Annotated in this window: 53 protein-coding genes and 1 pseudogene (2 of these 54 cut by a window edge); 18 read left to right on the forward strand and 36 right to left on the reverse strand. The window is 38.9% G+C overall.

The window, feature by feature from the left end; all coding sequences use genetic code 11:
* On the reverse strand, positions 1-1,822 hold the 5' portion of the coding sequence (locus KZZ04_RS00590) for a TonB-dependent receptor (protein WP_138529624.1). 344 nt of this gene lie to the left of the window's left edge; 1,822 of the gene's 2,166 nt are visible here — the first part of the coding sequence; it begins with the start codon at positions 1,820-1,822; the stop codon falls past the left edge of the window.
* A 197-nt stretch (positions 1,823-2,019) separates the two neighbouring features.
* Positions 2,020-2,865: a LysR family transcriptional regulator gene (locus tag KZZ04_RS00595; protein ID WP_058403191.1), complete on the reverse strand. Its 846-nt coding sequence runs from the start codon at positions 2,863-2,865 to the stop codon at positions 2,020-2,022.
* A gap of 126 nt (positions 2,866-2,991) precedes the next feature.
* Between KZZ04_RS00595 and KZZ04_RS00600 the strand changes: the two genes are divergently transcribed.
* From KZZ04_RS00600 to KZZ04_RS00620, 6 genes are all read left to right on the forward strand, one after another.
* Positions 2,992-3,591 (forward strand): hypothetical protein, encoded by a 600-nt coding sequence (locus KZZ04_RS00600; RefSeq protein WP_138529626.1) that lies wholly within the window; start codon positions 2,992-2,994, stop codon positions 3,589-3,591.
* Positions 3,592-3,683: 92 nt separating this feature from the next.
* The gene (gene gcvT, locus KZZ04_RS00605; RefSeq protein ID WP_138529628.1) at positions 3,684-4,766 is read left to right on the forward strand and encodes a glycine cleavage system aminomethyltransferase GcvT; all 1,083 of its coding nucleotides are present in this window, start codon (positions 3,684-3,686) and stop codon (positions 4,764-4,766) included.
* A gap of 204 nt (positions 4,767-4,970) precedes the next feature.
* Complete coding sequence (gcvH, locus tag KZZ04_RS00610; RefSeq protein ID WP_058403188.1) at positions 4,971-5,360, forward strand: glycine cleavage system protein GcvH; 390 nt, start codon at positions 4,971-4,973, stop codon at positions 5,358-5,360.
* A 156-nt stretch (positions 5,361-5,516) separates the two neighbouring features.
* Positions 5,517-8,408 (forward strand): aminomethyl-transferring glycine dehydrogenase, encoded by a 2,892-nt coding sequence (gene gcvP / locus KZZ04_RS00615; protein WP_219421395.1) that lies wholly within the window; start codon positions 5,517-5,519, stop codon positions 8,406-8,408.
* Positions 8,409-9,032: 624 nt separating this feature from the next.
* The gene (locus KZZ04_RS21110) at positions 9,033-9,185 is read left to right on the forward strand and encodes a hypothetical protein (RefSeq protein ID WP_249310761.1); all 153 of its coding nucleotides are present in this window, start codon (positions 9,033-9,035) and stop codon (positions 9,183-9,185) included.
* Positions 9,186-9,238: 53 nt separating this feature from the next.
* Positions 9,239-10,075 (forward strand): transposase, encoded by an 837-nt coding sequence (locus KZZ04_RS00620; RefSeq protein WP_249310763.1) that lies wholly within the window; start codon positions 9,239-9,241, stop codon positions 10,073-10,075.
* A 501-nt stretch (positions 10,076-10,576) separates the two neighbouring features.
* On the opposite strand, the gene KZZ04_RS00625 is transcribed toward KZZ04_RS00620, so the two are convergent.
* Positions 10,577-11,605, reverse strand: coding sequence for a hypothetical protein (locus KZZ04_RS00625; RefSeq protein ID WP_138529632.1), 1,029 nt, complete (start codon positions 11,603-11,605; stop codon positions 10,577-10,579).
* A gap of 125 nt (positions 11,606-11,730) precedes the next feature.
* Between KZZ04_RS00625 and KZZ04_RS00630 the strand changes: the two genes are divergently transcribed.
* Positions 11,731-12,705, forward strand: a complete 975-nt coding sequence (locus KZZ04_RS00630) for a transposase (RefSeq protein WP_138532833.1) — start codon at positions 11,731-11,733, stop codon at positions 12,703-12,705.
* 127 nt (positions 12,706-12,832) lie between these two features.
* The gene (locus KZZ04_RS00635; protein ID WP_138527832.1) at positions 12,833-13,591 is read left to right on the forward strand and encodes an ABC transporter substrate-binding protein; all 759 of its coding nucleotides are present in this window, start codon (positions 12,833-12,835) and stop codon (positions 13,589-13,591) included.
* Between the two features lie 245 nt (positions 13,592-13,836).
* Here the strand turns inward: KZZ04_RS00635 and KZZ04_RS00640 are convergent, their stop codons facing one another.
* The 4 genes from KZZ04_RS00640 to KZZ04_RS00655 all read right to left on the reverse strand — a co-directional run bounded on the left by KZZ04_RS00640 (position 13,837) and on the right by KZZ04_RS00655 (position 17,890).
* Positions 13,837-14,985, reverse strand: coding sequence for a hypothetical protein (locus KZZ04_RS00640; protein WP_138527830.1), 1,149 nt, complete (start codon positions 14,983-14,985; stop codon positions 13,837-13,839).
* 231 nt (positions 14,986-15,216) lie between these two features.
* On the reverse strand, positions 15,217-16,632 hold the full coding sequence (locus KZZ04_RS00645; RefSeq protein ID WP_219421397.1) for an amidohydrolase family protein: 1,416 nt from the start codon (positions 16,630-16,632) through the stop codon (positions 15,217-15,219).
* A 320-nt stretch (positions 16,633-16,952) separates the two neighbouring features.
* Positions 16,953-17,198 carry a DUF4235 domain-containing protein gene (locus KZZ04_RS00650; protein WP_058403152.1) on the reverse strand — a complete coding sequence of 82 codons (246 nt, stop codon included), beginning with the start codon at positions 17,196-17,198 and terminating at the stop codon, positions 16,953-16,955.
* 200 nt (positions 17,199-17,398) lie between these two features.
* Positions 17,399-17,890 carry a YqhA family protein gene (locus KZZ04_RS00655; RefSeq protein WP_249310671.1) on the reverse strand — a complete coding sequence of 164 codons (492 nt, stop codon included), beginning with the start codon at positions 17,888-17,890 and terminating at the stop codon, positions 17,399-17,401.
* A gap of 83 nt (positions 17,891-17,973) precedes the next feature.
* On the opposite strand from KZZ04_RS00655, the gene KZZ04_RS00660 reads away from it, so the two are divergent.
* On the forward strand, positions 17,974-18,561 hold the full coding sequence (locus tag KZZ04_RS00660) for an ACP phosphodiesterase (RefSeq protein ID WP_058403150.1): 588 nt from the start codon (positions 17,974-17,976) through the stop codon (positions 18,559-18,561).
* 42 nt (positions 18,562-18,603) lie between these two features.
* Here KZZ04_RS00660 and KZZ04_RS00665 read toward each other — a convergent pair whose 3' ends face one another.
* On the reverse strand, positions 18,604-18,912 hold the full coding sequence (locus KZZ04_RS00665; protein ID WP_138527826.1) for a hypothetical protein: 309 nt from the start codon (positions 18,910-18,912) through the stop codon (positions 18,604-18,606).
* Positions 18,913-19,278: 366 nt separating this feature from the next.
* Between KZZ04_RS00665 and KZZ04_RS00670 the strand changes: the two genes are divergently transcribed.
* Both KZZ04_RS00670 and kynU read left to right on the forward strand, forming a co-directional pair.
* The gene (locus KZZ04_RS00670) at positions 19,279-20,121 is read left to right on the forward strand and encodes a S9 family peptidase (protein WP_138527824.1); all 843 of its coding nucleotides are present in this window, start codon (positions 19,279-19,281) and stop codon (positions 20,119-20,121) included.
* Positions 20,118-21,353, forward strand: a complete 1,236-nt coding sequence (gene kynU / locus KZZ04_RS00675) for a kynureninase (protein WP_138527822.1) — start codon at positions 20,118-20,120, stop codon at positions 21,351-21,353. Before KZZ04_RS00670 ends, kynU begins: the two co-directional genes overlap by 4 nt.
* 75 nt (positions 21,354-21,428) lie before the next feature.
* On the opposite strand, the gene KZZ04_RS00680 is transcribed toward kynU, so the two are convergent.
* Entirely contained in the window at positions 21,429-23,417 is a 1,989-nt protein-coding gene (locus KZZ04_RS00680) for a methyl-accepting chemotaxis protein (protein ID WP_138527820.1), read from the reverse strand.
* A gap of 282 nt (positions 23,418-23,699) precedes the next feature.
* On the opposite strand from KZZ04_RS00680, the gene KZZ04_RS00685 reads away from it, so the two are divergent.
* The 3 genes and pseudogenes from KZZ04_RS00685 (at position 23,700) to KZZ04_RS00695 (ending at position 26,458) form a co-directional block, all read left to right on the forward strand.
* A complete protein-coding gene (locus KZZ04_RS00685; protein WP_219421399.1) occupies positions 23,700-25,010 on the forward strand; it encodes a hypothetical protein in 1,311 nt (436 codons plus the stop codon).
* Between the two features lie 304 nt (positions 25,011-25,314).
* Positions 25,315-26,160, forward strand: a pseudogene (locus tag KZZ04_RS00690) (enoyl-CoA hydratase/isomerase family protein).
* Positions 26,161-26,218: 58 nt separating this feature from the next.
* On the forward strand, positions 26,219-26,458 hold the full coding sequence (locus tag KZZ04_RS00695) for a YdcH family protein (RefSeq protein ID WP_058403144.1): 240 nt from the start codon (positions 26,219-26,221) through the stop codon (positions 26,456-26,458).
* A 123-nt stretch (positions 26,459-26,581) separates the two neighbouring features.
* Here KZZ04_RS00695 and KZZ04_RS00700 read toward each other — a convergent pair whose 3' ends face one another.
* Positions 26,582-27,481 carry a LysR family transcriptional regulator gene (locus KZZ04_RS00700; protein ID WP_058403143.1) on the reverse strand — a complete coding sequence of 300 codons (900 nt, stop codon included), beginning with the start codon at positions 27,479-27,481 and terminating at the stop codon, positions 26,582-26,584.
* 111 nt (positions 27,482-27,592) lie between these two features.
* Between KZZ04_RS00700 and KZZ04_RS00705 the strand changes: the two genes are divergently transcribed.
* Positions 27,593-28,582 (forward strand): zinc-dependent alcohol dehydrogenase family protein, encoded by a 990-nt coding sequence (locus KZZ04_RS00705; protein ID WP_138527816.1) that lies wholly within the window; start codon positions 27,593-27,595, stop codon positions 28,580-28,582.
* A 106-nt stretch (positions 28,583-28,688) separates the two neighbouring features.
* On the opposite strand, the gene KZZ04_RS00710 is transcribed toward KZZ04_RS00705, so the two are convergent.
* The 22 genes from KZZ04_RS00710 to KZZ04_RS00800 form a co-directional block, all read right to left on the reverse strand.
* Positions 28,689-30,869 (reverse strand): ATP-binding protein, encoded by a 2,181-nt coding sequence (locus KZZ04_RS00710; protein ID WP_058403141.1) that lies wholly within the window; start codon positions 30,867-30,869, stop codon positions 28,689-28,691.
* Between the two features lie 216 nt (positions 30,870-31,085).
* A complete protein-coding gene (locus KZZ04_RS00715) occupies positions 31,086-31,763 on the reverse strand; it encodes a DUF799 domain-containing protein (protein ID WP_058550769.1) in 678 nt (225 codons plus the stop codon).
* A 1-nt stretch (position 31,764) separates the two neighbouring features.
* Positions 31,765-32,112 carry a DUF4810 domain-containing protein gene (locus tag KZZ04_RS00720; RefSeq protein WP_219421401.1) on the reverse strand — a complete coding sequence of 116 codons (348 nt, stop codon included), beginning with the start codon at positions 32,110-32,112 and terminating at the stop codon, positions 31,765-31,767.
* A complete protein-coding gene (locus KZZ04_RS00725; protein ID WP_058403139.1) occupies positions 32,112-32,792 on the reverse strand; it encodes a CsgG/HfaB family protein in 681 nt (226 codons plus the stop codon). The genes KZZ04_RS00720 and KZZ04_RS00725 overlap by 1 nt, the downstream gene beginning before the upstream one ends.
* A 529-nt stretch (positions 32,793-33,321) precedes the next feature.
* A complete protein-coding gene (locus KZZ04_RS00730; RefSeq protein WP_219421402.1) occupies positions 33,322-33,876 on the reverse strand; it encodes a hypothetical protein in 555 nt (184 codons plus the stop codon).
* A gap of 5 nt (positions 33,877-33,881) precedes the next feature.
* Entirely contained in the window at positions 33,882-34,367 is a 486-nt protein-coding gene (locus KZZ04_RS00735; RefSeq protein ID WP_219421403.1) for an RNA polymerase sigma factor, read from the reverse strand.
* Complete coding sequence (locus tag KZZ04_RS21115) at positions 34,367-34,666, reverse strand: hypothetical protein (protein WP_257903495.1); 300 nt, start codon at positions 34,664-34,666, stop codon at positions 34,367-34,369. The genes KZZ04_RS00735 and KZZ04_RS21115 overlap by 1 nt, the downstream gene beginning before the upstream one ends.
* Entirely contained in the window at positions 34,667-35,074 is a 408-nt protein-coding gene (locus tag KZZ04_RS21120) for a hypothetical protein (protein ID WP_257903496.1), read from the reverse strand. It lies immediately after the preceding gene.
* A gap of 111 nt (positions 35,075-35,185) precedes the next feature.
* Positions 35,186-35,977, reverse strand: a complete 792-nt coding sequence (locus KZZ04_RS00745) for a hypothetical protein (RefSeq protein ID WP_219421404.1) — start codon at positions 35,975-35,977, stop codon at positions 35,186-35,188.
* Positions 35,978-36,140: 163 nt separating this feature from the next.
* Entirely contained in the window at positions 36,141-36,656 is a 516-nt protein-coding gene (gene dps / locus KZZ04_RS00750; protein ID WP_058403135.1) for a DNA starvation/stationary phase protection protein Dps, read from the reverse strand.
* Between the two features lie 243 nt (positions 36,657-36,899).
* On the reverse strand, positions 36,900-37,262 hold the full coding sequence (locus KZZ04_RS00755) for a DUF2237 family protein (RefSeq protein ID WP_058403134.1): 363 nt from the start codon (positions 37,260-37,262) through the stop codon (positions 36,900-36,902).
* A 202-nt stretch (positions 37,263-37,464) separates the two neighbouring features.
* Positions 37,465-38,244, reverse strand: coding sequence for a DUF2189 domain-containing protein (locus KZZ04_RS00760; RefSeq protein ID WP_219421406.1), 780 nt, complete (start codon positions 38,242-38,244; stop codon positions 37,465-37,467).
* Positions 38,245-38,470: 226 nt separating this feature from the next.
* A complete protein-coding gene (locus KZZ04_RS00765) occupies positions 38,471-39,232 on the reverse strand; it encodes a DUF6515 family protein (RefSeq protein WP_058403132.1) in 762 nt (253 codons plus the stop codon).
* A gap of 276 nt (positions 39,233-39,508) precedes the next feature.
* Positions 39,509-40,588: a methyl-accepting chemotaxis protein gene (locus KZZ04_RS00770; protein WP_219421408.1), complete on the reverse strand. Its 1,080-nt coding sequence runs from the start codon at positions 40,586-40,588 to the stop codon at positions 39,509-39,511.
* 177 nt (positions 40,589-40,765) lie between these two features.
* On the reverse strand, positions 40,766-41,836 hold the full coding sequence (locus tag KZZ04_RS00775) for a cytochrome-c peroxidase (RefSeq protein ID WP_219421410.1): 1,071 nt from the start codon (positions 41,834-41,836) through the stop codon (positions 40,766-40,768).
* On the reverse strand, positions 41,829-44,507 hold the full coding sequence (locus KZZ04_RS00780; protein ID WP_219421412.1) for a TonB-dependent receptor plug domain-containing protein: 2,679 nt from the start codon (positions 44,505-44,507) through the stop codon (positions 41,829-41,831). Before KZZ04_RS00780 ends, KZZ04_RS00775 begins: the two co-directional genes overlap by 8 nt.
* A gap of 13 nt (positions 44,508-44,520) precedes the next feature.
* Entirely contained in the window at positions 44,521-47,265 is a 2,745-nt protein-coding gene (locus tag KZZ04_RS00785) for an Ig-like domain-containing protein (protein WP_219421414.1), read from the reverse strand.
* Positions 47,266-47,469: 204 nt separating this feature from the next.
* Positions 47,470-48,162, reverse strand: coding sequence for a hypothetical protein (locus KZZ04_RS00790; RefSeq protein WP_257903497.1), 693 nt, complete (start codon positions 48,160-48,162; stop codon positions 47,470-47,472).
* 445 nt (positions 48,163-48,607) lie between these two features.
* Entirely contained in the window at positions 48,608-48,787 is a 180-nt protein-coding gene (locus KZZ04_RS21130; protein WP_257903498.1) for a hypothetical protein, read from the reverse strand.
* 39 nt (positions 48,788-48,826) lie between these two features.
* Positions 48,827-49,258, reverse strand: coding sequence for an alpha/beta fold hydrolase (locus KZZ04_RS21400; RefSeq protein WP_368735880.1), 432 nt, complete (start codon positions 49,256-49,258; stop codon positions 48,827-48,829).
* Between the two features lie 6 nt (positions 49,259-49,264).
* The gene (locus KZZ04_RS21140) at positions 49,265-49,555 is read right to left on the reverse strand and encodes a hypothetical protein (protein ID WP_235591389.1); all 291 of its coding nucleotides are present in this window, start codon (positions 49,553-49,555) and stop codon (positions 49,265-49,267) included.
* A gap of 140 nt (positions 49,556-49,695) precedes the next feature.
* Entirely contained in the window at positions 49,696-51,579 is a 1,884-nt protein-coding gene (locus tag KZZ04_RS00800) for a propionyl-CoA synthetase (RefSeq protein ID WP_219421417.1), read from the reverse strand.
* A gap of 181 nt (positions 51,580-51,760) precedes the next feature.
* Here KZZ04_RS00800 and KZZ04_RS00805 point away from each other — a divergent pair, with 181 nt between their 5' ends.
* On the forward strand, positions 51,761-52,165 hold the full coding sequence (locus tag KZZ04_RS00805; protein WP_219421420.1) for an NUDIX hydrolase: 405 nt from the start codon (positions 51,761-51,763) through the stop codon (positions 52,163-52,165).
* Here KZZ04_RS00805 and KZZ04_RS00810 read toward each other — a convergent pair.
* From KZZ04_RS00810 to KZZ04_RS00825, 4 genes are all read right to left on the reverse strand, one after another.
* Positions 52,155-53,243 carry a polysaccharide lyase family 7 protein gene (locus KZZ04_RS00810; RefSeq protein WP_219421422.1) on the reverse strand — a complete coding sequence of 363 codons (1,089 nt, stop codon included), beginning with the start codon at positions 53,241-53,243 and terminating at the stop codon, positions 52,155-52,157. The genes KZZ04_RS00805 and KZZ04_RS00810 overlap by 11 nt on opposite strands.
* A gap of 127 nt (positions 53,244-53,370) precedes the next feature.
* Positions 53,371-54,315 (reverse strand): alpha/beta fold hydrolase, encoded by a 945-nt coding sequence (locus KZZ04_RS00815; protein ID WP_219421424.1) that lies wholly within the window; start codon positions 54,313-54,315, stop codon positions 53,371-53,373.
* A 45-nt stretch (positions 54,316-54,360) separates the two neighbouring features.
* On the reverse strand, positions 54,361-55,131 hold the full coding sequence (locus tag KZZ04_RS00820) for an ABC transporter substrate-binding protein (protein WP_219421425.1): 771 nt from the start codon (positions 55,129-55,131) through the stop codon (positions 54,361-54,363).
* A 165-nt stretch (positions 55,132-55,296) separates the two neighbouring features.
* Complete coding sequence (locus KZZ04_RS00825) at positions 55,297-56,298, reverse strand: AraC family transcriptional regulator (RefSeq protein ID WP_219421427.1); 1,002 nt, start codon at positions 56,296-56,298, stop codon at positions 55,297-55,299.
* 94 nt (positions 56,299-56,392) lie between these two features.
* On the opposite strand from KZZ04_RS00825, the gene KZZ04_RS00830 reads away from it, so the two are divergent.
* Complete coding sequence (locus KZZ04_RS00830) at positions 56,393-56,839, forward strand: SRPBCC family protein (RefSeq protein WP_219421429.1); 447 nt, start codon at positions 56,393-56,395, stop codon at positions 56,837-56,839.
* Positions 56,836-57,671 carry the 5' portion of a sterol desaturase family protein gene (locus KZZ04_RS00835; protein WP_219421431.1) on the forward strand. Its footprint extends 10 nt past the window's final position, so only the first 836 of its 846 coding nucleotides appear in the window; its start codon is at positions 56,836-56,838; its stop codon lies beyond the right edge, outside the window. Before KZZ04_RS00830 ends, KZZ04_RS00835 begins: the two co-directional genes overlap by 4 nt.

A 57,671-nucleotide genomic window follows, 5' to 3' on the forward strand; every position in this document is an offset into this window, starting at 1 on the left:
CAAACGTGTTTTTAAACTCAGAGTCAGTGTATGTGTACGTTAATTTAACTGGGAATTGTGCTGCGTCTGTTGCAAATGTACGACCCGCACTAAATTCAAAACCCGACACTTCTACTTCACCGTAGTTGTATTGGTCGCCAATGTTCTCGTCGCTACAACCTACTGCCGCAGTACAGTTACCGTGCATATTGTCGTAATCAGAGAAAAACGCAATCACTTCACCGTTAAAGCCATCCATATTAAAGCGAGAGCCAAACTCAAGGTTTACACTTTCTTCTTCTTCTTGGTCTGCATTACCCGGTGCCGCTGGAGCATAACCTTTTTGAATACCAGCAAGTAACGTTATGTTGTCGTTAAGTGTGTAAGTGGCACCTAACGATGGCACTAAAATTTCAGTATCGTTCGAAATATCTTTAGTTAAGCCATTGCTGCGCGTTGGATCTGATTTAGACCATTCTTCACGTTTAATGGTAATGTCTTCGTAACGAAGGCCTGCATTAATAACTAACGCGTCTAATGTCCATTCGTCTTGAACAAATAACGTGCTTGCTTTAGCGCTGTCTACACGGTTGCTATCTGAGCCAGGAATACCTTGCGATGTAAGCGTCATGCTTAGGTCTTGATTAAGCGTGTACGTGTCTTGCCATTGGAAACGATCCATTTCGTCTTCGTGGTAACGCACACCAACTGTAACGTAGTGATCGCCTGCAGGAATATGTAATTCAGACTGAATGCCTTTTGCTTGGTAATCACGGTTGTTAGCTTTAACACCAATACCTTCAATACCTTCAATACCTTCGCTTGTTGGGTTTGCTTCAAAATCGCTGTATTGTTCAAGTGTGCTTGTGCCTACACTGCTTGCTTTATACCAGTTACGATGAAAATCGTTTAGGTAAGCGGTTGCAAGTAATTCGTAGCCTTCACCAAAACGATACGCGTAGTTTAGTTGGTAAGCATTGTGGCGAGTATTCATTTCATCATTTTGTGATGCAGCGTAACGGCGATTAGGGTTTGCTGTGTAATCTTCGTCAGTTAAGCCCATATAAGTTTCGTCTGATGTTTCGTCAGAGTATTTTACTTTTAGCTCAATGTTATGCGCATCGTTTTGACCAAACGTATGGCCAAATTTTAATAGTAAATCTGTTTTTTCAAAGCCCGTGTTGTCGCTGCCAACAGGAAGCTCTTTAAAGCCATCTGCGCCGTAAGTAAATACTTCAACTAAGCCAGACGTGTTGTTTTTTTCTTTACCAAAGTATGCGTGGCCTTTGTAGTAGCCATCGCTACCAAGGGCTGCATCTACCATACCTTTAGAGCTATTTGGCTCGGTTGGTAAGCTACGAGAAAGTAAGTTTAAAACACCACCTGTAGTACGAGGACCGTACTTAACAGAGGCCGCGCCTTTTAATACTTCTATTGTTTCCATACGACCCATAGTAGGGAAGTAATAAGCAGAAGGTGCAGAATAAGGCGCAGGTGCGACTAATACACCATCTTCCATCACAGAAATTTTATCGTTACGGCCGGTACCAGTACCGCGCATACCAATGTTAGGGCGAAGGCCGTAGCCATCTTCTTCTTGAACGTAAACACCCGGAACAGACGCTAAAACACGCGAAATGTCGGTAAACTCAAATTTTTGAAGTTCTTCGTCAGAGATAAAAGTAGCCGAACCAGGAATGTCGTTTATAGCTTGCTGTGAGCCAATAACTGTAATTTGTTCAAAGCGTTGTTCTTTATCGCTGGTGTCTTTAGCCATTGCAGTGGCTGTAAAAGACAAAGCAACCGCAGTTGCAAGAGTAGATACTAAAAACTTAGGGTTCATTTTTGTCCTAATCACGTTGATTATCTGAATTGGCGTAATTTGAACACGTTAACGAATGCGAATCAATATTATTTAGTATAAAAATATTCATTTTTTTAGAACTAAAAACATATATTATGTAACTTAATTAACTTTTTTATATCTTTTGTATTGTTTTGTAATCGTGACGCTAGGTATAAAGTTGAGTGTGTGTTTTATTAGCCTAAACGCAAGGCAATAAACTCAGCAAGCTTATCTACCGCATTTTCAGACTCACCTGAACTTTTAACCAAGCTAATACCAATGTCGCCCAGTGCAGGTAGGTATTTAGTTTGTACTTGGTAATTAAGCTCACTGGGTACGGTACTTTTTGCAAGTACTGTAATGCCAAGCCCTTCTTTTAAAGCCGCAATAAGCCCAGTTAAGTCGGCGTTACTATATACAATACGGTATTTTATGCCGGCACTTTTAAGCGCATCGGTAGCGCGGCGGCGATAAATGCATCCCTCTGGCGCGGTTACTAAGGTAACTACTTGGTTTTGTGCTTGGTTTAAATCGCCCACCCATACCAATTGGTCTTGCATAAAAATAGGAAATTTACTTGAGGTAAGTTGCTCGTTTAGCGCAAGAACTAAATCAAATTGGTCTTGCCTAGAAGCCGATAATAAATGCTTACTTAAACGCGATTTAACTTCAAGCGATACCTCTGGGTAAAGCGCCACAAAGTCGCCAATAATAGAAGGGAGTATTCGCGCTGCAAATTCGCTAGGTATGCCTAAGCGTACTTTTCCGGCAATACTCTCTGAGGTAAATTGCTGCAAAATGGCGTCGTTGTATTGCATCATCTGTTTTGCCATGGGCAATAATAGTTCGCCGTACTGGTTAAGTACTTGGCGCTGACCTTGCTTTTTAAATAGTTTATAACCTAATACATCTTCTAAGCGCTTTATTTGTAAGCTTACCGCAGGCTGTGAAAGGCCTAAAAAGTCGCCTGCTTTGGCAAATCCGCCTACATCTACAATCATTACAAAGGTGCGTAAACTGTCGGTTGATATATTTTTCATATTTAAAATTACAATTTATGTGGCCACATATATAAGTATTATTTATCAATTGATAAATAATTACAATTTGTTGTTACAGACCCCGCGCAATATAATTTTAAGATTAAAAATACACAGGTGTTTGTTATGACTTTTAACCCAATAATGTTTGCCCGCCACAGCAACGCCAACAGCGCGGTTATAAACGCTTTGCAAGCAAATAACAGCACAGTTGTAATGGATTTTAGCGGCAGCGAAGCTTCTGTATTTTTAAGCAGTATTTTAGGCCACGATTTAACAAAATTAACGGCCAGCGGTTTAGGCTTAAAAGGCACGCTAGACGGCGATTTCAATTCTGACTTTAGCTACGCCGTGTATTATTTCAGCGAAACTGCCTTTCGATTTGTATTACCTTACAGCGCAAGCCTTCAATTACAGTCACTTATAAACGAACAACAGCTTCGTTTTGATATTGACTACGTTATTCGTACCGACTTAACCAGCTTTACCTTAAGCGGCGAAAACGCCTTTGATACGTTAGTTGATGCCTTTAAGTTAACACCCGGTTTGCGATTATCTGACGCGCAATTATGCTACGGTGCGCAAAGCGGTGAGGTATTTATTACCGCAATTGATAACAAAGATGAGCAGCATTTTGTGCTCATAGCTAAAGCGCCAGAGCTACAAAAATGGCAAAGCTATATGCAAACGCAAGGTTTTGCAGTCATGCAAAGTCAGGCCGCATAACAAAACAATCAACAGGCAAACATAGCTATGTTTGCCTGTTTTTAATTTAAGCCACGCCCATTAAGGGTTAATTTAAAACGTGAAGGAATGTTATGACTTCTAAAACTGTACTACATGCTAAGCACCTAGAAGCGGGCGCAAAAATGGTTGATTTTCATGGCTGGGAAATGCCAATCAACTACGGCTCACAAATAGAAGAACATAATGCAGTGCGTAACGATGCAGGTATGTTTGACGTATCACATATGACCATTGTTGATATTGAAGGCGACCAAGCTAAAGCATTTTTACGTAAGCTTGTAGCAAACGACGTGGCTAAATTAACCGTACCGGGCAAAGCACTTTACACGGGTATGCTTAACGCGCAAGGCGGCGTAATCGACGACCTTATAATTTACTTTTTCAGCGAAACGTTTTACCGCCTAGTGGTTAACTCGGCTACGCGCGAAAAAGACTTAGCGCATTTAGCTAATGTATCGAGCGATTTTGCCGTTACAGTGACTGAGCGCCCAGAGTTTGCAATGATTGCAGTACAAGGCCCTAACGCACGCGAAAAAACAGGCACGCTTTTAAATGCAGAGCAGCAAGCAGCAGTTGAAGGTATGAAGCCGTTTTTTGGTGTTCAAGTGGGTGATTTATTTATTGCTACAACGGGTTATACTGGCGAAGACGGTTACGAAATTGTAGTACCAAACGACCAAGCAGCCGATTTATGGCAACAACTGCTAGATGCAGGTGTAGCGCCAGCTGGTTTAGGTGCACGTGACACGCTACGTTTAGAAGCAGGTATGAACCTTTACGGCCTAGATATGGACGAAAGTGTATCACCACTTGCCGCTAACATGGCATGGACTATTGCATGGGAACCTGAAGATCGTGACTTTATTGGCCGTGACGTACTGGTTAAACAGCGCGCTGAAAAAAGCACCGACAAACTTGTTGGTTTAGTACTTGAAGAAAAAGGCGTATTGCGAAGCGGTTCAAAAGTAATTGTTGACGGTGGGGAAGGGGTTATTACCTCAGGTACTTTCTCACCTACACTTGGTTTTAGTGTAGCCCTTGCACGTGTACCACGTTCAACAGGCGACACAGCTCAAGTAGAAATGCGCAAAAAATTAGTTAACGTTAAAGTAGTGAAGCCTAGCTTTGTACGTAACGGTAAATCAATAATTTAAATTTGGTGTTATCACCCAATAATACCAATCATGTTGAGTTATTAACCACCTACAGCGACGGATAAATAGAGTGATAACAAGGCATTAATTTTGATATGTAGTTGTTCTACCTGAAAAATTAATAACGATGTTAGCGCTTTATTTAGACCGCTAGAGTGGTTAAATATTTAATTTGATTGGTATCATAACCAAAGGAACAAGATAATGAGCAATATCCCTACTGAATTAAAATACGCTTCTTCACACGAGTGGGTTCGCAACGAAGGTGACGGTACCTTTACTGTAGGTATTACAGAGCACGCACAAGAACTACTTGGTGACATGGTATTTGTTGAATTGCCAGAAGTGGGCGACGAAGTAGACGCAGGCGAAGATTGTGCAGTAGCAGAGTCGGTTAAAGCGGCGTCAGACATCTACGCACCAATTAGCGGCGAAATTGTTGCCATTAACGAAGAGCTAGAAGACGCACCTGAAACAGTAAACAACGACGCGTACGGTGATGGTTGGTTATTCCGTGTTAAAGCATCTGATGAGTCTGAACTAGACAACCTATTAGACGCTGAAGGTTACTCGCACACTATCGACGAAGAGTAATCACTCTTTATTGATACTTAAAAGCCCCGTTTTATGTTTGATGGGGCTTTTATGATTTTATCGCCAACTTTCCATACCATTTTGACGTTAAATCATCATATATTTTAATTAATACTAGTTACCCATTAGTATTTAGGATCATAGGAATCTAGACACATGTCAAACGCCAAATCTCTTGAGCAGTTAGAGCAAAAGCAAGATTTTATTCGCCGCCATATAGGGCCAAGCCCAGCGCAAGTAAGCGATATGCTAAGTGCTTTAGAAGTATCGAGTGTACAAGAGCTGATCGATCAAACTGTACCGGCTAACATTCGCCTAGAGCAACCGCTAAGCATTGGCGAAAGCCGTACTGAAGTTGAAACACTAAGCTACTTAAAGTCAGTAGCAAGCAAAAATAAAGTTTTCAAATCGTACATTGGCCAAGGCTACCACCCAACACATGTACCGCACGTGATTTTACGTAACGTACTAGAAAATCCGGGTTGGTATACAGCGTACACGCCGTACCAGCCAGAGATAGCACAAGGGCGTTTAGAATCGTTACTAAACTTCCAAACTATGACCCTAGATTTAACAGGCCTTGATTTAGCAAGCGCGTCGTTACTTGACGAATCAACCGCTGCTGCCGAGGCAATGGGCCTAGCAAAACGTGTATCAAAAGCTAAAAAAGCCAACGCCTTTTTTATTGCCGACGACGTACACACACAAACTATAGACGTAGTAAGCACCCGTGCTGAGCAATTTGGTTTTGAAATTATTGTAGGTAAAGCGGCCGACGCCGTTAACCACGACATTTTTGGCGCATTATTCCAATACCCATCTACATCGGGTGAAATAGTTGACGTAACCGACCTAATTGCCGGCGTACAAAGCAAAAAGGCCATTGCCTGTGTTGCTGCCGACATTATGAGTTTATTACTATTAAAAGCACCGGGTAAACTAGGTGCCGACGTAGTACTTGGTTCGGCTCAGCGTTTTGGTGTACCAATGGGTTACGGCGGCCCACATGCTGCATTTTTTGCAACACGTGACGCGTACAAGCGTTCATTACCAGGGCGTATTATTGGTGTATCTAAAGACCGTTTAGGTAACGACGCACTACGAATGGCTATGCAAACGCGCGAACAACACATTCGCCGTGACAAAGCCAACTCAAACATTTGTACAGCGCAGGTACTGCTTGCCAACATGGCCGCGTTTTACGCGGTGTACCACGGCCCGCAAGGCTTAAAAACTATCGCGCAGCGCATTCACCGCTTTGCTGATATTTTAGCAACTGGCCTAAAAGCAAAAGGCGTGGCACTAAAGCACAGCACATGGTTTGATACGTTAACAGTAGTAAGCGACAACAAAAACGATGTAATAGCACGTGCCATTGCACACGATGTTAACTTTGCTACAAACCACGACGGCGAGTACTCAATTTCGGTTTCAGAAACCACAACACGTGCCGATGTAGCTGAGCTATTTGATATTGTACTAGGTGAAGGCCACGGCCTAAGCGTAGATGCCATTGCAGCCGATATTGAAGCAAACGGTAGCGACTCTATTCCAGCAAGTTTAGTGCGTGATGACGAAGTACTAACGCATCCAAACTTTAACAGCTACCACAGCGAAACAGACATGCTTCGCTACATTAAGCGCCTTGAAAACAAAGATTTAGCGCTTAACCACTCAATGATCTCGTTAGGTTCATGTACCATGAAACTAAATGCGACCGCTGAGATGATCCCCGTTACATGGCCTGAATTTGCAAACCTTCATCCATTCTGCCCGCTAGACCAAGCAGAAGGTTACCAAATAATGATTAACGAGCTACACGACTGGCTAGTTAACATTACCGGTTACGATGCGATTTCACTACAGCCAAACTCGGGCGCACAAGGTGAATACGCAGGCTTAATTGCCATTCGTAAATACCACGAGTCACGCGGCGATGCGCACCGTAATGTATGTTTAATCCCAAGTTCTGCGCATGGTACTAACCCTGCGTCGGCACAAATGGCCAGCATGAAAATTGTGGTGGTTAACTGTGACAAAAACGGCAACATCGACATGGCCGATCTTAAAGCGAAAGCTGAAGAAGTGTCTGAAAACTTGTCGTGTGCCATGATCACGTACCCATCTACCCACGGTGTTTACGAAGAAACCATTCGTGAACTATGTGACATTATTCATGAGCACGGCGGCCAAGTTTACATGGACGGCGCAAACATGAACGCACAAGTAGGCGTAACAAGCCCAGGCTTTATTGGTTCAGACGTATCGCACTTAAACTTGCACAAAACGTTTTGTATTCCGCACGGTGGCGGCGGCCCAGGTGTAGGCCCAATTGGTGTTAAATCGCACCTAGCGCCATTTATGCCAAACCACAGCGTAATTAATGTACCGGGTACCAACATTAACAACGGTGCCGTATCGGCAGCGCCTTACGGCTCAGCGGCTATTTTACCTATTTCATGGGCTTACATTACCATGATGGGCTCAGAGGGCTTAAAACAAGCCACCGAAATGGCCATTGTGAACGCTAACTACCTAACGCACGAGCTAAGCCAGCACTTCCCAATTTTATACCGTGGGCGTAACAACCGCGTTGCTCATGAATGTATTGTTGACTTACGCCCATTAAAAGAAGCGTCAGGCATTACTGAAATGGACGTAGCTAAGCGCCTACAAGATTACGGTTTCCATTCACCTACTATGTCGTTCCCAGTAGCTGGCACATTGATGATTGAGCCAACAGAGTCTGAGTCAAAAGGCGAGATAGACCGCTTTATCGAAGCGATGGTGTCAATCAAAGGCGAAATCGACAAAGTAATCTCTGGCGAATGGTCAATCGAAAACAACCCACTTGTGTTTGCTCCGCATACACAAGCTGACGTGTTAGGTAACGAATGGGACCGCGCGTATGACCGTTTTTACGCTGCATTCCCAGTACCAAGCGTTGCTAAAGATAAGTTTTGGCCAACGGTTACACGTATAGATGATGTATACGGCGACCGTAACTTAGTATGTTCATGCCCAGCGGTAGAGACTTACCGCGACTAATTTTTGAAAAAATTCCACTTTAGAGTGAGGATTTATCGAAATTATAAAAGCCGTTGCAGCAATGCAGCGGCTTTTTTGTGTTAAAACGTTGTAGACGCACAGCTTGCTGGCGTGTTGGGCGAAGCCCAAAAGGTATTTAATTGTTGTTGGCGTTTAGCTTGCTGACGCGCGGGCGGTAGCTCGAATAAGTATTTGAATAGGTGTTTGAGGTTTATAACCACCGATAATGTGAATGCATTTCGCGCTTTTTAAATATTAGAAACCTTATTCAAGGTTTTTTGCCAGATTGCTGGCGGCAACCAAGGGGCGGCTACCGCCGACCGGCCCTTGGAACCCCACGGCGCCCCGAGCATCACGCTATTTCCTTCAAATCACAATTGATGTGAACATAAACGGCGAAGATAGGCCATCCATGGCCTAGTTTCGCCTTATCGCGCATCCATGCGCGATATTACTCATCAATTGCTTCTTTTCAGGGCGCGATGACGGGGGAGGTGGGTTAAACGTGAGGTTGATGTTTGGTCTTGGCAAGAAACAAGACCTGATAATCATATAGAAAGCTCCTCGAGTTTTTCGATACAGTTGTGTTGTTCAAAACATAAACAGTATCACGAGGAGCTTAGTATGAAACTATATGGTGGAATTGACTTGCATTCAAATAATAGTGTTATTGCTATCATTAATTCACACGGTGAAACGCTTACCGCTAAGCGTTTAAATAATGACATGTCTGTCATTTTATCTTATCTTTTCTCAGTCCTTATAAAGACAATTTAAAAGGACTTGTTGTTGAATCAACTTTTAACTGGTATTGGTTAGTCGATGCTTTAATGGATGAAGGGTTTAAACTTCACTTAGCAAACCCCGCTGCAATTAAACAGTATTCAGGCTTAAAGCATGCTGATGACCACAGTGATGCGTGTTGGTTAGCTGAAATGCTACGTTTAAACATTCTGCCTGAGGGCTATATTTATCCTCGAGAGCTCAGGGCGGTTCGCGACTTAATGCGTAAACGAATGGACATTGTTCAACAGTCCACTAAAAACTTATTATCAGTGCAAAGTTGTTACATGCGTCATCTTGGATACAAGCTCAGTAGCAACAAAATCAAACAAATGGCCGCTATCAGAAAAGGCGTCAATGTTGAGCAAGTACACACCGATTTCAGCTCAACGAATACAGCACTGTCGGTCATTTCTAACCTTTCATTAATACGCTGTGCTCAACAGCAAATCAACGCAATAGAGAGTGCTATTTTACAACAAACATCGCTCTCCCCTGAGTTTATAAACCTAACCAGTATTGATGGGATTGGGAATACGTTAGCACTGACCATTATGTTAGAGACAGGCACGATTAAACGTTTTGATAGCCCAGGTAATTTCTCCTCCTATTGTCGCTGTGTTAAAGGAGCAAGGTACAGTAATGGAAAGAAAAAAGGCGCTACAAATCAAAAGAATGGTAATCGTTATTTAGCGTGGGCGTTTACTGAGGCCGCTAATTTTGCCATTCGGTACAACCCGACAATCAAAAAATATTATCAACGAAAACTGGCTAAAACGAACCAGGTTATCGCAATTAAAACGGTTGCGCATAAGCTCGCAAGAGCCTGTTATCACGTGCTTAAAGATAATGTCCCATTTGATGAACACAAGGCTTTTTCTTAACGACCATAAAACGGAATTAGGTTAACGTGTTGAGCTAGTAATGGGGTTGGTAAAACCACTAGATTTGATTGAGCCTGCACGTTAACCGCTCATATTTTAAATACTGGATATGCCCAATGTTTGAGCCACAAAGGGTTGGTTATGTTCAAGCATAAACCACAGGATTGTTACAGCGCAGTGTGTAAACACAGCCAGAAACTGGACTGATATTGGAACTAAACGATGACTGAGGCGAAAGCCAAGGGCATTAATTAATCATCAATAATGCTTAATTAAACCGCCTAAATTCATATGGGTGACTGGTGCATATTCACACCAATCGACGTCATGACTAGGTGTATAGCCAAATTTAAATTGAGTTTAAAAAGTAACAACACTTGATTTTTGAATAAAAGATCAAGAAAACACAGCTGCCTGCTTGACCGGAACTTCCTAATGGGTGATCTTCTCTACTAAACTTATCAATAACAAAATTGTTTAATTAAAATTACCAATGCCTAGTTATTTTACAAAAGATTGCATTGCATCTCTCAATTTATCAACACATTTAGTGTCAGCCTTTGATAATGTATTGCTGATATTCAATTCATTTAATAGGTCTAATTCTTTTTCTTTATTTAAAGTAACGGCAGCCAAGTTAGTGTTAAAGTACTTTTTGACTAAATCTGGTGCTTGTTCAAGAAAAATAGATCTGCTTTCTCGCTCATCTGATAGTTTTAGGCTGACTTTGTTATATGTTTTTTTAATAAGTGAACTTCTTTCTTTTAAAAATCTTAACGGTTGAAAGATTTCTTTAAGTTCTTTATCTCTTTCTATAATACCTAAATATGCTTTCAGACCACCTTCGCTATACTCTTCTAGACCTAATATTGAGTATGCAATAGCATTGGCAACATTATTGCTAGCGCTATTTAAGTCGTTTTTCATAAGGTTACTTTTAGCCAGAATTAATTCTGATTTTACTAAATACTCAAGTGCATGATGAACAGCGCCTTGAATAAGTAGCTCATTTGCAAAATTTAGAGCTTTCTTATGTTCTTTATACGTTGCCATTTGTATAAATGTCACCATGGCCCATTTATCATTTAAATTAGCGGACCTTTCGAGTTCGTCTAAGCCCATTTCTTGATAGGGAGCTAAAACATAGTTGTCGGGATAAAAAAAGTCATCTTGATGTATCTCTGCGCGGAATCCGACATAAGCCTTGCCTATTCTTGCATCCCAATCACTCATGGAGTCTTCGATTAGTATACGGTCCTCTATTATGACGTCTTTTGAAGCTGAGCACCAATTTTGATGTATTCCCCTCTTTTGCTCAACTTTTCTTTCTAATACCTTGATGCCTAATTCTTTTTTATTTTGGGGTAGCTGCAAAGCGTCATCAAATTTTGTATGGTGTTTAGTATCTGAATGTTTTGTATTTATATTAACAGTGTTTTTTTCTAATTTTGATGGGCTGTCAAAATTAGAAAAATAAAGGGCTATTCCGCCAATCATCAGAATTACAGGTAATATATTTTTTAATGGCACTTAATTTACCTCTGTTATGGGCATCAGATTGAAAACCAAAGGGGTCTGAAACCAAAGGGGTCAAATCTTGACTTCATACATCAATGGTCTAGATTTATAGTTTACTGCTTATTGAGTGAATTGCTATGTCTAGACCATTGCGAATAGAGTATGAGAATGCGTTTTATCATGTGATGAATCGTGGAAGAGGGCATGAAAATACCTTTTTGAGTGATGACGACTTTAAGTATTTTTTATATTGCATTGAGCAAGCAAGCCTTCGTTTTAATATTGAAGTGCACTCATATTGTTTAATGACTAATCATTACCACCTGTTAATAAAAACCCCCGATGCTAATTTAGGCCGAGCCATGAAGCATATTAATGGCCTTTACACTCAATACTTTAACCGAACCCATAATACAGATGGTACGCTGTTTAGAGGGCGCTACAAAGCGGTGTTGGTGGATGCTGATAATTACTTATTGCATGTTAGCCGGTATATTCATCGTAACCCAATTGAAACGAGCACCCCGTTGGTAGATGACTTTGCTAAGTACAAATGGTCTAGCTATTCAGCTTTTATTAAAAGTGGTGCGACACCTAAATGGCTAAATAGAGATTTTATATTTTCGCTGCAAGGTAAAAAGCGTAAATATGCTGCGTACAAACAGTTTGTTGAATATGAGAGCAATGAAGAGATAAGCGCTTTTTATGGCGCTAAAAAGTTACTGTCGGTGTTAGGCTGTGAAGATTTTATTGAAAACTTAAAGGGTTATATTGCAACATCAAACAGTGAAAGTAAGCTTGTTAGTAAAAAGCACTCAGCGAATGATGTAATTACTTACTTAGCTAAACACCTTAATGTTGAGGTAGATGATATAGTTATGGTTAAAAAGGGGCGAAAAGAGAAAAACTTACCCCGTTGGTTTGCTATTAAATTTTGCCAAGATTTAACGGGATTAGATTTGCAGGCATTAGCAAATGTTTTTAATGTTAAGCACTATTCGGCAGTATCAAAAACTGTTGGTAGATTAAATGCATTAATGGTTGAAGATAAGAAGGTTAAATTACAGTGGGAAGAGCTTCGAGATTGCTTGATGTCTGAAGTCAAGATTTGACCCCTTGTTGACTTAAGAAGGTTAAATTACAGTGGGAAGCGCTTCGAGGTTGTTTGATGTCTGAAGTCAAGATTTGACCCCTTGTTGACTTATGCCTTATAAATTCCCTTTTAAATAAGAGGTTACTATGGTTCGTAGAGCGCTCATTCTACTTTGCATTTTATGCTTTAATATCAGCTCGTTAAATGCCAGTGAAAAGGATAAAACCATTACGTTTGCGGTTGGTCATGATCATGACAAAATGTTGATGGAGAATTACCCAATTTATCGTGCTAGCTGGCAATTTTTAAATCAAAGTTTAGCTAAACTAGGGTATAAAGTAGACGCCATTGTTTTACCTTGGGCTAGAGCGAACTATTATACTCAGTCAGGAAAAGCTGACGGTTTATTTTTAGCAGCTAATCTGCCAGGACGAGAGCAGTGGGCGGTTTTGTCAAAGCCAATTGGAGTGGGGGCGTTTGGTGCTTTTTATCACAAGGATAGAAAAGACAAAGAAAATATTATTGCGGGTGTTCGTTTAGGTGTGCACGATAAAATATTAACGGGCTATCACACTTATGAGCTGTTAGAAGTTGCCACGGCTCAGCAAGGGTTTAAACTGCTTTTTAACCAAAAAGTAGACCGCTTAATTATGTCAGAAAGCTATGGCAAGTATTTGTTAAGCACTGAGTTGATTGAATTTAAAAACGACATATTATTTGACTCTAACGTGATTGAGAAACGTTCAATTCATGTTGCATTTGCAAAAGACATTGCTGAAAGTTTAAAAGCTATGGCGGTAGTGAATAAAGCGATTGATTTGGGTATAAGAGACGGTACATACCATGACGTTATGATTAAAAATAAAGTACCTGAAAGTATGTTTTTGTCTAGCTTTGATAAATAGTCGTTATATTTTATTTATTTTTAAGGGCAGCCTGTAGAGAGTGTTTTATTCCATATTTGTGAGTGAAAAAATGCAAAATTTGTCTTAAATAACTTCGTTTTATTATTCCGTTAAAATAAGCGTTTTATGAAGAGGCAAATAAAAATTTCTCTCCACTTACCAATCATAAAAAGCCATATTCAGCTGATTATAAAAAAGGGCAATATTATTGCCCTTTTTTACGCGCTTAAATTTGTAGTTATAAACTATAGCGCTACTAAGCTATGCTCTAGCATTGCCTTTATTTGTTTTACTATTTTAGCTTCTGTTTCAGGTTCGAATTGTTGTATACGTGGGGTATGAATATGCCCTGTAGGTATACTTGAATTAAGTGCGTCGCGTAGGCGAATACTTCTATACGATATTTCGTTAGACAGGTAACCACCGCCGCCGCCATTTACCGCAATACTATTTTTAAGCTCGCCGTACGAAGGCGCTTTATAGGTTTTTTCAAGCGTGGTGACTTCACGGTTGTCGATAACTTTATAAGGGCCTTTGGCTTGTTGCATGTAACTTACAGGCAAGCTAAATTCTACAAATTCGTTGCCCGGGAGTGGCCGGCCGTTAAGTTTTGGTATTACTGGGTTTGTTTGCGTTCCACCATACACAATATTGGCATTGTCGGGGGCAGTTACACTGCGGCGTTTACCCGGGAAGTGCTCTAAATCAAATTCTGTTCTGCCCATACTTACGGTGACTACCATGTCTACATTATTAAGTGCGTAGTAGGGGGCAAGTAGTGATTCTATTATGCCTTGATCAAAGTCTTCGTAGCGTACAGGCACCATAACGGTGTTAATTTCTGCGCTGATGCCGTTGTAATTAATAACTTGGCCGTCGAGTAATAACGCCGCAACACCTGAGGGGTTACTTTGGTTTATGTTTCTATCGAGTAAAAATGGGTCAAAGCCTGTAAGTAATATTTTTTTAGTGCTGCCTGATGAAAAAGTAAGGTCGGTGCGGCCTCTGCTGCCTTCTTCAAGTAGGACTAGTAAAGTATTTAGTTGAGCCTGCGTAATTGAAAACTTAGGTGATGTTGTGCGTATTACTTTGCTTGAAAGCAGGCGCGCCCAGTAAAGCTCTCGGTCGTCGTAGTTTTTGGTTTTTATTATGCGTTGCTTGGCACTTTCCCACAGTTCAAAACTAAAGCTTTGTACTAATGTTTTTGCACTTTTAAAGTTGTTAAGCTCTTTAAATTGCTGCTCAAAACTTGATATTTGCGGGGTAAATGCTTTTAAAACATTTGGCATTGCCGATTGGGCTTTGTTGATGCGCTGTTCTTCAACAGTTAAAGGATTACTTAAAGCAGCGAATGAAGAGGCGATTAAGCTGGTCGCTAATAATACTTTGATCATAATATTCCTAAGATAACGCGATTGTTTTATATGTAATTTACTATCCTATTATTGTTAACTTACAGCAACCCATTAACGTTGAATCGACTGATATTTGCTTTTTTTAATTTATTTTTTATTTATAAAGCTAATATTAAGCTTTTTTTACAGGTGAACAAAGTTAGAATATTTAATAAATTTCCTCCACTTCTAACATGTATTAAAGAAGTGGAGAATAAAAGGTTTAGGACCTTATTTATCAGCTGTCGCTTTACCATCTAGTTTATAAACTTTACCGTTTTTCATGACTAGATCAACATGCTGTAAAAGGTTTATATAACGCAATACATCACCTTTAACAGCAATAATATCTGCATATTTTCCTTCGCTTACTGTTCCCACTTTATCGTTTACTTTCATTAGCACTGATGGCCAATAAGTCGCGGCACGAATTGTATCCATTGCAGAAATATCCATTTCGTTTACCCATACAGCTAATTCGTTCCATGTGCTTTGACAGTGAAATTTGGTTGGTATTCCGCTGTCGGTACCTACCAATAAAACTACGCCAGATTCTTTTAATTGTTGAATTTTTCGTTTTAACGTGGGTTTGCGCATTGGTGTTAGTTGCATATATTCAAGCTCGCCTACATTTTTTAATGAGCCGCGAATATCATCAATAGTGCTTTTTTCTAGTCCTCGGTGCCAGCATTTATTATCTAAACGCTCAGGGTTGGCAACGGTTAAGTCATAATTCCAAAGTCCTTCTACCGTTGGGGTCCAATAAAGTGGTCCGCCGGCAATTCTGCCTTTGGCTGTGCGCTCTCTGAGTAAAGCAATCACATCGTTTGGAAATTCGGGAGCTGTGGTAAGTCCTGTGTGCTCAAAATTATCCACCCCTATTTCTAAGCCTCGTCTAATTTCGTCAGGTTTATGTGAGTGAGCAACCACGACTAAATTGCGTTTATGGGCTTGGTCAACAATAGCTTGTGCTACCTCAAGTTTCATCATGTCGTGGTCAATGAGTTTGATAATATCAACACCTGCATCAGCCAATTTGTTGACCTTTTTTTTGGCATCTTCAACGTTTTTAACACTCCACCTATACAGCTCGGTACCAGGGTAGGCTTCGTGTTGCAAAAAGGGACCCGAAACAAACAAGCGTGGACCTGGAATTTCACCATTCTCTATTTTATTTTTTATTGTAATGGAGTCTTTTAATGGTGCGCCTAAATCGCGGGCACTGGTGATCCCAGCTAACAATAATTGTTCAGCGCTTGCAGGCATTATTTCGCTTGTTAGTTTAGGAGTATATTCTTTATGCCAGTGCTTGTAATCAGCATGACCATTTAGCATTAAGTGTGCATGGTTTTCCCAAAGGCCAGGAAGTATATCCATGCCTTCTGTTGAGACAATTTTGTACCCCGTAGGTACAGGTAACGTATCAACTGTTCCAACTTTTTCAATGAGTCCGTTTTTTACTAATATTACGCTGTTGGCAAGTGGCTGATTACCAAAGCCATCTATCAGTCTTCCGCCAACTAATGCGGTGGGTTCAGATTGCTTTGCAGCACTTGCTATGGGTACTACTAAAATACTTAATAAAGATAAGCAGGTTAAAACTGAGAGTGCAGATCTATATAAACTTGTTGCTGTAATATTCAACATCGGTACATTCCTTTTGTTTAATTATTATCTGATAGTTATAGTTGCTCAGTTAAGATAACGTCAAAATACATAACTTAGCAAAACAAAACGTTGAACCTATAATTTAACTAAAGAGAGAGGCTTCCTAAGTGCTTGAGCAGTGCTTAAAAATGTATTGCCTTTTGCTCTGGTTTTAATAGTTAGATGGGGAATCGTACATGGTCTATTGCAGGAATACGCTTACATATTCATAACGGTATTGTTTTGGGGAATTATTGGCTGGGTAAATGATAGGTAGGTTAAACCTCCTGTAACAAATGACAAGAGGCTTTATTATTAGCCTACTTAGATTGGCGCTTGTCGAGTAAGTAACGTACGGCCATTCTTGCAACGCCCGCTCCAATACCTGAGACGACTGCCCATGTTACGGCTTCTTTGATCTCTGTATTTTCACTTGGCTTGTCTTTTGGGGCTGGTTCGTTGGTAACCTTTTCCCACGATTTTTGTAAAGTTTTCCTTGTTAACATACCAGCAGAAGCTGCAGCCAAGCCTATACCTATCGTCGTAATTAGTTGTTTATTACTCATAATGTTCTCCTTTTAATACATATCAATAGGGGGTTATTTATGTTTAATTTTTAAAGTAAGAATATGAGTAACAGCAAGTTACATACCGAAAGGTAACAAAGCCCTAATTAAGCCGCTATTTTAAATATAAAACCATGAGGCTGAGCTTTGTATTCATTTTTAATTTGACTAACAACGAGGCGTTTTTAACACTTTTTTGGTTAATCTTTCATTGAGCGCCATGCAAATGTTGATGCGGCTATAACAATGGCAATGGCTATTCCTAGGTACAGGGTTTCTATTGTGCCGCCAAATTCCACTGCATGTTCTAAAAATAATATAACGAGTACAACAGAGGTGACTTGTACGAGAGTTATTTTTAAATCATGAAAGTCCTTGATATTAAAAGCGGCTAAAAATTTACTTTCTTTTGATTTAGCAGGCGATATAAACAAGCGGTATAAGCTAATGGCTATAACTTGCAAGGTAATGCCTATTAATAGTAAATCGAGTATTTTAAGTAGTTCAACTATGAGGGCTTTACCTGCTTTGGCTGAGTCGGGCAGGTCGAGAATGGTTGAAACCACTATATTAAAAACAATATTAACGCATGAAACATAAACAAGGAGCGATGATACTGCTGCGGTGATAACCGCAATGACAACTAAAAAACGGCTAGTTTGAAATATATTTTCAATGTTGCTCAACTTCATAATTAGACTAAATCTATACGAAGCATAGTATATGTTAGATCCCTAAGTTACTATTTAAACAGAGTAATAAACTTGAGAACACATTGAATTATTTAGCTCACCTTTATTTTGCAAAGCCAACGGCTGACTCCCACTTTGGAAATTTACTAGGCGATTTTGGCGGCCATAGGCATGTGGCACAGCTGTCAGAGCCTGTAAAAAATGCGTTAAATAATCACTATCTAGTTGATAAGTTCACAGATGCACACCCCGTTGTTAAAGAGGCTAAACAGTATTTTTCGCCAGCGCGAAGGCGCTTTGCAGGCGTGGCAATAGATGTGGTGTTTGATCACTTTTTAATTACGCATTGGCAGCAGTTTAGCGAGCAACCTTTGAGTGATTTTAAACGTAACAGTTTTGGGCTTTTAAATCAGCGGTTGGCGCACATGCCACCGCGTATGCAGCGCGTAGTTACTAGCATGACTAAAAACGATTGGTTTAAAGATTACGAAACTATTAATGGTGTGGGGACTGCGCTAGACAACATTGCTAATCGTATTCGCTTTGCCAACCAATTTGCTGGCGCTGCCCAAGATATAAAACGCCATTACTACCAGTTGGATGAGGCTTTTTTAGCGTTTTTTCCACAATTAATAACGCATGTAACAGAGTTTAATGCAGAGGAGATTTAAATCTTTGTTAGTAAATATTAGGCGATTTTTTTGCTAACGCGTTTAGTCTTCTGGGCCATTTAATGTGAATTTTAGGTGTTTGCGCATGTCTTTTAAAATAACGCCTTTTTTAAGCATGGCGCCGCTTAATCGTTTTTGCCATTTTAATATGTCGGGCTCTGCGGTATCAAGGGCTTGTTGGTTTTCAAACTGAAAGCACATAAGTAACGAGCCCGGAAATAAGTGATACTCCACGTCAAACCAACATTGCAGCATACCGGGTAGTTCAGCGCGGCCTTGCTCTTCTATTTTATCGGCAACGTTAAGCACAAGCGCTTGTTGTTTTTCTTGTACTTTAGATAGTTTTTTCATTCTAGTGTTCCACTTGAGGGCATAATAATAGCCAGAGTGGGTCATTATACATCAGCTTTTAGTGCCCAACACCTTAAAGCTAAGTTAATAGTTATTTTCTAATAAACATAAGCTTAAACGCAGTAACTTTACTCGTCGCTTTTAGCATGGTTAACTTGGCGAGGGTTTTATAGCGTTTGGTTAAATACGTAAGCATAGGAGTCAATTTATTACGCCCAGTTTGTGTATAACAATAATAATTGCAGTTACTAAAGTGTTATTAATTAATAACTAAGTGACGTGATGATGCAAGTGATACGTACAAGTAGGCTTGCAGTTTAATAGGCGCAAGATGCTATTTTTAAGATTTAAAAAGGAAGTTGTGTTGTGAAAAATACGGTTGTTTTACTTTTAGGTATGTGGATTTTAAGTGGGTGTACGACTACCAACAACATTGAGTTTCCTGTTGTTGAAAAGAATGTTGCGTATTCTAAAGTGGCGTCGCTCGGTTTTGTAAATGCTAACGAAAAAATACACTATGGCAGTGGCGAATCACAATTTGCATTACTTTGGCGAGCCACGCATGCTGAACAAACTAAATCAAAGCCGTTGGTGGTATTACTGCATGGTGGTTGTTGGTTAAGTGCATACGACATAAAACATACTTATGCGTTAAGCACGGGCTTGGCACAGGCAGGGTTTAATGTATGGTCGGTGGAATATCGCCGAAGCGGCGAAAGCGGTGGCGGTTGGCCAGTTACATTTAACGATATAAAAGCCGGTATTTTAGCATCAAGTACTTACAATAGTGGTGAGTTTAAACTTAATAATGCTGTTGTTGTGGGGCACTCGGCTGGTGGGCATTTAGCGTTACTTGCGGGTGGAGAAATAAGTGAATTAAAAGGCGTAATTGGCCTTGCTCCCATTACCGATATTAAAGCCTACGCGGCAGGTACTAATAGTTGTCAAAAAGTAACTAAAGATTTTATGCAAGGTATGCCAAACGATAAGCCCGAACAATACACTCAGGCCAACCCAAGCGAGCAACCCTTGCATGCGCAAAGCATAATTTTACAAGGTGCGAATGACAGCATTGTCCCGGCGTATAAGTTAGAGCAACTTAATCGGCCGGTAGATTTACTCAAAGGGGTGGGGCATTTTGATTGGATACACCCAGGTTCTGCTGCTTTTAGCACGTTAGTTGAACATTTAAACGGAATAGATAAATGAATTTTGATGATATTGTAGCGCTTGATAAAGCCGATGTACTTGCAAGCAAGCGTGATGAATTTGATTTACCCGAAAATACTATTTATTTAGACGGTAATTCGCTAGGAGCTTTACCCAAAGCGGTTAAAACCAGAGTTGCGGCAGTAGTGAGCGATCAGTGGGGGAGTCATTTAATTAGAAGCTGGAACGATCACCAATGGATTGATTTACCTACGCAGGTTGGCGAAAAAATAGCGCCCATAGTTGGGGCCGAAAAAGGCCAGGTAATTTGTTGTGATTCGATTTCAATAAACTTATTTAAGCTTTTAAGCAGCGCGCTTATGTTAAACACGGGTCGTAGTAAAGTGTTATCAACGCAAGATAATTTTCCGACCGATTTATACATGGTGCAAGGCTTAAGCGACTTATTAGGCACTGATTTATGTCAATTAAAACTAGTTGAAGAGCAATGTATTGAGCAAAACTTAACTGACGACATCGCTGTATTGTTACTTACCCAAGTTAACTTTAGAAGCGGTAAGCTTTTAAATATGCAAAGGCTAACAAAGCTCGCCCAGCAAAAAGGTATTTTAGTGATATGGGATTTAGCGCACAGTGCAGGTGCATTGCCGGTTGAGTTGGATAAATGCAACGTTGATTTTGCAGTCGGCTGTGGCTACAAATATTTAAATGGTGGCCCAGGGTCACCCGCCTTTTTATATGTTGCTAAGCGCCACCAAAGTACAGTTAAACAGCCATTAAGCGGTTGGATGGGGCATGCGAAACCATTTGCATTTAATGCCCATTACGAGCGGCCAGAAAATATTAATCAGTATTTATGTGGTACGCCAAGTGTTATTGCTATGAGTGCGTTAGATGCCGCGCTTGATGTATGGGAAAACGTTAAAATAGGTGATGTGAGGGCTAAGTCGATTGCTTTAGCCGATATGTTTATTACCCTTGTGCAGTCGCATGCTAGCTTGGTTGATTTGCGTTTATGCTCTACTGAGGATTCAAACCAACGTGGAAGCCAATTGGCTTTTTCGCATAACCAGGCATTCGCTATTTGCCAAGCATTAATAGAAAAAGGCGTTATAGCTGACTTTAGAGCGCCTAATATTTTACGGTTTGGTTTTACGCCTTTGTATACCTCGTTTGAAGATGTATGGAACGCAGTGAATATTTTAGTTGATGTAGTAACAACAAAGCTATACGCCGAGCCAAGGTTTAACTTACCGGGCAAAGTAACTTGATAAAGTTGGCCAATTGCTTTGGTTTATTTTGCTTAAGCAATTGGCCTTTAGCTGTACTTACAAGCTTGTTATTAACTACTGAAACTTAAAGTTTTTCATTGTATGTTGTAGGGTTGCAGTATTAAGTTGCATTTCATTAAAAATTACTTCTTGCTTACGTGCGGCTTCAACTTCGTGATTTGCGTATTCAAATACGCTTGCAGCATCCACTGCTATATTCGACGCAACTGCCGACTGTTGTTCTGCGGCTGATGATACGTTCATGGCTAAGTTTTCGAGTACTTTACTTTGTGCATGTACTTGCTCAGACACTGTCCTTGCTTGATCAAATCGCTCTAAAGTGGCTTTTGATAATTTAGAACTTGCTACAATTGAGCTAACTACTTGGTCGCTGATAGACTGTAACTCGCCGAGCAAAGACGAAATTTTTTCTGATGATTCTTTACTGTTTCCTGCAAGGCTTCTCACTTCGTCGGCAACAACGGCAAACCCTCGGCCGTGCTCTCCGGCTCTAGCTGCTTCAATTGCGGCGTTTAGTGCAAGTAAATTGGTTTGTTCAGCTATGTTACTGATTGAGTCTAAAATGGACGATATGCTGGCTACTTGCTGATCCATTTTACTCACTACTTCCTCTACATTAGACATGCCTGTAGCAAGCTCACTAATAGAGCTTTGGCTCAGTTTGTTATCTTCAATTAATAGGGTTGCTTGTTTGTTTAATTCGTCACTCGAGCTGAGTGTTTCAGAGGCTGAGCCTGCTATTTCGCGGCTTGTTGCAGCCATTTCTTCTATTGCGGTGGCTATATTACTCGCCATGGCCAATGTTTTGTTTGAATCATCAAGTACTGTTTTGGTTGCAGTGCTCATATCATCGCTGAGTTTGGAGCCTGAATTGATTGAATGGTCGAGCCCCAATAACAGGTCTTTAAAAGCGAAAATAGTATTGTGAATGGCATTTGATATTTCGCCGAGTTCATCTTTACTTTTAAGCCTTATGTCTATTGTTAGGTCGCCTTTTTCGGCTTTAAGTAATAGTGACGTTAGTTGGCTCAACTCTTTTTTGAGGGTACTTAATAAATGAAAGTTTAGGTACGCTATGATAGCTAATGTAACTAAAAAGTAGGCAATAGTGAGTGTAAGCGTTGTATCGGCTGCTTCTTTTAATTCAAGGCCATCTTTATCAACCGTATTCCATTGGGTGTCTAGTAATTGTTTAATTTGAGTTATTTGTTGTGTTGCCATAGGAAACCACTCCGACGCTGCCGGCAAAGTCGTAAAATTTGGGGAGTTTGTGTTGAGTAATGTATTTGTTATTACATTAATTTTACGTGAGTCATCGCTTTGTATAATACTGTTAAAGCTTTGCAATTGTTGGCCTTGTAAGTTAGCTATTAAGTATTGATTGAGCAAATCTATTTCTGAATTGTATAGGGCAATATTTTGCTGCGTAACACTCGTTAATTGCTTTTTAGCTAGAGTGCCGTTTATTTTCCCTCGGTTTTGACCTAAGCGCTCTTTATAGTGAGCAAGTAAAAAAGCAATATTGAGATCTTTAGATAACACTGGGTGCTTTATTTGGCTGCTCAGGTTTGCCGCTACATCAAGTGAAATTTGGTTTAGTTTACTGTAAAACGCGAATGCATCAGGGGCTGCTTTATTATCAACTTGAGTGCGTAATGCCGCTTTTTCAGCATTGAGATCAAAAAGAATACTTAAATTTTTAGAGACCTTTGTAGAATTTTTAGTGAGTTGAGCACTTACCGACTTTAAATGCTGTATTGAAGCATCTGCCTTTTGGCGTTGCGCGAGTACTTTGTTTTTTGCTGCGTCTGAGCCACCTCCTAAAAATCCTGCTGTTAAACCGCGCTCTACAGCATGATTATGTGCCACTTTTTCAAGCGCATCGAGAAGGCTAATTAACGTTATATCTTGCTGTAGTGTTTGCGACTCTTGCCATTTATTTGTGATATTTTGTATTAAAAGTATAAAAATAAAAACCATTAATATTATTGAGGTCAGCAAAGAGAGTTGAATAATAGATAGTCGCCCAAGTAAGCGATTCATAAGGTCAGTCCTATAGTGTATTTATCTCAGTATTTTGGTTAAGCAATGGTTGAGCTGGTAAACGGCTATTAGCTATTTAATACATAAAGCGTAGTGTAGTTTTTAATAAATTCACCTGAGCAAGCGAGTTAATTTGATGAACAACGTTGTTTGTGAGGTATTTAACAGTGCTTTGTTTACTAACTATTGCAATTTTGTAAGCATTTTGGTGGTGGTTACCTTGTTATTGTTTTGCTTAAGTTGAGATAATGATAGGTGAACCAATTTAACGGACTAATTAAAATGAATAAATTTATACTTACCCCGCTTGCTATTACACTTTCTTTAACGCTTAGCGCATGTGGTGGCTCTTCATCAGAGAGTAGCTCTGGCAGCTCGTCAAGCGGTGGCAGCACAGTTCAACTTCAAACTATTGCCTTACAAACATTAACACGCGAATGCGGGGCTGATTCAGCGTTTCAAGCAGATGTTGTTTTTCATAGTGATGATGGTGATGCTATCGGTTCTGTTAAAACCGATGCAGAAGGTAAATTTTCAGGTGAGTTACCCTCAGGTACCAAACATGTATCAGTACTAGGTGATGTGTTTGATGAAGAAGACGGCGGTTATAAGCAAATTATCACTGAGCTTGATATTGAAAATAGAACTAACTTAGGCACCTTTTATTTTAATGACTTCACAGGTGATTGTGGATGTACTGAATATAATGTTGATACAACAGCGCTAAGTACGATTGCGTCTGATTACACAATATATCAATCACAAGGTAATGAAGTTTCAGGGTCTGTAAATATTTGCCCGAATGATAACAAGCTTTATTTAACGGCGCTTTCTAGGTACTCAGTTGATGCGAAAGCTGCCGTTATTGATATACCGGTAAACTCATCAGTTATTACTCTCACGGATGAAGACTTTATTCATGACGGTGTTGAAGTTCCAGTTCAATTAGATGTTGATGCTGATTATGCTAGTACTCGAGGTTATATAGAAGCTGATAATACGTATAGGTTTGTTCAATATAGTGGCTCTGATATATCAAGCACGCTTTTTGTATTCCCAACAGTGACTGAGCATAATTTTTATGTGCAGCTTGATTTTATGTCAGACCTTATGAATGTAGATGGTGTTGACGTTGAGATTCAAAGTTATGCCCGAAGCGCAATAGACAGTAATGGTGGTTATCAGCTGACCACGCTTCCGAGCGTTACTGATGATTTAGGGTTTAGTTTACTTCAATTTACTGAAAACAGTGATTCAAGCTTTGACTTTGGTAATGTTGACAACCGATTTGCTCGCACAATATGGGGTTACAGCTTTTTAGTTGATGATGCAGCAGAAAGCCGATTTGATTGGACAATAAAAGCGGGCATAAGTGGTCAAATTCCAGATCTATCTTTTGGTAGTGTATTCCCTGAACCTACCGACGAGGTTATTTTAGAAGAGTTAACGGTATTACTTTATGGTTATGCTGGAAATGCAACCGATGCAAACAGTTATACAAAACTTTTAGACACGATTTCTGAAGGTGGGCATTTAACTAAGCCAGAGTTTAGCAACTACGTGTATACATTTGTAAGTGCTGAAATATATTAGGCTTTGCGTTAAGTTACTTTTATAAGGCCACACTTGTGGCCTTTTGCTTTTTAAATTTACTCACACTAAATTTTACCTACCAATACCTCCTTCTTCCTGCTCTTTTTTACTGCATCAATAACAATAAAAGAGCGCCTACTTTAGTTAAATTAAACTTATTATTAATAAAATGTGTAAACTGATTGTTTAAATTTAGCAATAATAAATTATTTAAAAGTAATCTAGACTGTAAATCACTCAATTGGCAAGCATATGCGGTGTTACTGAGTTTACATAACAACAGATAATTTTAGAGGAATTTATTATGAAGTATTAAGGGTATAAAACGTTCACAACAGCGCAAGAAGAGGGCGTACTCACCGTAACATTCGATTATGGAACAGTAAATGTGCAAGGGTTCACCATGCTTGCAGAGCTCAACAGCTTAGCTATGAGATTGGAGCGTGACCGCAGTACAAAAGTGGTTGTGTTTCAATCTGCAAATCCAGAGATTTGGGTTTGCCACTATGACACTGAGTTACTTAAAGATATGTCTCAAGAAGCGTTGTCACGCGATGATGTTAAGTTACTTGACTTGCAATCTGTTTGTGAGCGCATTAGTAAAGTACCTCAAGCAACTATTGCAAAACTAGAAGGGTTTGCACGCGGGGGCGGCCATGAACTTGCACTTGCTATGGATATGCGTTTTGCAGCTCGTGGTAAATTTAAGTTTATGCAAATGGAAGTGGGTATGGGGATTTTACCTTGTGGCGGTGGTGCATCACGTATGGCACGCCAAGCAGGGTTAGGTAGAGCACTTGAAATTATATTAAGTGCACGTGACTTTGATGCTGATGAAGCGCAAGCATATGGCACAATTAACAAAACTCTAGAGCCAGATGAAATTGGCCCTTATGTTGATACCCTAGCAAAGCGAATTGCACAATTTCCTGCAGAATCAATTAACGCATGTAAGCAAGCTGTTTATGAATCAATAGATAAACCAATTGATGAAGCACTTAAGGCTGAGGCGTACTGGCTATATCAAGCAACTAGCAAAACACCAGCAATTAAGCGTTTTGCGGCCGCGGATGAACAAGGCTTAGAGCACGACATTGAAAACCAACGTAACTGGAATGAGTTAGTGATGAAGGTCCAGGAGATAAAGTAATAACTCATACAGTCAAATTGATTAAAGTCATACTTAATTACAATAGATAGGAGTTAGTATGTTAGGCGAAGATCATTCACTTATTAATGAATTTCCATCATATAAAGAAAAAATTATCGCGTTAAGTTCGACTAATGCGGAGTTTGGAAACGATGCAAAGCGCTATCATGAGCTTGATAAAGAAATTAGAACACTTGAGCTAGATAACGCGCCCATTGGCGATGAGGCTTTACATAAATTAAAGCAAGAGCGTGCAATATTAAAAGATGCGTTATATTGCCAATTGTTGAAAGCTTAATAGTGAGTTATGAATAAACACACTATTAATACCTTAGCTGAGTATTAAATGAGTGTGGAACTGTATAATAAGCAGCCTTATGGCTGCTTATTTGTATTGGGTATAATTAAAGTACGTATTAGTTTACTGTGTGTTTTCCCAATATGGGATTTCACCATAATGCTTTATAAAAAAGTCTATAAACGCACGCACTTTTGGCGCAAGCAATCGAGAGCTTGGATATACCGCCCAAATGGCAGGGTTTGAATCCATGGGGTAGTCTTTTAATATTTGAACTAGGGTTCCTTGTGCTAATGCTTGGTGAACACACCATATTGATGAGATGGTAATGCCGGCTCCATCAATGCATGCATCTCTTATTGACTCTCCATTATCAATACGAATATTGCCTTTAACTTTAATTTTTTCAATGCCGTTTGCTGTTTTAAAATTCCAATGATCGATACCAATTAAGTTAATACAATTGTGGTTAAGAAGGTCGTGTGGTGTTTTAGGTTCTCCGTGTTCTGCTATGTAGCCTGGTGAGGCGCATATAATTCTATGGTCGCGGGCTAACTTCCTGGCTACGAGGGTTGAATCGTTAAGCTCGGCATTTCTGATAGCGATATCAAAACCACCTTCTACCATGTCTACAATACTATCACTTTGTCTTAAATCCACTTTAAGCTCAGGGTGCTGCTCAACAAAAGCTTTAAGTGCGGGCACTATATGCATACGACCAAATGAGGAAGGGGCTGCAACACGAATCGTGCCTTGGGGGGTAAAAGAGCCTGCGCCTACAGCTGCTTTTGCACTATTTATAGCATTTAAAATCTCTTCGGCGTGAGGTAAAAATTCACGGCCTTCCTCTGTTAATGATACTCGTCGTGTAGTGCGATGAATAAGTTTTACACCAAGCGATTCCTCAAGCTTAATAATATGCATGCTGGCGACCGGCGGCGACAGACCTAGTTCAGCGCCTGCTGAACTAATATTGTGTGTAGAGGCAACACGAACGAATAACTTGATGTGTTCATTGTTCATTATTAAAGCCTATTATTAATGAAATTTTAAAACTGATTATTCATTTCAGTGTATTATCATATATATGGTTTGTAAATATACTCTATGCACAAACTAAATAAGAGGGTTACCATGAAAGCGATGATTATTAATGAGTTTGGCGCAAGTGATGTATTTAAAGCTGCAGATATTGTTAAACCAGCTGTAAAAGAAGGCCATGTAGTCGTTAAAGTAATGGCTACGAGCGTAAACACGGTTGATATGATGATTCGTCAAATGGGTGACGCATTAGCTCCCTTATCGCCAGCATTACCGGGTGTATTAGGTATGGATTTTGCCGGTGTTATTGATGAAGTTGGCGATGGGGTAACCGGATTTGCTGTAGGCGATGAGGTATACGGCTGCGCTGGTGGGTTGGCAGAGTTACAAGGCGCGTTAGCAGAATATATGCTGGCCGATATTAAGTTAATAGCACACAAACCTAAAACATTGTCTATGCGCGAAGCGGCAGCTATTCCTTTAGTAGGTATTACGGCTTATGAGGGCTTAATGCGCGCTTCAGTAAAGCCCGGTCAAAAAGTGTTAGTGCACGGTGGATCTGGTGGCGTTGGGCATATTGCTTTGCAGTTAGCTAAGTATTTTGGTGCTGACGTATTTGCGACAGGTGGTGGCGATAAGCAATCAGCACTAATCGAAAAACTAGGTGGCACTGCCATTAATTATAAAACGCAGAGTGTTGCCGATTATGTTAAGGCACACACTCAGGACGCGGGTTTTGATGTTGTTTACGATTCAATTGGTGGTGCAAACCTACTAAAATCGTTTGATGCTGCTGCCTTAAATGGTCATGTTGCTACTACGGTATCGTTGGCAGAAATAGATTTAACTCCTGCTCATTTTAAAGGGCTGTCGTTACATGTTGTATTTATGCTTATACCTATGCTGCACAACCATAAACGCCAGCAGCATGGTGAAATATTAGCTAAGCTTGCAGCAATTATTGATGAAGGGCACCTTATGCCTGTGTTAGATAATATTGAATTTAACCTTGAGGATGCCGGTAAAGCGCATGATCGCCTTGCGAGTGGTGAAGGTATGGGAAAAGTGGTTATTTCACTATAAATTGTCGTGTTGATTTTAACCGAGCACTTATTAAATGTGCTCGTTTTTTTTGATTATTTATCGGTAAAATCACTCTATAAAGATTTACGGTTGAATAGCCGTAAATTCAATTGAGATCTATTTGTTTCGATAAAAATAATGTAGTTAAGTCTGTTATTTTTATCAGAGCTTCTTTATCTGCATGGGTCCATGATATTTTCGACCCAATACTTTCGCAGCAAATCACGCCTAGTGCTTTATTATCTTTAAAATAAATGTAGTCAAGTAGTGAGTAAATATTGTATGGCTCAAAATAGCTTTTGGTAAAGCCTTTTGTAACTTCGTGATTTCTTGCATCGGGGGCATCAAGTATTTGGTGGCTTAGTATGTAGTTAAAGTAATCTGGGTAGTCTTTTGCTGTTAATACTGAGTCAAGAATGACTTCATCGTTCTCATCAAGGCACATTAAGCAATTTATCTCAGAGTATTCTTCATTAAACAACCATAAGCTGACTCTGTTGGCCGCAGGTATTAATCTTTTTAGTTCACTGCATGTTTGTTTGAGTTTGTGTTCTCTTTTAATGCTCGGATCACTAATTTTTATTGCTAAGTCTTTTAGGTTTTCATTGTTTGGGTTGTAAACATTAAGCAAGCTGTTCAAGCTATCTTTATTAAACGGCTTAGTTAAATAACCGTCCATGCCAATATTTAGGTAATGCTCAATATCTTGTTTCATTGTGTTGGCAGTCATGGCTATTATAGGTATTGATTTGCCTTTGTCTTGCGTTCTTATGGCCTTAGTTGCTTCAACCCCATCCATTACTGGCATCTGAATATCCATAAAAATTAAATCAACGTGGTTGGTAATAAAGTAATCAACGCACTCTTTACCGTTTTCACTAAAAACCACTTTTGCATTATGTGCTTGTAACATTTTACTGACGACGATTTGATTTATTTTATTATCTTCCGCCACTAAAATAGTACAGCCTTGTAAATTAGTTACTTCTTTGTTTTTCTTTAATAAACTGTCTAATATCGATGCTTCAAAACTTTGTTGGTAAATAAATGTAGAGCCTTTGTTTTCTTTACTGGTAAAACTGATTTTGCCATTCATTAAATGACTTAATCTATTACAAATGGAAAGGCCTAACCCTGTACCACCAAATTTACGAGAGGTAGATGAGTCAGCTTGATGAAATTCTTTAAATAAGTTTGCTTGTGCTGCTTTGTTTATGCCTATACCAGTGTCTATAACTTCAAATACTATGTTCTGTGTATTTAAAGAATGACCTTTTAGATTGATTATTAAATCAACGTGTCCAGCTTGAGTAAATTTAATTGCATTTGAGCATAGGTTATTTAATATTTGCGATATTCTTAGTGGGTCACCTTTTAATGTTTTAGCCACTTTTTTATCTATTGATACATTAAACTTTATACCTTTATCAGAGGCTTGTTTTTTTAGTGGCTCAATTACGCCATAAACAACGTCTTTAAGGTTGAAGTCGATATGCTCAATGTCTAACTTTCCGGCTTCTATTTTTGAAAAGTCTAAAATATCATTCACTATATTGGATAAAATATTGGCTGAGTTTAGAATGCTTTTTAGCGCAATATCTTTTTCATTATTACTGCTATCAGATAAGCCAAATTCGGCTAAGTTTAAAATACCATGAAGTGGGGTTCTTAGCTCATGCGACATATTAGCTAAAAATTTACCTTTTAAATCATTAGATGTATCTGCTTCAGTTTTTAGTTTTTCAAGCTCTTGATTATGAACTTTTTGCTGTTCTAATGCTTTACTTAGCTCTCTATTTTTTAGCCTTAACTCTAATTGGGCTATTACCTCTTTACCTAAAATAGTTAATGCGCTTATTTGCTTTTTTGTTAGTTTTTTGGGTTTATCACTAATTACACATAAAGTACCAATTGTACTGCCTTGCGGTGTGATAAGGGGCGCGCCTGCATAAAAGCGAATGTTGGGGTCGTTGGTTACTAAAGGGTTGTCGTGAAAGCGTTCATCAAGTAATGCATTTTGTATTTCAAACACTTGATCTTGCAAAATAGCATGAGAGCAAAACGCTATATCACGCTCTGTTTCACTGGCATCAATACCGTACTTTGATTTAAACCACTGTCTTTGCGGATCGACAAGGCTTATAAGTGATATTGGTGTATCACATATATCTGAAGCTAGCTGAGTTAAATCATCAAATACTTTTTCTGCATCGGTATCTAATATTTCATACTCATATAAGGCTTTTAATCGAGACTGCTCATCTTCAGGAATTCGTGCTTTTTGCATAGTAATACCTAATGTTTATATAGAGTTACTATAGAAGTAAATTAGTAGTAATAGCAACTTTTAGCTGCAAATTCACGGAAAAAATGGGGTGTTTCTTTAGTTTGTAGTGACTTAGTGACTTAGTGTTATAAAGTAGAGTTACTTTTATAGTTTAAATAATAAAGAGCCAAATAATTAAATTATTTGGCTCTTTATTATTATTATTTTGACCTTTATTTATTTCTTTTTCTCGCTTGGTACGGGCTGGCCATAGCTAGGAGAACGTGGGCCATATAGCAGACCATTGTATGTATCTGATGATAATAAACGATTTGATGTAATTGCAGCGATCTCGAACCCTTTGTCTGTAATGGTTTCTGCAATTTGGTTTATTGCAGCCACAACTAACATGCCGACTAAACCGCCACCGCTATTATTTTGTTGCTCGGCTGATGAAGCACGCGCTTTGCCTTGCCATAATTGCACCCCAGTACGCAAATCAACAAGTGATGCAGAAACAGTAACAGCCGTTTCACTAGAAATTACAACATAGCTTGTACCGTACTCTTCAACGGTTATGTAAAGTGCAGAATCGGCACCAAAAATACTTTGAAGTTTATCTACAGGAACTTGGTGTACGTCGCTTGCAACAGTAAGACCATTACCTTTAAATGTTTGTTCAACTACAGCTACCGGAAAAACATAAAATCCAGATTCTGCAATTGGAGCAACCATTTGTGTCATTACGCTATAAGGTGCGATGACTTCAGGTGTGTTATTAAGTGGCGGTAAGATAATAATTGAATGCGGGTCAGCTTCTTTGAATGCAGTATAGTCATGGGCTGGTGGAGGAGAAACACAGCCAGCAAGTAATGCAACAAGTGCAGCAGCAGTAAGTGATTTTAAGTTGAACATATTAGGCACCTTTCGCAGATTTTAATAGAAAGTCGATATATGAGGTTGATTCTGGAAACAGTGACTTTTCAGTTTCAAAGTGAGTTGTACCTAATGCAGCATTACCTGTTTCAAAGTAAAGCATACCTAAATGAGCGTGAAGCCCAGGTGCAATAGCTTTGCTTTTGTTTGCTGCGTCAGCAATAACTTGCTTCAGCATAGTAATTTGTTCTTCAAGGGTAACATCTTCTGCTTTTAAGTAAGCATAAACTGCGGTGTTATACTCACCATAGTAGTAAATAGGTTCTTTGGTTGAGTTACATCCTGTAAGCGCTGCACAGACTAATGCTAGGGTTATTAATTTTTTCATTACTTATCACCCCATTGACCAGATTCAAGTCCAGTAACTAGTTTATTTACTACTTCGCGGATTGCTAAGTCGAGCACTTTTCCATTAAGAGTTGCATCGTATGAAGCTGTGCTACCAAACCCAACAACTTCACGTTCAGATAAGCTGTATTCACCTGCTCCTTGAACTGAGTAAACCACTTCTGAGGTGGTAACATCAACAATATTGAGTGTTACTTTAGCGTAAGCAATTTGTGATTTACCCTTACCAAGTAAACCAAAAAGCTGACGGTCGCCGATTGCTTTACGACCAAATTCAGTCACATCGCCAGTAACCACAAATTTAGCACCGCTAATTACTTGTTTTGTACCTGTTAATTTAGCTTCGTCAGTAAGTGTTGCCATATTATCGCGATCAAGCACGCTAAAGCGGTTAGTTTGTTGTAAGTGGCTCATTAAAGTTGTTTTGGCTTGGTTACCTAAACGATCTTGGCCTGACGAAAAAATACCATTTTGAAAACTCGAGCGATTAACAAATTGACCTACTACAAGTTTACTCTTAGTACCTGTATAGGTTGTGTTGTAACTTGCTACGGTAGGGGTCTCAACAACTTTTGATGATGTTGTTGCACATCCAGCTAATGTAGATGCCATTATTGCAGAGATTAGAATCGTTTTAATGTTGCTTTTTACTATGCGCATAAGGTGTTTATGTCCGTTTAAATAATTACAAAAATATTTTAGAAACAGACTATTAACACTTAGTTCAACTAAATAAATATTTGTAGAGTCCATTCCGAGTGTATTTATAAACAAAAAACAATGTAAATGCAATGTTGTTTTATAATTATTAGGTACATAAATTTATATATTTCAAGGCTGAAATATTAGCAAAGACTAAAATAATAATACTGGTTTTCTAGTTACAACACTTTGGCTATTGATGCTTGAAAGTAAATAAACACGTAAGAAATTGTATGTTGGCATGCCATATTTCAGTTGTTTATTGTTGCATTTACATAATTAAAGTTTCTAAGAATAATTACAGGCAATACAGTGCTAATAAATATGGCTTTGTTTACACTATTCACGGGGTTTTGAGTTCACATTCATTGCTAATTTTAAATATAGCTTTTAAATCAACCCTCTAGCTTGCTTAGCACTCATTAATAGTTATAAGCCGGACTTTTTTAGTATTTGGTTAATAACAGTGTTAATGATCTACATTTTGCTACTCTAAATTATCAATATAATTGAGCTTACCTTTAAGATGGTACTTTAAATAAAGATAACGAGTTAACGTTAATATGAGTACCAAAGTCCCAATACCTAGTTGTATAAGCCATATTGTTGAGTGGTTGTACATTAAAACGCTCACGGCCGCTGTGATGCAAAGTGCAGCCCACAAAATGGAACAGCCTATAAGGTTTAAACGCCAATAGTTTATTTGATTAATAAGCTGCTGCTTTTTAAAAAGTAGCAAAGCATTAAAATCTAAGGTATTGGATTTAATAAGCTTTTTACGTTTTAGAAATGCCCATATTGAAAACCCAATTGGTAACGGAGTTAAAATTGCGTATAACACTTGCTCAGGAGTACTAGTTGCTTCAAAAATTAATGCATAGATACAAAATAAGCTAACAAATGTGCCTGCGACTAAGTCGAACCATGCTTTGATTGATTGTTTTTTTCTTGCCGATGTAATTTGGCTCAGTAGTGCGGCAGTATCCAGTTTTGGAGTAGCATTTTTATAGTCTTTTTGCCATTGTTCTAATAGTGGATCCATAATTATTATTGCTCCATTAGCTTTTGAAGTTGCACACGTGCGCGGCTAGCGCGCTTGGCGACGTTCGCTTCGTTTATACCTAGCGTATGTGTTATTTCGGCTTGGTTAAAACCTTCTAATTGAAGAGAAATAACTTGCCTAAATTTTAATGGTAGCCGTCTCATCGCTGTCATTAAATCATACGTGTTATCGCTGTGTTGGTGAGAATCAGTACTAACCAAGTCAAGTAAAGGGTCGCTTAAATTATGACGATCTTGGCGACGTGTTTCTTTTAAAACATGATCGACGGCACGGTTGTGTGCGACCTTGGCAATAAAGGTCTTCATACTTGAATCGCCTCTAAAGTTTTCTACTGAATGCCAAACAGTTAATGATATATCTTGCAGTAGGTCCTCTCTAAGTGCTTGGTCTGCTTCATGTGTTGCAGCAATACGCGCCATTAAAAGTGCGTATTGCAGTAGTACCTCATGAATATGATCCTTTTTACTCACTATGCTTCCTTGTGTTTTATGAATATATTGCTGTAAGCAATATGGCTTATACACATGAGTATAGGACCCGTAATAATTGCACTTAATAAAAAAGTGTAAGGAGCTAATAATAGGCTTAAGAAAGAAATCAGCGCAATTAAACACATTGGTTTAAACGCATAGAAAAAAGCATTGAGGCTACTTTTTAATGCTTGCAGTACATTTTTATCACCTAGTAAAACACAATAGCTTGCAAAGCTGACTGGCAGTGTAACAGGAATAATCGACGCAAAAATAATACCCAGTTGCCATTGAGACACTTAAGTAGGCTGCGAAAACAAAAGTAAATTGATGCCATCATTTCCTAGTAAAAGCTTTGCTACAAATAACTGAATAAAAAAAGCAGATGCTAAAATTGCTGAAAGCGGAATCATACTTAGCCAGTTTTTAGCTTTAAAAATCGACTTTAATGAAAATACTTTTTGAGTGGCCAAGTGATGAATTACTATTACAGCGCTACTGCCTACAAAAGTGGCGACCCATTTAGAGGCTAGCATGCCATAAGGGGCGGGTAGTATTTGAAAAATACCTTCAATAATTAAAGGAAGCAGTAAAAATAAAAAAAGCTTTACAGGTGCGCGTTTAAATAGTGAAAAACCGTCTTGAAACCATTTATTAGCTTTACTAGCGGGTAAATTATGTAGTGAGCTTACTGTTAATGTACTCATTGTTACTCTCCTTTTGATTGTTATGTTATTAGTCGATAACAATGAGAATAACCTGACATTTTATTTTTCATTAAAGTAAAAAATATTTTTAAACATAAAAATAAATTTAGATTAGCTCGCACCACAAGCAGGGTGTAAATCAAGTACCTCAGTAACTACTTGACCGAATAAAGCTTGTTCTTGCTCAGATAAATTAATAGTTGGGTCAAACTTCATGGTGTCGGCGGGTTGTGAAGTAATTATTTCTGAAAAAGTCATGGCTGTTAATACATTGCCTGCGTAAGAGGCATGGTTACCATCATCCATATGTAGTTTTGCATTTGGCATTAACACTAAAAACCTGTTCCAAACAAGGCCAATGGGAGCCACGCAGCTAGGTTGTTTAGCGCTTATTGATAAGTGTAAGTCGTATACACGCAGGCCCTCTTCAGGGTTGCCTCTTTGTGGATGTTCTGGGAATAAAATAGGTGTAATGTTGTGTGTTTTGGCTGATGAAATTAAATGCTCAGCGGCATCGGTAGAGTACGTTGTTAAACCAGACTGAGAGTATTTTTGGCCTTGAAAAATAGCATGGCTTAGGTTGTTGTTTTTAAGCTTGTCCACATTTGCCCTAATACTCACAATATTATCTAAAAAAGGTCCCGATACGGTGGTTGTATGAACTGATTTATCTGGGTATTGGTTTTCGATTATATGCTCAATGATCCGCCCTAACTGACTGCTGTGACTATTGCCATAAATAATAATGTTGTAATTATCTTCGGTAGTGTTTTGCGTAATTGGAGTAAGACTTACACTTGTATTTGATTGCGGAACTTTGGTATTACTGCTGCCTGAGCCACAGGCTGATAAAAATATTAAAGAAAAAAACCAAAATTGTTTAGGGTATTTAAAATTCAGCATGCCAATTTGTACCAATAATAAGAACTATTTACTGATACTAGTAGGTCGATTCATATGCCGCAAGTTCTTGCACGGTTCAAATATCTTAGTGATATTTTGTTTTATGATTTAAACAAAAAGCCCAGCAAAAATGCTGGGCTGAGGTATTTACGTAATAAACGCATTATTGCGTTAATTCACCAGTAGATGACTCGATGTGTGCTCTTACAAACCATTGAAACTGCTCAAGGTCAGCAAGTTGGCTTACTAGCATATCTTCAGATACTGGATCTAAATCTGATACCGTTTCGATGGCTTTACGGTGATCGGCATTAATGCCGTTGTACACCTTATCTAACGCGCCTAAATGCTCGGTAACAAGTCCTTTACCTAGTGAATATTCGTTCCATGTACGACGGTCTACAATTGACTTAGGTGTACCTACTGGTACGCCGCCTAAAGTGGCAATACGCTCGGCTATTGTATCTGTCATTTCACGCACAGCTTCAACCTGCGGGTCTAGCATTTCATGTACACCTATAAAATTAGGGCCAACAACATTCCAATGAATATGTTTTAGTGTTAATTGAAGGTCTATAAGTGCAACCATACGGTTTTCTAGGGCTGCGATAGTTTTATCAGCTGATTCATTACTCATACCTGGTGCAGTAAATTTAGCTTGCTTATTTGTGTTACTCATAACTTCTCCTACTTAACTATTTAATATTTTTATGTAGATCCTTTACATAATAAATACGTGATAATTATATAAAGCAATCAATATGCCGGAAGTTAAATTTAATAAAGTTATTTAAATTCAATGGTTTGCATTTTGTTTTTTTTGATTTGTTTTTTTAACAGTATGAGGTGGTTATGAAAAGTCTGCATTTTTTTGTAAAATTTGCAGACCAAACAGATTTGTTGAAACTAAACTAAAATATTTTTAACGGGTGTATTCATGTGCCTTTAATAACTCAAGCGGTATTACTTCAAGCGACATCTTATTTGTGGCCTCCAGTAATACTGGCGGCGCAAGGTTTGCTTGTTGCGCATGAAGCCACCTTATCGCGCATAAACACCACTTATCACCCGCTTTTAAGCCTTTAAAATCGTAAAGTGGATTGGGCGTTATTAGGTCATTACCTTGTGACTTCGAAAACTGTAAAAATTCCTCGGTCATAACTGCACACACACTATGATTACCGCGATCAGAATCCGGTACATAGCAAAAACCCTCGCGAGTATACCCGCCATTTCCGCAACATAACTGTAACCGAGTATCGAGAACGTTAAATTGGTTTGCCATTAGGTGCCTTAAGTGACTGTGTTTAATAAAATAACAATAACCTTATCAGGCACTAAAAAGTATAGCTACTAAAGTAAGGATGTTTGATTACAACTTTTTAAGAAATCGAGATACTTTAATGGAGAGTAGGGTGGAAAAGTATGATTTGTGCCACAAGATAGATTAACTAGATTGTGGCACAAGTTAAGTTAAAGTTTGTTTATTATTCGTATTTTCTGGCTTTTTTAGTTTTGATTACTGCAATGTATGCATGCCAGCTTGCGTAGCTAAGTAGTGGCATAATTACAATAAACCCAACAGCACCAGTTACAAACCCAAGCGCAACCAGCAGAAAAATACATATTGACCAAACAACCATCGGCGCAAAGTTATTTTTCACGGCGTTAATAGATGAAACTATAGCTGTCATTATGTCCACACGTCTTTCCATCATTATTTGTGGTGTGAAAGCCGATACAGAGAAAACAGACACAAGTAAAACCCCACCTGCAATTGTCCCGAGCGTTAAAAATGCTGACAGTTCTTCAAATGTTGGGTTAGCGTAGTTAGGGTATAAAGCGTGAACAAGAGCGGCAATGCGCATCCATGCTATCATTATTACAAGTAATAATATTGCAAAGCCCCATTCACCAACAGGATTTCTAAACATTGATTTTAGTGAATGTCTTAACGTTGGTTTGTGACCTTTTTCAAGTTCCCATGCTACGTCGTATAGGCCAGCTGCAAAAGCGGGTCCAATTAATACAAACGCAACGGTGGCGGGTAATATTACAAATACGCTTTGTGCAAAAAATGCAGAGTAAATAATAGCAGCAGGAATAATACTAAACACTAGGCCATAAATCACAGTGAGTAATGGTGCGCTGGTCATATCTTTAAACGCAAGTGCCAACCAATGAAAAGCAGCGAACGTATCTACTTTGTTGCATTCTATACAGCGGGCAAATTCGGTATTTTTATCAATTGTTTTTGTTGTAGGCATAAGTGGAGCTCCTCTATAAAGCCTCTATTTAGGTTTAGGTCATAAATGCTTTATTTACAAATATTAAACATAGATACGGAGCTAAAATTAAAATTGTTCACTAAATAAACGCTGTATATTTATTAGTCGCGGGTATTTCATAATAAAAATTGCACAAGGGGATTACGCAAATCAATATTAATAAGGTGCTACTTTACCTGCGGCAGGTTAAGTAGCTAAAGAATATTCAGCCCAAACTTATTGCTAAATACTTTATTTCATCACCACTTATTTGTGGTAAAAAATAAATGTCATTGTATTTAAAATACTGCTGAGAATTTATAGTAATAGGCTCAGCTGAGGTTGGTAACTCATCATAAATTTGTCCCAAACTGTAATCGTAAGCATTGCCTATTTTAATTGCTTTGTTGCGCTGTATTATTGGTCTATCAACGACTTTATAGCCTCCTCTATCAGCAATATAGTAAACATTTTGATAAGTATAATACGTGGATTTGTGGTGCTTAATACGCGAATAATGCCTTGGAAGCTTTTTAATTCGTAGCCCATGAGGTGGCATTACAGTATGGTAGCCTTTTTTAGCTTTTCGGTAATAAATACCGTCATTAAAACTAAACGAAATTCCATTAAACCAGATAGAAGTACTTCTTCTAGGTAAGTGCCTTATATATTTATTTTCTTTGTAATAGCGTGGTTTATATCTATTAGTTAGGTAGTTATATTTATGGTTGTCGTAACGTAAGTGTTTACGCTTGTCTTGCTTCTTTTTTTGTTTGTTTTTTTCTTTTTTGCGGTCTTGACGCTTTTCTTTTTTTTGCTCTATTCGTAGCGTTTTTTCATAGCGGCGTTCATCGCGCTTATATTCAATGCGTTTAGGATTTTCGCGCTTATAGTTTATATGGTTTTCTCGCTCGTTGGGTGCTGAAATAGCTGGGCTTGAAAGCGCGCCAATGGCAATTATGCCCGGTAGTAAAAAGGAAAGTTTCATAGTGTGCCTCGTTTATGTTGTTACATAACTAGACTTAATATTACCCCTTGAAACTGAACATTAACTGACCTACTTACTTTTTGGCGTTCCCTTTACAATGCTTTACGTAGACCACACAGTTTCTTACCGTTTATTACAATTTTAAACAGGGCGCTTTAAATAATAATGCGTATGCGATGATAAAGAGAATAGGATAAATTTAAAGACTGGCTTTTTGAGCCAAACTATTAAAATTTAGATGATTTTAATAGTTTGTTCGTTATTGTTTAGCTGTGGTTAACTAATCTCATCAAGTAAATGCATTACGCGTTCGCTGGCAGCTTCCATTTTATGAATATGCTTAATTGCAGATTCTTTATCGCCATTTTGAATAGAGCGCAGAGCCGCAACACCATTTTTATGCACTTCACTATGTGGGTTTTCTAATTGTTTAAACGCATTGGTGTGTTTAAATTCAGCAGATTGTTCTGAACTATACCACTGACCTAATCGGCACATTGTGTGATCGCTAAAGTCATTAATCGATTTATTACTTTGGCCATTTGCAACAGCATATACGTCACCTTTCCACACAACATGGTCAAGTTTAACGGTTTGTATAAATGACAAGGTCGCTGCTTGAGATATTGTGTTTTTCATATTGTTGCAAAAATCAATAATTGAAGTGTAATCGGTATTGAGTGCATCAAAATTGTCACTTAAGTGCGAACTATTTTCTTTAATACCTTCCACAGAGACCACTGTTTCGTCTGTTTTATTGATTATTTCTTTTACAAGGTCAGCTACTTCTTGCGCCGATTTATTTGTGTTTGTTGCCAATACTCTTACTTCGTCTGCTACAACGCTAAAGCCTCGACCTGCTTCACCAGCTCGTGCAGCTTCAATAGCAGCATTTAGTGCTAGTAAATTGGTTTGATCAGATATTTTACTAATGGTCGAAACAAACGTGCTAATTTTTCCAGCCATGCTGGCTAAGCCTGAAATGTTTTCAGTCATGCTACCCATTTTGTTTGTCATTAAATCCATTTCTTTAACAATATGATTGAGTGAACTATTTGATTTTTCGAGCAGGGTATTAATTTTATCGCTTACTTTGTTTTCTTCATCAATTTTGGTGTAAGAGCCCAGTACGGTTTGTCTTATTTCATCAATTTGATTAACACCATTAATTGAACTCAATAGTAAAGAGTGAGTGAAACTATGATCTTCATCACTATTAGGATTGTTAAGCTCTTCAATGAGTGATGTATTTTCACTAATTAACGATGTATTTTTATTGCGTAAACTCTCAATTTCTTTTTTTAGTTGGTCATTTTCGTTTTTCAATATCGAGTAGGTTGAACTTAAAACAAACATATTTAGACCTTGATTTTTAAATAATAATTTACATTTAGTTATCATTATAGAGGTAAAATTTTATTGAGCCTATATTTATCATCACTGTTTTCCTTAAATAAGCCCATACGGTGAAAAATGTTCTGTTAGTTTTCACCGTGTATCATTAAATTCAAAATTCTTGTTCAAAGGCTGCTTTTATAAAGTCCGTAAAAATGTGACTAGGTCGGCTTGTTCTTGCTTGGTTAAATTAAGCTTAATAAGCAGGTTGGTGGTTTTAGGGAAATGCGGGTCGTTTAGTTGGTTTTTCCGTGGCTTTGGTCTAGCCCCACCATGGTTATACATACTCACAATGCCTGCTAAATCTTCAAATAAGCCATTGTGCATCCACGGAAATGTTTGCATTAAGCCTAGTAAAGAGGGGGTTCTAAATTGCCCTATGTGATCAGGGGTATTTGTGGCATCAAAGCGGCCTTTATCTTCAAAGTGTCGACCATAGTAATGCAGCCCAGTGCCATGAAATTGATTGTCACTCAGTAGTGCACCGTTATGGCAGGTCATGCATTTAGCTTTAGTTCTAAATAGGTGCAGGCCATTTAGCTCACTATCGCTTAAGCTACTAATTGCGTGTTGTGGGTTTTTATTAAGCTGCGTTAAAAACGTTTTATAGCGACTATTTGGCGCGGCTAATGTTCGCTCAAACGCAACTAAGGCTTTTGCCATTTGCTTTGAAGTTAGGGTATTACTGTTAAAAGCACTTTGAATAAATACATTGTAGCTTTTATCTTTATTTACCCGCGCTAAGGCTACTTGGGGGTCTAGGTCCATTTCAATTGGATTTGCTATGGGCATAAGTGCTTGCTGCTCTGCAGTATTTGCGCGGCCATCCCAAAAAAAGCTTTGCCATTGATCAATACCAAAAATAGCAGGGGTGTTACGTGTGCCTATTTGCTCATCAATACCCACTGCGGTTGTGCGGCCATCATGAAAGCCTTTATCACGCTCATGGCAGGTAGCGCAGCTAACGGTATTATTACGCGAGAGCTGTACATCATGAAAAAGCTTGTCACCTAAAGCAACATGCTCATGTTTTGGCGATGCTACAGGCAAAAGCGACATGGGCTCAACGCTTCTGCCATCACTGGTTTGAATAGTAGGCCAATGTGCTTGGCCTTTGCTATACAAAGCACGCAAGTCTTCATTGTTTAAAGCTTTAGAATCAGCTGTAAATAATAACACAGCAAGGGCTACAAAAATAACTTTAATCATATTTGTAGCTCAATTCTAACCAAAATACTCGACCAGGCTCAATACCTGATGCGCCCTCTGCAACTGTATATGTTCTCTTATTTAATAAATTGGAAATATCAGCTCGTAACTCTAAGGTTTGGCTATTGGTCAGTTTATGTTTGTATTTTAAACTTAGGTTTAGCATTGTCCTGGCACGTATAGTCTGTTCCTGGTAAACATCAAATAGAGTGGAAACAACTGGGCAGCTAGTACAGACATCCCCTATATCAATACTTTCGCTCCCTCCTGTACTTACAGCTGTATCGTAGCTACCTGAATATGAGATATTTAATCCAGTGATAAATGAATCGACCCAATCTACGTTCCAGCCTAAGGCTGCTTTGATAGGTGATCCAAAATTAGTTCGTATCTGAGATAGTTGACTTAATGTGACCAGTGAACCTTCATCTTTTGCATTAACATAGTAAACGAGTTCATCAAGAGGGGTGTTATCTACGGTTGCATTATAATTGTCATTTGATATTTCGTTCTCGGCATACGACGTATTTGCCCATACAGAATGGGCACCAAATTGTGCGCTCCATGCTAGTGAAATACGTTCTGAACTTCCCGTTCCTTCGTTACTAATATCAATATAAGTGTACCCATCAAGATCGGTTTCGTCTGAAGTCGTGCGAGAAAACTGCTGATGTTTTTTACGCTTTACGTATTTTAAAGAAATATTACCCATTGTTTCAAATGCGTGAGCGATACCCAGTGCAAACTCATCATCGTAAGGGGTATCCACGTCACTAAATCGATATTTAAAGCTGCCAGTGTAATTTGAATTTAACCAGCTTTGTAAGTAGCCACTTTCGATAGGCCTATATTGTAGATAAGAAAATTTTTGTTGTTCTTTAATTTTATAACTGATAATGGCAGAGTCGTAATATCGGTTTAGGCCGCCACTGATAATGGTTTTTTGATTATCAAATACGTCGTACCCTATTGAAATTCGCGGTGCTACATCATGGTTTTGCAAAAAGTCATCATAGCTGTAGCGCATGCCTAAATTTACATCAAGTTTACCGTACTTGATGTGGTCGGTAATGTAGAGTGCATTGCGATTTAAATTTACATCTATGTATTCAGCAGGGCTAACAGTTCGGCCATTAAAAAATTGCGCAGTAGTAGTTATATTATTACTGTATGCGGTGACGTGCTCCGAGTTGTTAAAGTCAATCTCCCCACCTAATTGCTCAGCTAATTCTTCTATAGGGATGAGAGTTTCAAGTGCCTGACAATCAAGTGAATAACCACTGCAATTAAGGGGTGTAGTAGCACTAGACCATATAACAGGCGAACTGTAGTTATAGCCATCTTGAAAACGCTCACGCTCTATTTGCTGATATTTAATTTCTGCACCAGCCACAACAGAGTGCGTTAATCCTAAAAATTTAAAAGTTTCTAGGTTAAATGTATTTTTCCAATTGGTGGTGAATTGGCGGTTATCTAACGCCCCATAACCACCTTGGCGTGAAAAGCGTTCGTCTGCATCGCCTTGGTTAGCGTATTGTCCCCAGTCTTTTCCTTTTGTTTGTAGCCAATTATAAAAATGCGCTGGGCCATCACGGCTACTATCACTTATGTTTAAGCTTAAATTACTTGCCCATGTTACATATTTAAAATCTTGCTTTAATTGTATTGCGCTACCATAAGCGCCACCTTCTAACTGATAATCACTATCAAGTGCATCAGTAATAAAACCATTCACCTCATAGGGAGAATAGATCATACTTATCGTAAAATTATCAACCCAGCCGTTCTTATAACCATATTTAAATATAGCGTTAATGTTACGGCGGCTTTGGGTTTTTGTTTGCCCCAGTGATAAGTCACTTATATCACTATTAAGGTAATTTAAACTAAACATTACACCGTGGCGTTTATTAAGTTGTTTTTTAGCGCTCAATGAATAGCTTATTTTTTCGTATACTGGAGCCTCTAATTCAGCTTCATCTGTACTGCTTTGCTCAGTTTCATCGTCGGCTTGAATATAATGATAATCAGCCCAATCACTGTGATTACCGCGTACAGTAAAGCTAAAACTATCTTTGCCAAATGTTTCTTTTGTTTTGGTATCAACAATACCGCCAGAAAAACCACCAAATTCAGCCGGAATATTATGATCGTACACAGTGATTGACTCAACAATATCAGAGTTCACATTCATACTTTGCACACCGCCTGACACATCATTGCTTGATGATGTTAAGCGGCTACTACTGGCGGGATCAATACGATTATTGTAGTTCATACCATCAAGTGAAAAACCTGTTTGCCAAGGCTGGGCACCTGAGATGGATATTTCTGGCGCACTGATCTCTGCTAGGCTTTCAATGCTGAACGCCTCATTGCTTAATTGTACGCCTGGTAAAAGTGCAATTAGCTCATTTATGTCGCCATTTCCTTTGGCTGTTACATCAATAAAACTGCGGTCTAAATACGAACGACCAATAACTTCAGGAACTTCTATCCCTATAAATTGGCCTTTGACTTCAATGTGTTCGATAGCTTCACATAAACTTTTTTTTTCATCAGTGAGTGTGCTGCAATCTTCAGGTGGGGGAGGAGTCTGTTTTTGCTCGGTCGCACCATATGAATTATGGGCAAGCAAAAACAGACACGCATAAATATAACGTGTCTGCATTTTTTTCTCTTATTTAGTTGCCAATTGGAGTGCTGTCTTCGCTATCAGCAATACCATCGTTATCAGCATCTTCATCGGCTGTTAAACCCGAAGCGGCAATATCTTCATCAGTTACGTTTGCTAAGAAGAAGTTAGGAAGCCCATCGTTATCAGTATCAACACTGGCAACACGGTTATCCCTAAAGTCATCTTTGCTTGCAATTAATTCAGCCATTGTGGTGTAAAGGTCAAGTTGGTCGGCTTCACCATTTACCTCGTTAGTGACAAGCGCTGTCGCTTGCTCGTATTCGCCAAGTAAGGTATGCGCTTCGACTAAATCTTCCATGGCATCAATAATGACAGTATCGGCTTGTGTTAAAATAAGCGTTTCAATATCAGCGAGAAGTGCTGAGGTTTGTGTTTTCACACTACTGTAAGTGCTGGCAAAGTCAGTAATACTGCCGGCATTAGCCCCCATGCTAGAAAGTATGCTGTAACGTTCCCAAAAGCCAGTTGCAGACGGACTAAGTAGTATTGTTTCGTTTTTTAGTGATTCGAGTACTTCAAGAAGTTGGTCGCTTGTTAATGTGCTTAAACTTTTGTTTACTTCAGCTATTGCATTATTAAATGTAGTTAAGGCTAAGTCGGTAAAGCCTGCATTTATTAAATAACCTAATGTTTCTAAGCGGTATTCAAATCGGTCTTCAATATCTTCTAGTGCACTAATTTTACTTAGTAATTGCGTATTTATTGCGGGGATTTCATCAGTTAAGCCTGCGCGGTCAAGTGATACCATTACATTGCTATGCACAGTAATTGCAGAAGTGTCGGTTAAAGTTCGTAATGTGCCTGTATTTAGTTTATTTAACATGGTTAAACAGCGATTTGCGGCAGCAGCAGTATCTGAGCCGACTTCTCTACTAATGGTGACTAGTAAACCACAGCCTTTATAGCCAGCTAAGAAAGAAGCAGATGACTCTGCACTTATGTACTCATCAGATGAAATAAACTCACCCGCATACGTTAATACCTCTTTCGCTTGTTCGGTATACCCGTACTGATATAAAATTTGCGCTGTGCCTGCGTTGTTGTCTGTTTCGACTAAACTTCTGAAAAATTCGTTATAATCACCTTCCTCAGTAAAAAAGGTAAAGGCCTCAGCGGCTGCATCGGTCACTGAAGAGCCCGACATAATGCTTTTAGCTACGCTAAAGCTATACATAATTTGATTAGCACCACTGATATCAAAATCAGATGAAAGTAAGGCAAACGCAGGATTTTCTTCGAGGTCATAAAGGCCTTCAAGTAATCCGGCCAGAGTTTGTAGTGGATAGGTATAAGTACCTAAATTGGCCTCAGTGTATTCTGAAGCAGCAAAGTCATAGTTGCTATCTATGCCCGTTACACCATAAAACGACAGCGCTAGGTTTACGTATTCTCGAGCTAGCTCAAGCGAGTTTGCGCGAAATAAAACCTCTGCTGCCCATGCGGTATAAAGCGCTTTTAGTCTTTGTGTTTTTTTACCTTTAAATTCGCCGGTTTTTTGAATTTGGTAACCGGTGTTACTTGAAATATTTACTAGCGCAATAGCAAAAGTTTGTGCTGTGAGTTGATTGGCATCAGTTGGTTTGGCAGCATATACCTCTAATGCACCTTCGGCTGCATTTTTAAACGCTGTTTGAAAGTAACCATATGTTTTTGTGTACTCTTCTTCACGTACAATCTCTGCGTAGCTGTTAATGGTATTTAGCAGGGTTTCTGCTTCATCGGTTTGGCCAACATCCATATAGTCATTTACTAAACCAAGTAACCAAGACGCATCGCTACTATTTATATTTTCAAACCCTTTTTCAGCTAAATACTGGTTGTAAGCAGCTAAAGCACGTGAGCGATATTGCGCACCTTGTTCTATTTCGTTGATATTATCTAAAGCAACGGCAACATCTTGTAGGCCACTAGCCAGTGCCGTTTGCTCGTTAATCAGTAATAAATAATCTTCGGCGGTATCTAAAAATCCAGCACGTGCATAAGCGGCAGCTTGCGCTTGGTAAACGGTATAGCGTGAAATTTCATCGTTAATGCTTTCGTTTACAATATCGGCTTGTTTTAAGTGTGATTTACTAGAGCTGTAGTAAAAATTACGTTTGTCTTCATTTGTTACATAAGAAGGGCTTAGTGTAATGCTGGCCGTAATTGGTTCATCAATTACGCCATCGGTGTAGCTAATTTCGAACACTTCATTAACTGAACTTAATGTTTGCGCTTCAAAGGTAAACTCGCCCGTGCTTTCGTTTATTGTAATTACACCATTTTCAGGGGAGGTTACCAGCGTAAATGTTATTTCATCTCCATCGGCATCAACTACATTAATAGTCCCCTCTGTTGTTGATGATGAGGTAACAAATACGTTTGTTGTTTGTAATATCGGCGTATCATTAACATTTTCGACCGTAAAGTTAAGCGTTACATTTGAACTAAGAGAACCATCGCTAGCTGAAATTGAAGCACTATCGCTACCAAAGAAGTCGGCATTAGGTGTGTAAGTAAACTCACCATTTGCTTCTACCGCTATAGTCCCATTACTTGGCGCGTTTGCTAATGTGTAGCTAAGTGCCTCGTCGTCGGTTGCCGTTACTTGAGCAGTAAATGAAGTGTCTTCGTTTACAGTAAAATTTAAATTAGGTTGTGCAAATTGTGGAGCTGTGTTGCCAGAGCCACCACCACAGCCCGCTAAAGCAAGGGCGCATAATATTGGGGTATATTTAATAAACGTGTTCATTATTGTTAATATATAAAGTTAATGATGTTGCGAATGATAACGCATATCAATTAGATTTAAAAGTGTGATTTGTATTTGTATTATAAATAGTGAGTATTCAATTGAGGTTAAAAGTGCGCCTAAAAAGCAAAACCCTGCGCTTAACAGGGTTTATATTGTAAATAAGAGAGCGTTACTAAAATAAGGGGGGATGTAACCAATTATCTAGTTAAGATCGTTAATAATAAGAAGAGGGAAGTTTTTAGCTGAACGCGGCTGCCATTTACCAAAATCAATATTGCGAACTTTGAAATACTCAAGCACTTTAGGTGAATACGTCCAGCCACGGGCGCGCTGTTTTGTGGCTGCGCTGCGTAAACTTGCGCCAAGCCCCACCGTTAGTAGATCGTGATTTACATTTAGCTTTTTATAAAAGGCTTTTTCGCGCAGGCTTGCTTTATTTATCACCTCATCGTAATGAGCACGTAAAGTTTGCCACTTTTGGCTTTTTTGCGGCTCTTTTAAATGTTTAACCATGGCGTCAATATCGCTATCTAACCATTTTGCTGAGGCTGCATCACCATGCCAACCAATAATTGTATTGGGCTCAATTGTAGTAGGGTGCCCGGCAAATAACACATAATTAGCACACGATGAAAAACAAAACTGTTTTATATTTACGGTTAACTTATAAGCCAATATTAGTTCGGCTAAATCCATTCCTAAGTCAATATTTCCGCCGCCGCTGGTAATAGTAAAGGTATTAATTGTGGGGTTGATTTTTAAAATCTCAGCTGCTGTATTGTTATTTTGTTTATTGATTTCGCCACTGTATATAATGGTTTTATCACTTAAGGTTACTTGAGCCTGCAATAACGTGGGGAGTATTAAAAAAAGGGTAAAAATTAATTTATGCATATGAGTTTTAAGTGAGTATTTTTGCCAAAGGCTACGTAATTTGGCTAAACGTGGCAAATACTAATTTGGCTAAAGTAGTTAACACCTTTTGACCACTCTTAACTTTGCCCTAATAAACTATCTGTAATGATGTAAATTAGGCACAGTTAAATGGTTTATTTTAAAAAGCGGCTTTACGTAGTGAACGTTAAGCCGCTTTTTATGATTATTAGTAGGGCGTATTCCTTATAATACCAATCTGCAATAATACTTAATCATTTTGAGGGGCTAAACGTGTCGCTATCTGCGTTAAAAAACTCTCATTTACGACTGTATGGATGCAGAAGGTAGAGCAATGCATGAGCAATTGCCGAGAACAACTAAATAGCCAATTTTTTGCCTAGCTATCACCACGGTTTTCCATCCTCAAAATAGATCACTTAATTAAGCATATTGGTATAAATGATTATTCGACGGTAGCTTGCTTGGTTTTTCTAAACATAAACTCAAGCGGAATATGTAGGCGTTTTGACCACGCGTTTTCGGTATGATCTTCCCCTGGGAAGTATTGGCTTTGCCATAACTTTGCTGGGTATTTATGCGCCATAAATAAATCATCAATTTGCGCTTGTAACTTAGGGTACATGGCATCTAAGGTGCTGTCGCCATAATCAAAATAAACCTTTTAGTTACTTAGCTTTGCGATGTTGTTGGCAATGTACTGTTTAAATTGTGCAAATACTTCGTCGTCGTGGCTAAAAATACCTGGCCAATGGGTCGACATACTAATAGCACCCGCAAATTCGTTAGGGTAATTAAGTAGTGTGTACCACGATATAAGCCCACCCATGCTAGAGCCACCAATATAACGGTACTGCGCGCCTTTTTTTACGTTGTAGTTAGACTCAATGTAAGGAATAACTTCTTTAACTAAAAAACGTGAGTAGTTATCTGAGTATACGTTAGAGGCAAATAGTTTATGGCCTGGGTATTTTTCTAACTGGGAAAGGGCGCTTTGCTTTTGCTTGCTTAGGGCCTCAAACGGTTTTTGTGGGTAGTATTCGCTGTGGCGGTTTTCTACGGCGTTTGGAATGCCGAACACAATAAACGGACGCACTTTGCCTTACTCTATTAATGTGCCAGCTACTTCATCTACGCGCCATTCTTGCTTGTTCCATGTGCTGTTGGCATCAAATAGCATGCGGCCATCGTGCATGTAGAGCACATCGTAGTTGGTGTTTTTGTTGTAACCTGGTGGTAGCCAAACATTTAAAAAACGGTTTTTTACAAACTGTGATTCTATATTGTCGATTACTTCAATGTGGCCTTTGCTTACTTGCACGTTAGCTGTGCTTGCATAGCAGGTATGCACTACAAATATTGATAAGCTAAACAGTAAAGCAATTAATTTCATGGTGGCGCCTTAGCATACAAAAAGTACACTATTACAATCTATCATTGTTAATTCAATGTGAATACGTATGCACTGGTTAGGGGGGCGTAAATGTAAAAGCCACTTTTTTATTAATTATAAAGTGGCTTTGTTTGGTTGGACTAACGCATAGTAAGTTGTTGATTTATTTCTTCAAAAATACTCGCGTCGTCTATGGTTGAAGGGATTTGTAGTTCGTCGCCATCGATGAGTTGGCGCAAATTTTTACGTAGTATTTTTCCGGAACGAGTTTTAGGTAAGCGCTCTACGCTAACTATATTTTTTAAACATGCAATGGCGCCAATTTGATTACGTACGGAGGCAACAAGTGCTTTTTCGACTTCTTGGCTTGACCCTGTGAAGTCATTTTTAAGTACAATCATGCCCATTGGAAGCTGGCCTTTTAGTGGATCGTTTACACCAAATACAGCGCATTCAGCAACCGCAGGATGAGCCGCTACAATTTCTTCCATTTCGCCGGTAGAAAGCCTGTGGCCTGCAACATTTATAACGTCATCAGTGCGGCCCATTATGAATAAGTAGCCGTCTTCATCTATATAACCGCCATCGCCAGAGAGGTAGTAGCCCTTGTATTCACTTAAATAACTGGCTTTAAATCGGGCTTTATCTTGCCAAATAGTGGGTAAGCATCCGGGCGGTAAAGGAAGCTTTATAACTACAGCCCCTTGTTCGTTAGCGGCGCATTCATTACCGTTCATGTCGAGTATACGAACATCAAACCCGGGTGTTGGTACGGTTGAGCTGCCTGGTTTGGTTGTTAATGTTTCTATTCCTACTGGATTACAGGCAATCGCCCAGCCTGTTTCGGTTTGCCACCAATGATCGAGTACCGGAAGTTGAGTTTTCTCTTTTAGCCATTGATAAGTGGGTGGATCGAGGCGTTCGCCTGCTAAAAATAACCGTTTTAAGCTAGAGGTATCATATTTTTTAAAGCCTTCAGCATTAGGATCTTCTTTTTTAATAGCTCTAAATGCAGTGGGTGCGCTAAATAACGCACTCACTTTATATTCTTCAACTACACGCCAGAAAGCTCTGGCATCGGGAGTGCGAACAGGTTTTCCTTCATACAAAACGGTTGCACATCGGTACATTAATGGTGCATACACAATATAAGAGTGCCCGACTACCCAGCCAATATCTGATGCCGCCCAAAACACCTCTCCAGGCTCCATACCATAAACCGTTTTCATGCTGTAGTTCATTGCAACGGCGTGCCCGCCATTTTCACGCACAACGCCTTTGGGAGTACCTGTTGTACCTGATGTATATAAAATATAAAGCGGGTCGTCACCATTTACTGGTATTGGGTCGGCTGCTTGTGCTGTTTGCATGGCATGCGTCCAATCTATATCGCGCACTTTCACCATGGTTGCAGTGACCTGTTCACGCTGGTAAATAATACAGTGATTTATTTTGTGATTGGCAAGTTCTATGGCGTTATCAATCAGTGGTTTGTATTCAATGATGCTATCGACCTCTACACCGCAAGAAGCACTAAGTATCAGTTTAGGTTTAGCATCGTCGATTCGCACAGCTAGTTCGTGCGCAGCAAAGCCGCCAAACACCACTGAGTGTATAGCGCCCAAGCGAGCACAAGCTAACATACCAATAACAGCTTGTGGGATCATAGGCATGTAAATCACTACGCGGTCACCTTTTTGTACACCGTATGATTTCATTACGCCCGCAAACTTAGCCACTTGATGTTGTAGTTGGTTGTAAGTATAAATTTGCTTTGTATTGGTGACAGGTGAGTCGTAAATCAGTGCAGTTTGTTCGCCAAAGCCTGCAATAATATGCTGGTCTAGGGCTAAAAAGCTGGTATTTAGTTGTCCATCACTAAACCAATGATAAAGGCCGTCGTTATCTTTTGTGTAGGCTTGTTTTGGCGTTTTATACCACGGTATGCTTTTGCTTTGTTCAAGCCAAAACTGAGCTGGATTTTGCTTAAAGGTAGTGTATTGCTGGTTATAAAGGCCTGGCATAACTGGCTCCTAAAACTAATATGTGTGAGAGACCTTACAAAAGGTAGGCTTTTTTATCCGTGTAGGCTATTCGACCTTGGTCGGCTAAAAGTTAATCACATGGTTAGTATGCGTTGCAGTAAGTTTGACAAATAAAGACGCGGGGCTCAGCATTGCCTTATATTTGTAAAGGGTTAATTGTATGAGTAACGAAGTGAGAGTAGGCGTGGCGGTTATTATTATGCGCCAAAACACTATTTTATTAGGTGAGCGTATTGGTGCACATGGTGCAAATACATGGGCAACACCCGGCGGGCATTTAGAGTTTGGCGAGGCAGTTGAGCAATGTGCAATACGCGAGGTATGTGAGGAAACAGGGTTAAATGTAAGTAAAATAACTAAGCTTGATTTTACTAACGATATTTTCAGTGCTGAAAATAAACACTACATTACATTATATGTAAAAGCAGAGTATGAAGGTGGTGAGCCAACTCTTAACGAGCCTGATAAATGTATTCAGTGGCGCTGGTGTGATATTAATAATTTACCTTCGCCACTGTTTACATCACTTAAAAATTACTTAGCTACAGCAACTCTCACGGTTTAGTTGATGGGCTTAATACTAATTTTTTAAAGCTCACTTGTGCGTAATCGCCATTTTGCTTGTCGAGTGCCCATTCGCCTGTACCTAAGCAGCCAGGGTACCAAATACCTTTAGATGATTTAGTGCTACATTGGTTATAAGCACCGGCTTTAAAATAGTGCCAGTCGGCAGCATAACCATGTGGATGATCTTTATAATCCACCTTGCCATATGCATCAACATTGTTCCCTAAGTTAATTGAGTAATTAACGTCTTTTTTACCCTGTGCGGTAAAGGTTAGGTGCATTACATTACCATGCACGTTCACGGTGTAGCTAAAATCTTCGCTAAGCGCTATTCCCATATCCACTGGATCATTTGGGTTTTCCCACGTGTTTCCCCATACTGGGTAGGTAATGTCTGTACGGTTAGGATCTGTTTTTGGGAGGTTACGTTCGTAGTTCCAAAAAACGGAGCCTGTTTTATGACCGGGCCATTTTTTATAGTAAATTTTTAGCGGTTCGTTGCCCCACCCATAACCCAGTTTTGTATCAATTAATGCTTGGTCTTTACCTGCATGAATTTGCCCAACAACAACAGAGTAAGCTGCTTTTTTATTAGGATCTGTGGCCCGAAGTGCTACATGATCAACTTTCAACGTGGCTTCCATTTTTCCGCCTACTGAGCCAAAACGATCTGAAAGGGGATGTACAGCCAATGCAAAATTATTTTTTGAGTTTTTTGTTTTAATTTTGGTATTTGACCCGCGGATCATTTGTCTTAATTCACTACGTGTATTGGTAGAGTTGGCGCTGGTAAGTGCTTTATTTGGCGAGGTAAATACCATATAACCTTGCTCATCAAGATAGAAAAAATCAGGGTGAGTGTAAGTTTGAATTTCTTCAACGTCGATTGTATCTATTTTTCCATCGTTGTTTAAATCGACCGGTACGTTTATTTTCCATTGCGATAAATCAAATTTTGACGCTGGGACTGCTGCATTATTTTCAACTTTAGTATTTGTACTAGCGCAGCCCATAAATAATAAAGGAGTAACAGCGGCAAGTACTGTGAGTTTAAAAGTAGATGTGTATTTTTTCATGGTTGTCTCTGTGTGATGATTTTAAAAGTAAACGATATTAACTTCGCTTAGCTTTAATTTAACATACCAATTTAAAATATCAACATTACCAATTTTTGGTTTTTATTATTTCGAATAAGGTTATTGGTTATACCAATGTGTTTTTTTGCTGTTTTTTGCGCTTTTTATTTAAGTGTTTACGCTGCGCTTTTTTTATGTGCTTAGTTAGCCACTTTGTCATTTTAGGCATTAGCTCAGGGGCAAAATTATGGCCCATACCAGGGACCACTCTTAGCTTGGCCTTTTTTATAAGTGCGGCTGTATTTTTACCTGCATTAAGCGGAATAACCACATCGTCACTGCCATGAATTACGAGTGTTGGGGTTTTAATTTTACGTATTAAATGTTGCCTGTTTTTACTTGCGGCCATAGCAACTAATTGGCGTTTATAACCATTGGGATTGTATGAACGCTTAACTATTTGCGTTGCATGGTGGCGAAGTGTGTCTTCTGTTTGAGGGTAAGCAGGGCTGCCAATTAGTTGGTTCAGCTTAATGTTGTAATTTATTGCTTCATCAAGATTTTGCGTTTTAGGCCTTAATTTTGCTAGTTTTATAAATACACCAATGCTCTTAGCACTAAGCCTTGGTAGGCTAGAGCTCGACATAATTGTTGTTAAACTGAGTACCTTTTTTTTATGTTGCGCTGCGATTAACTGGGCAATCATCCCACCCATAGATGCGCCAACAAAGTGGGCTTTTTTTATTTTAAGTGCGCACATAAGTGCTAAAACATCGTTTGCCATATCATCGAGTAAGTAGGGAGTTTTAGTCGGGATGGAGAGCCGTTTACTTAACCACGATTTAAATAAACTTGCAGGCGGTGCGTGATCACAATGAGTTGACAGACCACTATCGCGATTATCAAATCGAATTACCCTAAAACCGTTTTTAACTAAACCATAATATAACGTGTCTGGCCATACGGTCATTTGAGCGCCAAGCCCCATTATTAGAATGATTGGCGGAGATTTTTTATTGCCTTCGTCTTGATAATGAAGCGTTATACCGTGTGGTGTTTTAATTGTGCGCATAGCCAAGAGGTGTAGTTAGCTTTGCTAAATTGTAGCGAGTATTTATTACAACTTATTTGCAGTATTAGGCAGTGGCAGTTGCCATTTATTTAAAATAGCATTGTATTCGCCACTTTGTTTAATTGCTTCAAGAGCGTCTGATAGTGTATTGGCTGTTTGCGCGTCGAGCATTTTATTCGCCGCAAAATAAAGCGTAGAAGGGAAATCTTCTAGGTGGATCCGCTTAGTGATAAGGCTTGGATCTAACCCCGACATTTTTAGTTCGTTATTAAGGGTGAGTGTATTCATTAATACAAAATCAATACGCTTTTTATACAGCATTTGCCACAGTTGTTGATAGTAGCTCACTAGCACTAAATTTTTGTCTTCTGTAAAGCCCATTTGCTGTAAATATTTAGCACTGGAGTAACCGCGAATTGTACCTATTTTATAAAACTTAGTGTGGTTTAAGTGTGTTGCCTCTGCTTTACTACTTTTTAAGCTAACTACGTAGGCGTCGGTAAAATATACGTCGCCTAACCATTTAAAGTTATTTGTGCGTGAAGGGGTTTTTAACAAAGAAAGTAAAATAGTGTTTGGGTTGCTTTCAAGCTCGTGAAATGCGCGGGCCATGGGCATTATTTCAAATGAAGCACTTAACGTTGTGTTTTTTAAAACTGCTTTGGCTAAATCCACAAGCGCGCCATCGGCTTGGCCGTTTTCATTTTTAAAATGATATGGGTGTAGGTCTTCTGCAATAAAGTTAAGTGTACTCGTTGCATTTACCGCGGTACAAAACATTAACATAAAGGCGATAATTACAACACGAGGGTGCATAAAACAATCTTTTATAACTAATATGCTTTGAGTTTAAAGAATGTTGACTGAAATATAAACTTAAATGTTTAATAAAAGTAAATAAGTTTGGCCTATTTATCTTTCGAGGTTAAATTTACATCAGTAAGCTTGGTACTTAAGCAAGGTAGAGCCTTTTTAATGTGGTTACCTGTGTTTAGTTTTAAAGTATTCGAGTGGACTGCATGAGTACCAGCGCTTAAAAGCACGATTAAAAGAGCTTTGGTCTTTAAATCCGAGTGCTAAAGCCAACTGCGCTAAATTGGGTTTATTGCATAACTCATTTATACGTCGTTTTCGCTCGGTTTCAAGAAGAAGTAAAAATGTTGTTTCTTGTGATTTTAAATGTCGCTGCAAGGTCCTTGGGGTCATGCTTAAGGCATTTGCAGTGCGTGCTAACGTACAATGTTGTAAATCGAGCTTTGCCATTAAAATTTGACTAACATTTTCAGACATATTTTGCTGGCTAGTAAAAAGACTTAATTGCTGATCAGACACCTGCTTAAGTGCTAAATGTATAGCAGCGTTATCGGTTTTAAAGTTTAGGCCTAAGTAACTGCTTGGAAAACAAATTTCGTTGTGTTTAGCATGAGTTAAAATTGGGCAATTAAACCATGTTGTTAGCGTATTTATTTGCTGTTGAGTGTAGTGATATTGAAAGCTTACTTGAGTCGGTGATAATTCGGTCTTGAGTAATTGGCGCACCACACTCACCCAAGCCGTCATGTTTCTTAACACTACTTGTTCATTGCAGTGGGCATGGGGAAACCAGCGTATAGTGGCTTGGTTTTTGTGTTGTTCAAATTGTGCTTGACCTATATCTGCCACCAGGCGGTCGTAATTTAAAAGCGCTTGTATCGCGTTAGCTAACCCATTACTCGATTCTACTAAATATCCCAAAACGCCATAGTCAGCGGTGCGAATATGTTGGCCCAGCCGAAACCCAAATAAAGGGTCTTTAAGTGTTTTTTGGCCATAATCAAGCAATGAATTATAGCTTTTAAGCGTTATGCGTGGTGACAGCTGTTGTGTTGCACGATTACTGTATTCGTTAAAGTTAATTGCTTTTAAAGCATCTGCGCTATTTAATCCTCGGCTTTGTAGGTAGTCAAGAATACTCGAAAAGTAATGATCGGCAAGGGTTTGCATTTGTCGCCTAAAGCTAAAAAATGGTCGTGTAAGAGCAAGTTTGCCACGTTAAATTTTATTATGCTATAGGTCTTATTTTTAGTGATAGTAGCTTATGGTTTCTATAAATTTAAAATGTACTTTACTTGCTCCACCAGAGAAAGTGGCTGCTGTATTACTTGAACATGCCTATTTAGGACGTTTTTTTAATGCCCAATTTTCACAATTAAAATCACATAATAAAGGTGAAATGAAAGGTGGTGCAGGTGCCATAAGGCAAGTTAAAACCCCGCTTGCTATTTTTAGTGAACAAATTATAAGTGCCAGCAATAAGTATATTTGCTATCGCATAATGGGTGATAAGCCGGTGGCCAATCATCAAGGAGACATATATTTAACTCCCATTGAGCATGAAGGTAATACAGCTACAGTGCTCAGGTATTGCATTACTTTTAAGCCACCATGGTGGATGCCAAGTAGCCTGATTAAGTCATTTGTTAGACATGACATTTCGCAAGCGCTTAATAAACTAGCGCGGTATTTTAAGGAGCATAATGTATGACCATTGAGATGATTTTACTCGCGCTTAGTCCTGTTTTTTTAGTGTTTGTTAGTGTTGAATTTATTAAATACAGGCGTTTTTACGATATAAAAGACAGCATGGCGAATACGGCCTTGGCGTTATTGCATCAAGCTGCCGATGCGCTATCTTTAATATTACTGATGCCATTATTTAATTGGTTATATGAATATCGCGTGTTTGATATTGAGCTGTCGGTACTTAGTGTTTTTTTCGCCTTTATTTTGCAAGACTTTTTATATTATTGGTTTCATAGGGCGTCGCATCACATTCATTGGTTGTGGGCTGCACATGTCGTTCATCATAGCTCTACAAAAATGAATTTTACAACGGCATTTAGGCAAAGTTTAATGTACCCCTTAGCCGGTATGTGGGTATTTTGGTTGCCTATGATTTTAATAGGCTTTAATCCTATAACTGTGCTTAGCGTTGTTGCGTTAAATTTGGCTTATCAGTTTTTTGTGCATACACAGGTAGTAAATAAGCTTGGGTGGTTTGAATTTATATTTAATACACCGTCACATCATCGGGTTCATCATGCTATTAATCGGGGCTACTTAGATAAAAATTTTGCTGGCGTACTTATAATTTGGGATAAGTTATTTGGTACCTTTGTAGAAGAAGATAAAAACCAGCCGTGTAAGTATGGCATTGTGGGGCAGCTAAATAGCAATAATCCAATTACTATTACATTTCATCAATGGCGGCACTTAATTAAGCTAACTTACATAACTAAAGGATTTGAAGCTAAGTTAAAAGTTTTGTTTGGTTACCCAACTAGCTCGCAAAAGAAGAATGATAATAGCGTGAAATA

It is taken from the genome of Pseudoalteromonas sp. CR1, from assembly GCF_019392235.1.
GTDB lineage: Bacteria > Pseudomonadota > Gammaproteobacteria > Enterobacterales > Alteromonadaceae > Pseudoalteromonas.

What these genes read in the sequence shown, in the direction of transcription:
- KZZ04_RS21130 (WP_257903498.1), bottom strand. Translation starts at nt 48,787, where the DNA reads ATGTACCCTAAGTTACAAGCGCAAATTGATGATTTATTTATGGCGCAT.
- KZZ04_RS00765 (WP_058403132.1), bottom strand. Translation starts at nt 39,232, where the DNA reads ATGAAACTTTCCTTTTTACTACCGGGCATAATTGCCATTGGCGCGCTT.
- KZZ04_RS00630 (WP_138532833.1), top strand. Translation starts at nt 11,731, where the DNA reads ATGTCTAGACCATTGCGAATAGAGTATGAGAATGCGTTTTATCATGTG.
- dps (WP_058403135.1), bottom strand. Translation starts at nt 36,656, where the DNA reads ATGAGTAACACAAATAAGCAAGCTAAATTTACTGCACCAGGTATGAGT.
- KZZ04_RS00680 (WP_138527820.1), bottom strand. Translation starts at nt 23,417, where the DNA reads ATGAATCGCTTACTTGGGCGACTATCTATTATTCAACTCTCTTTGCTG.
- KZZ04_RS00700 (WP_058403143.1), bottom strand. Translation starts at nt 27,481, where the DNA reads ATGAACAATGAACACATCAAGTTATTCGTTCGTGTTGCCTCTACACAC.
- KZZ04_RS00770 (WP_219421408.1), bottom strand. Translation starts at nt 40,588, where the DNA reads ATGTTTGTTTTAAGTTCAACCTACTCGATATTGAAAAACGAAAATGAC.
- KZZ04_RS21110 (WP_249310761.1), top strand. Translation starts at nt 9,033, where the DNA reads ATGAAACTATATGGTGGAATTGACTTGCATTCAAATAATAGTGTTATT.
- gcvP (WP_219421395.1), top strand. Translation starts at nt 5,517, where the DNA reads ATGTCAAACGCCAAATCTCTTGAGCAGTTAGAGCAAAAGCAAGATTTT.
- KZZ04_RS00665 (WP_138527826.1), bottom strand. Translation starts at nt 18,912, where the DNA reads ATGAAAAAACTATCTAAAGTACAAGAAAAACAACAAGCGCTTGTGCTT.
- KZZ04_RS00695 (WP_058403144.1), top strand. Translation starts at nt 26,219, where the DNA reads ATGTTAGGCGAAGATCATTCACTTATTAATGAATTTCCATCATATAAA.
- KZZ04_RS00705 (WP_138527816.1), top strand. Translation starts at nt 27,593, where the DNA reads ATGAAAGCGATGATTATTAATGAGTTTGGCGCAAGTGATGTATTTAAA.
- KZZ04_RS00640 (WP_138527830.1), bottom strand. Translation starts at nt 14,985, where the DNA reads ATGATCAAAGTATTATTAGCGACCAGCTTAATCGCCTCTTCATTCGCT.
- KZZ04_RS00810 (WP_219421422.1), bottom strand. Translation starts at nt 53,243, where the DNA reads ATGAAAAAATACACATCTACTTTTAAACTCACAGTACTTGCCGCTGTT.
- gcvH (WP_058403188.1), top strand. Translation starts at nt 4,971, where the DNA reads ATGAGCAATATCCCTACTGAATTAAAATACGCTTCTTCACACGAGTGG.
- KZZ04_RS00790 (WP_257903497.1), bottom strand. Translation starts at nt 48,162, where the DNA reads ATGCATAAATTAATTTTTACCCTTTTTTTAATACTCCCCACGTTATTG.
- KZZ04_RS00725 (WP_058403139.1), bottom strand. Translation starts at nt 32,792, where the DNA reads ATGCGCATAGTAAAAAGCAACATTAAAACGATTCTAATCTCTGCAATA.
- kynU (WP_138527822.1), top strand. Translation starts at nt 20,118, where the DNA reads ATGAATTTTGATGATATTGTAGCGCTTGATAAAGCCGATGTACTTGCA.
- KZZ04_RS00715 (WP_058550769.1), bottom strand. Translation starts at nt 31,763, where the DNA reads ATGTTCAACTTAAAATCACTTACTGCTGCTGCACTTGTTGCATTACTT.
- KZZ04_RS00745 (WP_219421404.1), bottom strand. Translation starts at nt 35,977, where the DNA reads ATGCTGAATTTTAAATACCCTAAACAATTTTGGTTTTTTTCTTTAATA.
- KZZ04_RS00830 (WP_219421429.1), top strand. Translation starts at nt 56,393, where the DNA reads ATGGTTTCTATAAATTTAAAATGTACTTTACTTGCTCCACCAGAGAAA.
- KZZ04_RS00785 (WP_219421414.1), bottom strand. Translation starts at nt 47,265, where the DNA reads ATGAACACGTTTATTAAATATACCCCAATATTATGCGCCCTTGCTTTA.
- KZZ04_RS00595 (WP_058403191.1), bottom strand. Translation starts at nt 2,865, where the DNA reads ATGAAAAATATATCAACCGACAGTTTACGCACCTTTGTAATGATTGTA.
- KZZ04_RS00685 (WP_219421399.1), top strand. Translation starts at nt 23,700, where the DNA reads ATGAATAAATTTATACTTACCCCGCTTGCTATTACACTTTCTTTAACG.
- KZZ04_RS00775 (WP_219421410.1), bottom strand. Translation starts at nt 41,836, where the DNA reads ATGATTAAAGTTATTTTTGTAGCCCTTGCTGTGTTATTATTTACAGCT.
- KZZ04_RS00805 (WP_219421420.1), top strand. Translation starts at nt 51,761, where the DNA reads ATGAGTAACGAAGTGAGAGTAGGCGTGGCGGTTATTATTATGCGCCAA.
- KZZ04_RS00820 (WP_219421425.1), bottom strand. Translation starts at nt 55,131, where the DNA reads ATGCACCCTCGTGTTGTAATTATCGCCTTTATGTTAATGTTTTGTACC.
- KZZ04_RS00760 (WP_219421406.1), bottom strand. Translation starts at nt 38,244, where the DNA reads ATGCCTACAACAAAAACAATTGATAAAAATACCGAATTTGCCCGCTGT.
- KZZ04_RS21120 (WP_257903496.1), bottom strand. Translation starts at nt 35,074, where the DNA reads ATGAGTACATTAACAGTAAGCTCACTACATAATTTACCCGCTAGTAAA.
- KZZ04_RS00800 (WP_219421417.1), bottom strand. Translation starts at nt 51,579, where the DNA reads ATGCCAGGCCTTTATAACCAGCAATACACTACCTTTAAGCAAAATCCA.
- KZZ04_RS00650 (WP_058403152.1), bottom strand. Translation starts at nt 17,198, where the DNA reads ATGAGTAATAAACAACTAATTACGACGATAGGTATAGGCTTGGCTGCA.
- KZZ04_RS21140 (WP_235591389.1), bottom strand. Translation starts at nt 49,555, where the DNA reads ATGAAATTAATTGCTTTACTGTTTAGCTTATCAATATTTGTAGTGCAT.
- KZZ04_RS00710 (WP_058403141.1), bottom strand. Translation starts at nt 30,869, where the DNA reads ATGCAAAAAGCACGAATTCCTGAAGATGAGCAGTCTCGATTAAAAGCC.
- KZZ04_RS00600 (WP_138529626.1), top strand. Translation starts at nt 2,992, where the DNA reads ATGACTTTTAACCCAATAATGTTTGCCCGCCACAGCAACGCCAACAGC.
- KZZ04_RS00730 (WP_219421402.1), bottom strand. Translation starts at nt 33,876, where the DNA reads ATGGATCCACTATTAGAACAATGGCAAAAAGACTATAAAAATGCTACT.
- KZZ04_RS00825 (WP_219421427.1), bottom strand. Translation starts at nt 56,298, where the DNA reads ATGCAAACCCTTGCCGATCATTACTTTTCGAGTATTCTTGACTACCTA.
- KZZ04_RS00720 (WP_219421401.1), bottom strand. Translation starts at nt 32,112, where the DNA reads ATGAAAAAATTAATAACCCTAGCATTAGTCTGTGCAGCGCTTACAGGA.
- gcvT (WP_138529628.1), top strand. Translation starts at nt 3,684, where the DNA reads ATGACTTCTAAAACTGTACTACATGCTAAGCACCTAGAAGCGGGCGCA.
- KZZ04_RS00655 (WP_249310671.1), bottom strand. Translation starts at nt 17,890, where the DNA reads ATGAAGTTGAGCAACATTGAAAATATATTTCAAACTAGCCGTTTTTTA.
- KZZ04_RS00755 (WP_058403134.1), bottom strand. Translation starts at nt 37,262, where the DNA reads ATGGCAAACCAATTTAACGTTCTCGATACTCGGTTACAGTTATGTTGC.
- KZZ04_RS00620 (WP_249310763.1), top strand. Translation starts at nt 9,239, where the DNA reads ATGGATGAAGGGTTTAAACTTCACTTAGCAAACCCCGCTGCAATTAAA.
- KZZ04_RS00645 (WP_219421397.1), bottom strand. Translation starts at nt 16,632, where the DNA reads ATGTTGAATATTACAGCAACAAGTTTATATAGATCTGCACTCTCAGTT.
- KZZ04_RS00635 (WP_138527832.1), top strand. Translation starts at nt 12,833, where the DNA reads ATGGTTCGTAGAGCGCTCATTCTACTTTGCATTTTATGCTTTAATATC.
- KZZ04_RS00815 (WP_219421424.1), bottom strand. Translation starts at nt 54,315, where the DNA reads ATGCGCACAATTAAAACACCACACGGTATAACGCTTCATTATCAAGAC.
- KZZ04_RS00780 (WP_219421412.1), bottom strand. Translation starts at nt 44,507, where the DNA reads ATGCAGACACGTTATATTTATGCGTGTCTGTTTTTGCTTGCCCATAAT.